The sequence below is a fragment of the Viridibacillus soli genome, assembly GCF_016612995.1.
Lineage (GTDB): Bacteria > Bacillota > Bacilli > Bacillales_A > Planococcaceae > Viridibacillus > Viridibacillus soli.
Genome location: NZ_JAEOAH010000038.1, coordinates 1 through 57,671 on the forward strand (window position 1 = coordinate 1; position 57,671 = coordinate 57,671).

The following is a 57,671-nucleotide window of genomic DNA, read 5'->3' on the forward strand; positions in this document are numbered from 1 at the left end:
GCTTCTGACCTCCAACGCGTCTCGCAGCTAAACGAGTCGGCTCAGTATATCGGAGTACCTAGCTTCGGCGACTAGACCCTAGTGGTCACTTCCGTTTTCTGGTACAAAAGCAAAGGAATGCTTTTGTACCGGAAAATTCCAGTTTATGTCTGATTTAAACGAGTCGCCTCAGCATTTCGGTTATGTTACAATATTACGGAAAGAAGGGGTTGAAACCGTGAAAAAGAACATTCAAATCGCAATTGACGGCCCTGCTGGAGCAGGAAAAAGTACAATTGCTAAAATTGCAGCAGAGGCGCTCGGTTATACATACATTGACACAGGTGCTATGTACAGAGCTCTTACATTAAAAGCATTGAAAGTAAATATAAATTTAGAAGATGCGGAAAGTGTAACAAATTTATTAGGAATAACTGAAATTACTTTACAACCTTCAGATAAGGGACAATTAGTGTTTCTAGATGGTCAAGATGTATCACAAGAAATTCGCTCAAATGAAGTAACAAGTAATGTTTCAAAAGTAGCTTCACATGCGGCGATGCGTGAAATTATGGTACAGCATCAACAAGAAATGGCGAAATTAGGCGGTGTTGTTATGGATGGTCGTGATATCGGTACAGCTGTATTAATTGACGCTGAATTAAAACTTTATATGTCTGCAACTGTAGAAGAACGTGCACGTCGCCGTTTTGAAGACAATAAACAACGCGGCATAGAAACCACTATTCTGCAGTTACAAGATGAAATTGCACTTCGGGACAAATTGGATAGCGAACGAGAGGCTTCTCCACTTGTACAAGCGGAAGACGCCATCTTCTTAGATACAACTGAGCTATCTATCCAACAAGCAGCTGATGCTATTTTAAAATTAGTGAGTGAAAGGATGGCATAAGATGGACTTTTACCAATTTGCTAAATCTGTTGTTTTTACCGCGTTAAAGCCGATTTACCGTATGGAAGTCATCGGGCTTGAAAATTTCCCGAAAGAGGGGGGCATTTTACTATGTTCCAATCATATTGATGCACTTGATCCGCCAATTGTAGGTATTACTTCTCCTAGACCGGTTAATTTTATGGCGAAGGAAGAACTTTTTGGGTTACCTATCTTAAAAAAGATTTTACCAAGTGTTCATGCCTTCCCGGTAAAGCGAGGTATGAGTGACCGTCAAGCGTTGCGGACGGCTATTGATTTATTAAAACAAGGTCAAGTTGTCGGTATTTTCCCAGAAGGTACAAGAAACAAAACGGGCACGCTTGGTAAAGGTTTTTCTGGTGCTGGATTTTTCGCATTAAAAGGCGAAGCAAATGTGATGCCATGTGCCATTGTTGGTCCATATAAACCGTTCAAACGTTTGAAAGTGGTTTTTGGTAAACCAATCGATATTACACCATATCGTGAACGCCGTGCAAAAGCAGAAGAAGTAACTGAAGTCATAATGGCGAGTATTCAAGAGCTATTAGATGAACATTATCCGAAAAATTAAAAAAATTCAATTAAAAAAGAGTTAATTTTTGTCTTTGTGAGAGAATTCGCATAAAATAGAGATGAAACGTTGTGAAGGGGGATTACATATGTCTGAAGAAATGAACTTGAATAAAGGTCAAGAATTCCGTGAGGGAGATATCGTCAAAGGTATCGTTGCTCAAGTTGAGGAAAAGGCAGTAACCGTATCAATTGAAGGTGCACCATTTGATGGTGTCGTACCAATCAGTGAGCTTTCAAGCTTGCATGTTGATAAAGCTTCCGACGCTGTCTCAGTCGGCGATGAATTTGAACTCATTATTACAAAGGTAGAAGAAGAAAACTATGTACTTTCAAAACGAAGAGTAGATGCTATCCATGCGTGGAAAGTACTAACAGCTCAGTTTGAGAATGGTGAAATAATTGAATCAGAAGTAAAAGATGTTGTAAAAGGCGGCCTAGTAGTCGATTTAGGCGTTCGTGGCTTCGTTCCAGCTTCTCTAGTAGAAGATCATTTTGTTGAATCATTTGAAGATTATAAAGGGAGAACAATGGCCTTTAAAATTGTTGAAATGGATCAACAGAAAAACCGATTAATCTTGTCTCACCGAGCAATCGTAGAAGGCGAAAAAGCATCTAAAAAAGAACAACTATTGGGCGGCATCAATAGTGGTGACGTATTAGATGGAACTGTTCAACGACTAGCTTCGTTTGGTGCATTCATCGATCTTGGTGGTGTAGATGGTTTAGTGCATATTTCACAAGTATCACATGGACACGTGGAAAATGTATCGGATGTTCTTTCAGAAGGACAAAAGGTTACAGTGAAAGTGTTGTCTGTAGATAAAGACAACGAGCGTATTTCACTTTCTATTAAAGAAACCTTACCTGGACCATGGGAAGAAGTTGAAGGAAAAGCACCGAAAGGCACTATATTAACAGGTACAGTTAAACGCCTAGTGAACTTCGGTGCATTCGTTGAAGTATTCCCGGGTGTAGAAGGCTTAGTGCATATTTCTCAAATTGCACATAAACATATTACAACACCACATGAAGTACTAAAAGAAGGCCAAGAGGTTGAAGTAAAAGTACTTGATGTCAATAAAAACGAAAACCGCCTATCTTTAAGTATAAAAGTATTACTTGAAAACAATGAAGCGGAAGAGATTACCGATTACGAGTTACCTGAAGAAACGAAAGGCTTCTCATTTGCTGATGTAATTGGTGATAAATTAAAAAATTTCTCTGAGTAAGAGAAGACTTTTATAAACAAATAGTAACAACGAGCAGGCGGTTCTTCTTATATCCGTCTGTTTTTTCTTGTAATGCCCGGTGTATCAATGTAAAATAGATATATAAGACGACTTAAATTGTAGGTGATGGGGAACTTATAAGGTGCCATCGCCTTTTTTGTTGTATAATAACGATTATTAGAAGTTGGAAGGATGAATATATTATGACGAAACCGATCGTAGCGATCGTAGGCCGTCCGAATGTCGGTAAATCGACTATTTTTAACAGAATCGTAGGGGAACGTGTATCTATCGTGGAAGATATTCCTGGTATCACACGTGACCGAATCTACAGTTCTGCGGATTGGTTAACACATGAATTTAATATTATTGATACAGGTGGTATTGATATTGGAGACGAACCTTTCTTAGATCAAATTCGTCACCAAGCAGAAATCGCCATGGATGAAGCGGATGTTATTATCCTCATGACAAATGGTCGTGAAGGTGTAACTGCTGCAGATGAACATGTTGCAAAAATTCTATATAAAACAAAGAAACCAGTTGTTTTAGCTGTCAATAAAATCGATAATCCCGATATGCGTGAAATGATGTACGATTTCTACTCATTGGGATTAGGAGAACCATTCCCTATATCAGGTTCACATGGTCTTGGTTTAGGAGATTTACTTGATGAAGTTGCAAAATACTTCCCAGAAGATGATGAAGAACAATATGGAGACGATGTCATTAAATTCTCTTTAATCGGCCGCCCGAATGTTGGTAAATCTTCTTTAGTGAATGCATTCTTAGGTGACGAACGTGTCATTGTTAGTGATATAGCTGGTACCACACGTGATGCGATTGACTCCCCGTATGAATTCGAAGGACAAGAATATGTCATCATTGATACAGCTGGTATGCGTAAAAAAGGGAAAGTGTACGAAACAACTGAGAAATATAGTGTCCTGCGTGCCTTAAGAGGTATTGATCGCTCAGACGTCGTGTTAGTTGTTTTAAATGCTGAAGAAGGTATCCAAGAGCAAGATAAGAAAATTGCAGGCTATGCTCATGAAGCAGGTAAAGCAGTGATTATCGTGATGAATAAATGGGATGCCGTTGAAAAAGATGAAAAAACGATGAATCATACAACTAAAGTGATTCGCGAGCAATTCCTATATCTTGATTACGCACCAATCGTCTTCGTTTCAGCGAAAACGAAAAAACGTGTGCACGCATTATTGCCTGTCGTAAACCGAGCAAATGAAAATCACTCAATGCGTATCCAATCAAGTATCTTAAATGAAGTAATCGCAGATGCAGTAGCAAGAAACCCAGCTCCAACTGATAAAGGCCGCAGATTACGTATTTACTACGTTACTCAAGTTGCGATTAAACCACCAACTTTTGTTGTCTTTGTAAACGAACCAGAGCTTATGCACTTCTCGTATGAGCGTTTCTTAGAAAACCGTATCCGCGAAACATTCGATTTCGAAGGTACGCCAATTCGTTTAATTACACGTGCTAGAGGATAACAGTTATGTCTAGATGGAAGGGGATCCAGTCATGAATAAAGTAACAGTTCTAGGTGCGGGCTCATGGGGAACGTCACTAGCAATTGTCTTAGCTGAAAATGGTCACGATTGCCTGCTATGGTCACATCGTGAAGATCAAGCAAACGAAATTAATAACCAACATACTAATGCAAAATATTTGCCAAGTGTAGAACTATCAAAAGTATTAAAATCAACACATGTGTTAGCAGATGCTGTTGCACATGCGGATGTAATCGTGATGGCGGTACCTACAAAGGGAATCCGCGAAACTTGTCAAAAAATGATGGAGACATTAGATCGTAAAATGTTATTTGTACATGTTTCAAAAGGTATTGAGCCAGACTCATTATTACGCATATCTGAGATTATGAGAGAAGAATTAGATGAAGCTTTCATTGAAGATATTGTTGTGCTATCTGGTCCAAGCCATGCTGAAGAGGTAGTACTTCAGCACCCAACAACTGTGGCAGCAGCATGTGAAAACTTAGCTTCTGCAGAACGTGTCCAAGATTTATTTATGAATCAATATTTCCGTGTATACACGAATCAAGATGTAATTGGCGTTGAAATGGGTGGTGCGTTGAAAAACGTTATTGCTTTAGCTGCAGGTGTAACGGACGGTTTAGGTTTTGGGGACAATGCGAAGGCAGCGCTTATTACACGTGGTTTAGCAGAGATGTCACGCTTAGGTGTGAAAATGGGTGCACAGCCTTTAACATTTGCAGGTCTAACGGGTATGGGCGATTTAATCGTTACTTGTACAAGTGTTCACTCACGTAACTGGCGTGCGGGCAATATGCTTGGTAAAGGTATGACATTGCAAGAAGTGCTCGACCAAATGGGTATGGTTGTTGAAGGTGTCCGTACGACAAAAGCGGCACATCAACTAGCTGAGAAATACGATGTTACAATGCCAATCGCTTCTGCTCTATATGAAGTATTATTTGATGAACAAAATGCAAGTGATGGTGTCGGAAAATTAATGCAACGTATGAAGAAGCATGAAATGGCCGGATTATTCGAGTAAGATCTACATTTGTCACAAAATTGTACGATTGAGAAATCGGGTATAAAACGGTTTGAAATGCTGTTATATCAAGCTTTATTTAAAATATGGACAAGAGGTGATGCGTCCTCACCTCTTGTTTTTTTATGATATACTTTCATCTATGAGAACGGAAATGCTCCGTAGAAAAGAAAGGTGGTTGTTCTGTTGTCAGGCTTGGTGTTATTAAATGGTAATCCTTTTAGCGCAATGGATATGATGTGGATATCCTTTTATTCAATGGGCTTTATGGCCATAGCGATGGGGTTAATTTACTTAAGTCGTCATAAAATCAAAAATACAATTGTGAGTTCAATTCTAGCATTGGTCTCATATATATTTTTAATCATAGGTTTCTTGACGATGATGTTCGTCGTCTTCACATGGTAATCCTAAGTAAATGAGGTAAGCATATGAAAAAAATGAGAATACTACTATTATTTGTTGTGATAGCGACTCTATTATCCGGCTGTATGTATCCGGAATCTGAACGTACTGAAAATCAAATTCCGGATGAAGCGCAACTAATGGTCGTACAAAAAGCATTGGATCAATTTAGAGAATCATCAGGTGGGTTGCTACCAATCCAAAATCGTGATACAGAAGTGGATCAGTATATTAAGTATCCAATTCAATTCGAAAAATTACAAAGTGGCTATTTAGATAAGGTTCCTGGAAATGCCTATGAAAAAGGTGGAATTTATCAATATGTCATTTGGAATGCAGAAAGTAAAAAACCAGTTGTTAAATTAGTTGATCTACGTGGAGCAGAAGTGATTCGTGGATTGAATATTAAAAAAAGCGTGAATGGCTTTGTGCCAATCGCAGATAAAATAATAGGTGATATTTACCAAATGGATTTCGAAAAAATGGGTTATAAAAAAATGCCTACAGTACCAAGTCCATATTCAGCTACGACTCTTCCTTTAGTTGTTAAAGGGAGTGGTGAAATTTGCATCGACTACTCCATCGAATTACAGCGCATTTTAGATGAAGATAAGCCAAAAGTAAAAAAGGGTGAGGATATTCGATATTTATTATCTGATAAATACGCCATTTTACCAGCCTACTCTTTACCATATACAGTTAGCGATGAAAATGAAGTCATGTTTTTAACTGATAAAAAATAACCTTTCAAAACGTTTTATGCATTTAGCATGAAACGTTTTTTTTATGCATAGAATAGATTGCGTAGAATAGGAGGGATTCACATTTCAGAACAGTTATATGAGCAAATTGTGGAGCGTACAAACGGTGATGTATATCTCGGAATCGTAGGACCAGTTAGAGTTGGAAAATCAACATTTACAAAGCGTGTAATGGAAGTAATGGTGTTGCCGAACATAACAGATGAAGCCGAACGTATGCGAGCGCAGGACGAGTTGCCTCAAAGCTCTCCAGGACCCGTTATTATGACGGCTGAACCTAAGTTTGTCCCGGCTAAAGGAACACAAATTGCAGTCGGAGAAGGGCCTCTAACGATGCAAATTCGATTGGCCGATTGTGTCGGCTATATTATTGATGGTGTGAAAGGCTATGAAGATGAAAATGGCCCGAAATTAGTACACACACCATGGCATAATGAGCCGATTCCTTTTCAAGAGGCAGCTAGGATTGGTACTGATAAAGTCATCCGTGATCATTCGAATATTGGCATCGTCATTACAACGGATGGTACTGTAAACGGGATTCCGAGACAGGCGGCTGAAAAAGCAGAAATTGAAATAATCGAGCAATTACAGTCCATTGGCAAGCCTTTTGTTGTCGTGATTAATAGTAAAATGCCTGCTCACAAGGACACAGTAGCGTTGCGTGATGAGTTATTTGAGCGTTATCAGGTACCTGTAATAAGCACTTCTGCAGATCAAATGTCTGTGCAGGAAGTGAATGCCATTTTGCGTGAAGCACTCTTTGAATTTCCGATTACAACGATTGATATTGAGCGTCCAGATTGGATGGAAGTCATTGAAGAATCGAATCCGATTAATGCCTCTTTAAACGAAGCAATTACTAAATGGGGCGAATCTGTGACAAAAATTCGTGATGTTAAACATATTGCCACAAAATTAAGTGAAGAAGATTATATTTCTAGTGCAGAAGTGACGGATGTGAATCCAGGACTTGGTAGTGCTAGAATTACACTTCAAGTAAAAAATGACATATATCAGTCTGTTTGCGAACAATTTTTGGAAGAACCTGTCGTTACAAAAAAGGAATGGTTGTTATTTATAAAGGAATCGCAGGAAGCGAGAAAGGCTCATAAACGATTCCATGAAGCGATAGAAAAGGCTAAAAAAGATGGCTATGGCGTTACTTTACCCAATATGCAAGAGCTAGAACCAACGCCGCCCGAAATCATTAAGCAAAATAATTTCTTTGGTGTCCGAATGAAGGCAAATGCCCCGTCATACCACATTTTGCGCATTGATATGGAGGCGGAATTTGCACCATTAATAGGATCTGAGTTTCATAGTCAACAACTATTAAAAGACTTGAAGCATGGTTATTATCATGATAGAGATGCACTTTGGAATACCCAACTTTTTGGTACACCACTTTATGAAGTGATGAAAGAAAGTATTGCTTATAAAACAAATGCTGTACCAGCTCATGCGAAAACAAGAATGCGTCAAACGATTGAAAGAATGGTTAATCAAGGTGATCGTGGGATGGTAACGTTTATTTTATAATTAACCATTTATTTATAGAAAAAACAAAAAAAGGCCTTTTTGCGACTCTGCAAAAGGCCTTTTTGCGTTTTATAAGGATTAAATTTGCTTAAACTAGCTAAAAGGAGTATAAATATTGTTGCATAGGGTTTTCGGTTGTGATAATCTTTTTACATGATTGAGTCCATACCCTTTGAGAGGAGGTGAATGGTGTGAATAAAACAGAATTAGTTAACTCTGTTGCTGAAGCTGCAGGTCTTTCTAAAAAAGACGCTTCTAAAGCAGTTGAAGCAGTATTTGATACAATTCAAGAAGCTCTTACAACGGGTGATAAAGTACAATTGATCGGTTTTGGTAACTTCGAAGTACGTGAACGTGCGGCTCGTAAAGGTCGTAATCCACAATCAGGTGAAGAAATCGAAATCGCTGCAAGCAAAGTCCCTGCTTTCAAACCAGGTAAAGCGCTTAAAGATGCTGTGAAATAATTAGTATCTGTGGTACATAGAACAGCTTTCTTAGGAAGGCTGTTCTTTTTGTTTGTCTCTGGCTAGTCTGTTGTTATGAATAGACTGGCATACGAGAAATGAACAAGAAATTACATTTTCTTGTTCATTTCTCGTGTGATGGGGTAAAGTCTGCAAATTTGTGCTTAGTTTAAAGGTTTCTGTTTATGATTAGAGATGGGATTTATTTTGGTTAACATCAGGATTTGAAAATCTTTAGGTTATTCCTGTTCTTGATTTTCCTTTGGTTTATTTTTATTCAAAGCTCAGTGTTTTGATTTCCTTACGATTTTTAGTTATTTAGATTTTACAAAGAATCGGGGTTTTTCAGTCAATCTTTCAGCTCTGCTGAAAACATGAGATAAAGAGAGTATATATATAATTGCCTATGATTTGTGGTTAGGAACAAAGCGACAGAAAAAATAAAGTTTTAACAAAAAAATAGTGTTGGGTAAATGTTCAAAAAAACCCGCCTTTATTTTAGGCATGGTATTTTGCATTTTGCTGTGATTGTGCTACCATCACAATGTAACTAGTAATGCTGATATATTGGGGGATTAATGTTGACTACTATGGATTTAAATAAAATAGAGCAAGCGATTAAATTGATTCTTGAAGCGGTTGGAGAAGATCCGAATCGCGAGGGACTTTTAGATACGCCAAAGCGTGTTTCGAAAATGTATCAAGAAATGTTCGCGGGATTGCATGAGGATCCAAAGAAATATTTTGAAACAGTTTTCCATGAAGGACATGACGAGGTTGTACTTGTGAAGGATATCCCATTCTTCTCAATGTGTGAACATCATTTAGTGCCGTTTTATGGTAAGGCGCATATTGCATACATACCGAAAGACGGCGTTGTCGCTGGTTTGAGTAAATTAGCTCGTACAGTGGAAACGGTATCACACCGTCCTCAACTACAAGAACGTATTACGGCGACAATTGCTGATACGTTGATGGAGATGCTAAATCCACAAGGTGTTTATGTAGTTGTTGAAGCAGAACATATGTGTATGACGATGCGTGGTATTAAAAAGCCTGGTGCTAAAACGATTACATCTGTTGCAAAAGGGATCTTTGAAGAGAACGACGTAAAACGTTCAGAAATACTATCATTCATTCAAATGTCTTAAAATAGACCTTTTTTTGTGATATGATAAACAAAGGAAATAAGATAGCAAGGAGAATGTTAATATGTCTCAAACTGACTATATTGTAATCCGTGCAGAAGAAGATGGCGTTCACGTAATCGGCTTAACTCGCGGTACAGATACAAAGTTTCATCACTCCGAAAAATTAGATAGCGGTGAAATTATGATTGCCCAATTTACGGAACATACGTCTGCAATGAAGATTCGTGGTAAAGCAGAAATTCGTACAGCTTATGGTGTCGTAAATAGTGAAGCGAAAAAATAATCGAAACATCATTTTTTATGTAAAATAGCATAACACTACAATTATGTAAATATTGGAAAAGTATATAGATAACAGGAAACAAACTGAAATGGAGAAAAGTTTATGAATGCAGCTAACATTGACAACAAAATACAAGAACTACAAACGAATATTTTAATGCAATTGCATCATAGAACGCTCCTCAAATATACAGGTCAGCCCATTGTAGAAAATGAGACATTATTTTATTTATTGTTACCATTCTTGAATGGTGAAAAGTGGACAAACGAGCAAGATGAAGTGGCTACAACAATCGGTATGATTTACACTGCGCTACATGCGCATGATCAAATCGATGAAGTAGACGCTACTTCAAAGGGCCAACAGCTAACCGTTTTAGCTGGAGATTTTTATAGTGGCATGTACTATCAAATGTTGTCTAAAATACCTAATATCGCTTTAATTCGATTATTATCGGGTGGTGTCGTAGACATTAGCGAAAAAAAGACAGCTGTTTATGAGCCGACGATTCGTCCTATAGCTGATTGGTTGCACACATTAACTGTCATTGAATCAAAGTCTATTGAACAATTTATGAAACATTATCATTTCGATCAATATATTCCACTAATGCAGCAAGCGCTAGTATTGAATAGACTCGCGTATGAATTGCGAAATTTACAGCAAACACATATGCAGACACGCATTGTGGCGGCGATTGAGAAAAGTGAACAATTTACTTCTACAAAAAGATCGGCAGAGAGAATTTTAGAAGATTTAGTATCAGAGCTTTCATCTACATTAATTCGAAGTATTTCAACTTCTCCATTTCTTCAAGATGAAGTCAAAACGCTCATTATAAGTCGCATGCCAACTCATACATGTGAACAACTAACGACGAGAGAAGGTTGAAAAACAGTGTCACAATCGAAAGAAGAACGTGTACACGAAGTATTTGAAAATATTTCGGATAGCTACGACAAAATGAACTCTGTTATTAGCTTTCAATTACACAAAAAATGGCGCAAAGATACGATGAATCGTATGCAAGTAAAACGAGGCTCTAAAGCATTAGACGTTTGCTGTGGCACAGCAGATTGGACGATTACCATGGCTGATGTTATAGGTGAAACAGGACAAGTAACAGGCCTTGATTTTAGTCAAAATATGCTGAATGTAGGCATTGAGAAGACAAAATCGTATCCTCAAATCAATTTGCTACAAGGTAATGCTATGGAATTACCGTTTCCTGATAATACATTTGACTATGTAACGATTGGTTTTGGACTTCGTAATGTTCCTGACTATATGCAAGTTTTGAGTGAACTGAAACGCGTGTTAAAACCAGGTGGTATGGCAGTTTGTTTAGAAACATCACAATCTGAAATTCCTGGTTACCGTCAGTTATTTAGATTTTACTTTAAATTTATCATGCCGATTTTCGGTAAATTATTTGCTAAAAGCTATAAAGAATATTCTTGGCTACAAGAATCTGCGGACGATTTCCCAGGTATGAAGCAGTTAAAGAAAATGTTCGAGCAAGTAGGTTTCCAAAATGTAAAATATAAAGCATATAGTGGTGGAGCTGCTGCTATGCATATGGGCTTCAAAAAAGAAAACTAGGTGGGAGAAGGTTTATTCACGTGGAAAAGATGAAGTTAAAACTACTCTACTCTGATTTGAAATCAGATATAGAGGTCATCGAAAAAGAATTAGAAACAGCGTTGAATTCGTCTTCACACTTCTTGAATGATGCTTCTCTTCATTTGTTAAAAGCTGGAGGGAAAAGAATTCGTCCCGTTTTCGTTTTACTTTCGGCAAAATTTGGTCACTATGATATCGAGCAGATGAAAAAAGTAGCAGTTTCTTTGGAATTAATCCATATGGCTTCACTTGTTCATGATGACGTCATTGATGATTCGGAAATGAGAAGAGGAAGACCTACAGTTAAATCTCAGTGGAATAATAGAGTGGCAATGTACACAGGCGACTTTATTTTTGCACGAGCATTGCAATATATTACCGATATTGACAATCCAAAGGCACATGAAATTTTATCGAAGACGATGGTGGAAATCTGTGTTGGTGAGGTTATTCAAATTGAAGATAAAATGCAGCTCGATCAAAACATACGTGACTATTTTAGACGGATTAAACGTAAAACAGCATTGCTGATTGCATCTAGTTGTCATCTTGGTGCCGTAGTGGCTGGTACAGACGACCAGATTGCGAGCCGTTTAAAACGCTACGGTTATTATGTTGGCATGTCATTCCAGATTATCGATGATATTCTAGATTTAACGTCAACAGATAAACAGCTGGGCAAACCCGCAGGCAGTGATTTACTACAAGGTAATATTACCTTGCCAGTGTTGTTAGTCAGAGATGACCCGGCTATTCGCCCGCTAATCGAGAAAGCTTTAGAGGGTACAATTACCGAAGATGAAAGACAAGAATTATTAGGTAAAATTCGTGGGTCAGAAGCGATTAAGAAGGCAAAGAAAATTAGCGACACATATTTACAAAAAGCACTACGTGAAGTTGATGCTCTTCCACAAAATTCAATCAAAAAGTCTTTGCGTGACATCGCATTATATATGGGGAAACGCAAATTTTAATACTATATGTTGAACTATCTGCCATACAATGATAATATTTTACGGTGGGTATAAAACCTGTAAACAATTTTAAGGAGTTGTATTTTAACAATGGCTATTCAAACAACATTTCTAATGGTTAAACCTGATGGCGTTAAACGTCAATTAGTAGGTGAAATCGTAGATCGTTTCGAACGTAAAGGTTTCGAACTTAAAGGCGCTAAATTAATACAAATTACTGAAGAGCTTGCAAAAAAACACTACGCAGAACATGCTGAACGTCCATTCTTCGGTGAATTAGTAGAATTCATCACTTCTGGTCCTGTATTTGCAATGGTATGGGAAGGCGAAAATGTAATCTCAGTAGCACGTTTAATGATGGGCGCTACAAACCCTGCTGAATCAGCACCAGGAACAATCCGTGGAGATTTCTCTACTACTCTTTCTCACAACGTTATTCACGGTTCTGATTCTTTAGCTTCAGCTGAACGTGAAATTGGTTTATTCTTCAACGAAAACGAATTAGTATAATTCTTATTTTCAAAAGCTGTTCGCAATTTTGCGAGCAGCTTTTTTTCATAGTATGATACATAACAGTAGCGGTTATGAAGAAACACACTTGAATTGCTCAAATTGTCAAATAACTCTTTATATCTACTATTTAAGAAATGCTTCATTTCCGATATAATAGACATAGGACTAAAGAGAGGGAAGATATTCTTATGACTGATTATGAACAATTTGTGGGAAGTATTAAAAGAAAAACAAGTATTGATCTTGCCTTATACAAAGAAGCTCAAATGAAAAGACGTTTAACATCTTTATATGAAAAAAAAGGCTTTAAAAGCTTTATTGAATTTTTTAATGCATTAGATAGAGATCGTGAACTTTTAGATGAATTTTTGGATCGCATGACGATTAACGTTTCCGAATTTTATCGTAACGGAAAAAGATGGGAAGTTCTCCAAAACAAAGTATTCCCTCGTCTATTACAGCAAAATAAGAAATTGAAAATTTGGAGCGCTGCTTGTTCTACTGGTGAAGAACCGTATTCATTAGCGATGACGTTATCGAACCATGTGCCGTTATCTCAAATCTCGATTACTGCAACAGATCTAGATGAAAATGCTATTGCAAAAGCAAAGGCTGGTATTTATCCTGAGCGTTCTTTAGCAGAGGTTCCAAAGGATATCCAAGCGAAGTATTTTGACAAAGAAGGATCTTTTTACAAAGTGAAGGACGAGATTAAAAGAACAGTCTCATTTAAAAAACATAATCTATTAAAAGATACATATGATCAAAACTATGATCTAATCGTTTGTCGTAATGTGATGATTTATTTCACTGAAGAAGCGAAGGATCAAATTTACGATAACTTTAGTAAATCTCTTCGCTCAGGTGGCGTATTATTCGTCGGTTCTACAGAGCAAATTTTCAATCCATCCCGTTATCAATTTGATATTGAGGATACATTCTTTTATAGAAAAATGTAATCGCATTTCTTCTATTATAAAAGCAAACGCAAGAACGCTTTTCGCCTCGTCGCGAAAGGCGATTTTTTCTAAAAAAAATAGATAGTCAAAATTTATAGGATTTTGCGAAAAAGTTCCGTTAATTCACTGATTTTTGAAACATAATATGTTATAGTGAAAAACAAATACTTTAGCGAGTTGAAGGGAGAAAGTGTTATGCGTTATTTAACAGCAGGAGAATCACACGGACCGCAATTAACAACAATCATCGAAGGGTTACCATCTCAGTTGCCATTAACGGCTGAGTTAATAAATAAAGAATTAAAAAGACGTCAAGGGGGCCACGGTCGAGGTCGTCGTATGCAGATTGAAACGGATACAGTGGAAATCTTATCAGGCGTTCGCCATGGTAGTACACTAGGCTCTCCAGTAGCACTTGTTGTAACTAATGATGATTGGAAGCACTGGACGAAAATTATGGGTGCAGAGCCATTAGAGGAAGATATTAACCCGGAAGACATTAAGCGTCAAATTTCACGTCCACGTCCTGGACATGCAGATTTAGTCGGTGGAATGAAATATGGTCACCGTGATTTACGTAATGTATTAGAGCGCTCTTCAGCTCGTGAAACGACTGTACGTGTAGCGGTTGGTGCAGTGGCGAAAGCATTTTTAGCAGAGTTAGGTATTTCAATCGTTTCACATGTTACTGAAATCGGTGGCATCATTGCTAACCCTGAATCTACTGCAGGAAAATCAGTAGCTGAAATTCGTGCAATTATCGAAGAGGATGCATGCTATTGTGCAGATTCAGAAGCTTCAGCGGAAATGGTTGAAGCCATTGATGAAGCGAAAAAAGCAGGCGACTCAATCGGTGGTGTTGTTGAAGTAATCGTAGAAGGTTTACCAGCTGGTATCGGATCTTACGTACATTATGATCGTAAACTAGATGCAAAATTAGCATCTGCTATGTTAAGTATCAATGCATTTAAAGGTGTAGAGTTCGGTTTAGGCTTTGAAATGGCTCACCGTAAAGGCAGCGAAGTACATGATGAAATTATTTGGTCTGAGGAAGATGGCTACACGAGAAGCTCAAATCGTCTTGGCGGTTTAGAAGGTGGTATGACAACAGGAATGCCAATCGTGGTACGAGGTGTTATGAAACCTATTCCTACTTTATATAAACCACTACAAAGTGTTGATATTGAAACAAAAGAGCCGTTTAAAGCAAGTGTTGAGAGATCTGATAGTTGTGCAGTTCCAGCGGCTTCTGTCGTTGCAGAGCATGCAATTGCATGGGAAATTGCGAACGCAATAATGGAGCATTTCCACAGCGATCAATTACCACAGCTAAAGGAACAGCTTGCGGCGCATAAACAATATACGAAGGAGTTTTAACGATGAATATTCCAGTTAAAGCGAAATCCCATGCGTATGAGGTGCAAATTGGTGCAAATAATTTAACAGAGGCAGTAAAATCATTTAATGACCAGCTCTCAAAGGCAGATAAAATTATCGTATTTACAGATGAAAAGGTATGGCAATTACATAGTGAACGCTTTACGGCGGAATTTCCATACCCTTTTGAAGTAAATGTGTTGGCAGCAGGTGAAGCTTGCAAAACCTTTGATAGTTTCTTTGCGGCACATTCATTTTTATTAGAGCAAAAATGCACGCGCAAATCATTTGTTTTTGCGTTCGGTGGGGGAGCAGTCGGTGATTTAACGGGTTTTGTTGCAGCAACATTTATGCGTGGCATTCCATTTATTCAAATTCCGACGACGATTTTGGCTCATGACAGTGCAGTTGGCGGCAAAACGGCGATCAACCATCCACTAGGCAAAAATATGATTGGCGCGTTTTATCAGCCACAAGGAGTGCTGTATGATATTTCATATTTGTCATCCTTACCAGAAAGAGAAGTGCGTTCTGGGATGGCAGAAGTGATCAAACATGCAAGTATTTTTGATGAAAAATGGCTAGCCAATTTAATGGAGGCCAATTCTATTTTGCATTTTAGCCAAGTTGAGCTTGCTAGACATTTAGAGCAAGGGATCCGTGTGAAAGCGGATATTGTCGCACAAGATGAAGAGGAGCATTCTGTACGTAAGTTCTTAAACTTTGGACATACGTATGGTCATGCCATCGAAGCAGCTTCAGGGTTTGGTAAATTAGCGCACGGTGAAGCAGTTATGATTGGTATGGTCTATGCCCTTATTTTAAGTGAGCGCTACGGAACAATCTCACCAACCTTTACACGTTCATTTATCGACTTTGCTCTACGTAACGGTTACTCATTTGATGCAGTCAATAAATTTACATTTGAACAGCTACAAGGCTATCTAATGAAAGATAAAAAAGCAGAATACGGCGTTTTACAATTTGTCTTGTTAAAGCAAATTGGTGAGCCATTTGTACAACAAATATCAGTAGAAGAATGTCAAGAAATCGATCGTCTTCTTCGTGTATTAATAGAGGAGGTGCTCGCATGATTCGTGGAGTACGAGGTGCCATTACAGTGGCGTCTGATGAGGCAAAAATCGTCTTAGCAGAAACTGAGAAATTAATAGAAGAAATTGTGAAAGCAAATAATATAGCAGTAGATGACATTGCATCTGTTGTTATTTCTACAACACCAGATATCGTCTCAGCATTCCCGGCGAAAGCGGTGCGTACAAAAGAAGGTTGGAGCTATATACCGGTTATGTGTATGCATGAGATGAATGTTGCTAATGCATTGCCGTTATGTATTCGCGTGCTTATGCATGTGAACACGGAAATAAGTCAGCAGGAGATCCGTCATATTTATTTAAATGATGCGGTGAAATTAAGACCTGATTTAGTAAAGTAAACATGTAACAAGAAAGAGGCGAACGTTCGATGAAATGGAAAGAACAAATTACAGGTATGAAGGCTTATAAACCAGGAAAATCAATCGATGCAGTGAAAAGAGAATTTGGCTTAGAAGAAATCGTTAGATTAGCGTCAAATGAAAACCCATTTGGTAGCTCTCCAAAAGTGCAAGAATTTTTGGCTAAGGAATCATTTAACTTTGCGTTATATCCTGATGGTTATGCAACGGAATTACGTGCTGCTGTCGCAACTAAATTAGGCATTTCGGAAAATGAATTAATCTTCGGTAATGGCTCTGATGAATTAATTAGTATTATCACGCGTGCATTATTGTATCCAGGTGTTAATACAGTCATGGGGAATCCGACATTTTCACAATACGCACTTAACGCAAAAATCGAAGGAGCTGAAATTCGTGAAGTACCTTTAATAGATGGTAATCACGATTTAGACACTATGCTTGAAGCAATCGATGAAAACACAGCTGTTGTGTGGGTATGTAGCCCGAATAATCCAACAGGTGTTGTAGTAGAAGATGAGCCATTGCAAGCATTCCTGAAAAAAGTTCCATCAGATGTATTGGTCGTGCTAGATGAAGCGTATTTCGAGTACGTTACAAGTGCTGCACACGTAAATACAGTACCGTATATTCAAAACTATCCAAACGTCATCATTTTAAGAACGTTCTCAAAAGCATATGGCCTTGCAGCATTCCGCGTAGGTTACGGCATTGCTAACAAAGAATTGATTGCTAAGATGGAACCTGTTCGTGGACCATTTAATAATACAGTATTAAGCCAAGCTATTGCACAAGTAGCATTACAAGACGATGCTTATATTGAAAAATGTCGCGAAGAAAACAGCAAGGGTCTAAAACAATTTGAAGTATTTTGTGATAAAAACAAATTACACTACTTCCCAACTAATACAAACTTCATATTAATGGAAGTAAAAGCAGATAGCGATGTTGTTTTCCAAGGATTGATGAAACGTGGATTCATTATTCGCAGTGGTAATGCGCTAGGTACACCAGGATATATTCGTGTAACAATTGGTACGCAAGCTCAAAATGAAGGTTTCTTAACGCAGCTAGATGCAGTTTTGCAGGAGCAAGGAGTCTTATCATGAAACAAACAGTTCTTGTTGTAGGCCTTGGCCTAATTGGTGGATCTATTGCTTTAGCTCTCCAAAAATCACCGAATGTTCGAGTGATAGGGTTTGATGCCAATTCTGACACACTACAAAGTGCAAAAGTGCTGGGTGTTGTACAAGATGTAACGAAAAATCCTGAGGAAATAGCAAAAAAAGTAGATGTAATTGTATTTGCAACACCTGTGAATGCGACGCTTGAGTGGATGGAGTCCCTAAAATCTTGGGGACTACCGTCTACTACAATTGTGACGGATACGGGTAGTACGAAATCTTTGATTATGGAAAAAGCATACGAACTTCGTCAGCAAGGTATTACTTTTATCGGTGGTCACCCAATGGCAGGTTCACATAAAAGCGGTGTACTAGCGGCTAAGCCGTATCTCTTTGAAAATGCGTATTATATGCTAACGCCTTTAGAAGGTGAAAATGAGGAGACAATTAATAATCTACAAGATCTACTGCAATATACAAGTGCGAAATTAATGCGTGTGACAGCAACTGAGCATGATCACATGACATCTGTTGTCAGCCATTTCCCTCATATAGTCGCAGCTTCGTTGGTGCACCAACTACATGCTGAAGGAACGGATAACCCAATCACAAAATTATTAGCAGCAGGGGGCTTTCGAGATCTAACGCGAATTGCGTCATCTAATCCTATTTTATGGCGTGATATTACAATGCAAAACCGTCAGCAAATTGCAGAACAACTAGCCGATTGGCAGGCAGAGATGAAACGTGTGCAAGATCTTCTTACAGTAGGAGAGGCTGCACAAATCGAGGATTACTTTGCGAAAGCTAAAATGGTGCGTGATGAGCTACCAATTAGCTCACAAGGGGCCATGTACATGACTTATGATTTATATGTTGATGTACCTGATTACCCTGGTAGTATCGCGGAAATTACAGCTTTTTTAGCTGAAGAACGTATTAGTATTACGAATATTCGTATTGTGGAAACACGTGAAGATGTCTTCGGTATTTTAGTTGTCAGTTTCCAAAATGCAGATGATCGTGAACGTGCGGCTGCATGTATTCAAAAGCGCAGTCCATACGAAATTTATATTTCATAAAGGGTAGGTGAATAGGATGGTGAAGAGTAAATCTTTAGCTTACAATAAGCCAACATTAAGAGGAACAATTACCGTTCCAGGTGATAAATCAGTTTCTCATCGTTCTATCATGTTCGGTGGAATTGCGAAGGGACGTACGACAGTAAGTGGCTTTTTACTTGGTGATGATTGTTTGTGTACAATTGATTGCTTCCGCAAATTAGGTGTACATATTGAATTAGACGGTACGAATGTTGTGATTGATAGTGAAGGCATGGCTGCATGGCAGGAGCCGACCGATATTTTATATACCGGGAATTCTGGTACGACGACGCGCCTAATGCTTGGATTAATGGCAGGCTCTAATGTCCATTCTGTATTAAATGGTGATGAGTCGATTGCTAAGCGTCCGATGAAGCGTGTGATTAATCCATTACGTGAGATGGGTGCTAGTATATCCGGTCGTATGGATGGTCAATTTACGCCTCTGGCGATTCAAGGAACGAAATTGCAAGCAATCGATTATACAATGCCTGTTGCAAGTGCACAAGTAAAATCTGCCATTCTATTAGGCGGTATAAATGCGGAAGGCACGACAATTATTCGTGAGCAGGAAGTTTCCCGTGATCATACAGAGCGTATGCTACGTCAATTTGGTGCGGAAATTACAACTGATGATGGTGTTGTATCGTTTAAAGGTGGTCAACAATTGACTGCAACGCATGTAGCGGTCCCTGGGGATATTTCGTCTGCAGCATTTTTCCTTGTAGCTGGAGCCATTGCTGAAAATAGCGAAATGACGCTAGAAAACGTTGGGTTGAATCCTACACGTACAGGTATTATTGATGTATTACAGGAAATGAATGCGAAAATGACGATTGCAATTGATGATGAGACAGCCGCTGAACCGACAGGCACAATAACTATTTCTACTTCTAATTTACAAGGAACAACAATTGGTGGCAACGTTATTCCCCGCTTAATCGATGAAATTCCGATTCTTGCACTCTTAGCAACGCAAGCGAATGGCCAAACGGTTATAAAAGATGCAGAAGAGCTTAAGGTGAAGGAAACAGACCGTATTACAGCGGTTGTTAATGAACTGAAAAAGCTTGGTGCGAATATTGAAGCGACAGATGACGGTATGATTATTAACGGACCGACGCCGTTAACAGGCAATTCGATTCGAACTTATGGAGATCACCGGATTGGTATGATGGGAGCAATTGCTGCAATCATTACTGAAGGTGCAGTCGAGTTAGATGATGCTGACTGTATCGCAGTCTCTTACCCAACATTCTTTGAAGATGTACAAGTTGTTAGGAATTGAATAGACTAAATGCGAAAACTCTCCACTAAACAGGAGGGTTTTTCCTTGTACATAAAGAATTTGTCATGTAGCATAATGATTGAAATTAATGAGAATAGGTGAAGCGCTTGGAAATTCAAAATAAAATGATTGAAGTAATTGAGCAAGGAAATCTAGAGGGAATTCAAGATTTATTGGAGCAGTTCAAAATGCAAGCTGACCCTAATGTGCAATATGAAATAGCAGAGCTGCTAGTAAATTACGGCTTTTTAGCAGAAGCAGATCAGCTATTTGAACATTTGCAATTTTTGTTCCCGGATGAAACGCAATTGAAAATTGATCGTGCAGTATTGCTGATGGACCGCGGAGAAGAAGACGAAGCATTAGATATGTTCATGTCAGTGCGTCCTGATGAGCCAGAGTATCCACAAGTTTTATTAGCACTGGCGGATTATTATCAAATGCAAGGCCTTTACGAGGTCGCTGAGCAGCGTATAAATGAGGCGTTAGAATTATTACCTACTGAACCTTTGTTGCGTTTTGCGAAGGCTGAGCTACTTTTAGAGTTAGGTCGCTTAACTGAAGCTGCACGCCTTTATGGAGAGTTGTATGAAGAGCAAGAAGAGATTGCAGGTATCCGCTTAGTCGAGCGCCTCGCTGAAGTACACCGTACGGGAGCTGCGTTTGAAGAGGCGTTAACATATTATTTGAAAGCACTAGAGTATCATGTCGCACCAGATTTATTGTTTGGTGCAGCTTATTCTGCTTTCCAATCTCAAATGTATGAAACAGCAATTAAACATTTAGAAGAGTTAAAAGAAGTAGATCCTGATTATTTTGCAGGTTATTTATTATTAGCTGAGAGCTATGCAATGCAAGAAGATAATAAAAAAGCTTTAGAAATAATTAAAGAAGGCATTAAACGTGATGAATACGATAAAGAATTGTATTTATTTGCAGGTAAAATGGCGTTGAAAAACAGTTTACCAGAAGAGGCTGAACAATATTTACGCGAGGCAGTTGCACTTGATGGTGAATATATGGAAGCAATTTTAACGCTCGTTGCACTATTAGCGCAAGATGAGCGTGATGAAGAGATTGTTGAATTGATTGAAGTATTGCGTAATGACAATTTTGACTGGTCTACTTTATCTGCATTTGCTGCACAATCTTATGATCGCCTAGAAGATTATAATCGTGCATACGAATTTTACTCTTTGGCATATAATGACCATAAGGAAGATCCAGCATTTTTAGAAAAGTACGCGTATTTCCTAATCGAAGATGGTAAACGTGAGGAAGCTCACGAAGTTGTCAATCGATTAGTAGCACTACAGCCTGATGAGCCGACTTGGTTGGATCTCTTACAAACTTTCGAGTGAGAGGGGGAATCGGTATGACCGCTTCCGTTTCTGTGATGGATAAAAAGGTTTTCGTTCATTGGTTTTTAAAACGTTATCAATTAAAGCGACGTGAATGTGTATGGATTTTAAATTATTTACTCGGCCATGATGAACTGCTGGAGCATGTACATTTTGTTGAGGAAGCACATTATTGCCCACGAGCAATGGTCATGTCAACGACTGAATCATCTGGTATTCCATTTCGCTTTTACAAAGGGAATATTATGACTGCAGATGCAGAGAAATCATTCCATGACTTGAGAATGCATCCAGATGAAGAAATGTTTATCCAACTTAATTTCCCTAAACTGCCACCTAGTAGCGAATACTTAGCGGTTCTAGAAGAGAACCCTCATATGCCTAAGTATTTGCATATTAGTGAAAAGGACCGCATGCTAGCTGAGGAAATATTGAATGATAGCATGAAGTCATTTAGGGAAGAAACGATTTTAAAGCAAATTGATGAAGCGTTAGACAATAATGACAAAGAAAAGTTTTATGAATTATCCGCATTACTAAATGTCTTAAAAAATGTGAATGAATAGAAAAAACTTCATCGCTTAGATGAAGTTTTTTCTCGGGAGGAAATAAAAATGTTTTGGATTGGCAAAGATGTAGATGTATTTTTAACACAAAAAGAATTTATTGACACCGCAATTGTCCCACTAGCTGTGATGGATGGTTCACCGATAGGTATGAAGCAAAGCGCTTCAGCTGCAGAGTTTTTAATGTCGTTAACGGCATTTGTGGAACAGCAATTTAAAGGACGCATTATGGTAACACCACCATTTACGTACACAAATAGCATGCCGAAAAAAAACTTTATTGAGGCAATTGATGATGAATTAAAGTCAGCGGGTTTTAAATACATCTTCTATATGACATCAGATCATAGTTGGACAAGCGAAACGCCTGAGTTAACGGTTCTATGGTTACCATCTATACCACTTGGAGATATGGATCAATCAGTCAAACAATCTGTGTTAAGTGACCAACTTCGACAAGTTGTACCAATGTTATCCGCTAAATGGGCAGGTCAGTAGTTTTCTTTCATGAAATGTTCACAAATCATGACAAAAGTGTCGAATGCGTTATTGACCTTCCATTTTGATTGATATATCATAGATATGTCCTAGTAATACTATTTTGTATAAGTTTGTCCGTTGGACTGACCTTTAAAGTTAGAGGGGGGAAAAGGATGAGTAACAATCGTGTAACAAGACGTCAATTTCTTAACTACACATTAACAGGTGTTGGTGGCTTTATGGCTGCTGGTATGTTAATGCCGATGGTCCGCTTTGCGGTTGACCCGGTATTACAGAAAAAAGAAGGCGGAGATTTTATATTAACTAAACAAAAAATCTCTGAGTTAACAGAAGTTCCTGTTAAAGTTGACTTCACTTTTGAACAAGTTGACGCTTGGTACAAATCTAATGTTACAAATACAGCGTGGGTTTATAAAGAAGGCGAAGAAGTTATCGCTCTTTCACCTGTATGTAAACATTTAGGATGTACTGTAAACTGGGAAGGTGACCCAGAACACAAAAACCAATTCTTCTGCCCGTGTCACGCTGGCCGCTACGAGAAAAATGGTGACAACATCAAAGGTACACCACCACTTGGTCCGTTAGATGAGTTCGAAGTGAAAGAAAAAGACGGTCTATTAATGATCGGGAACACAAGAGCAAATACTTTAGTTTAATTGTAAGGGGGTACGACATCAGTGCTAAATAAAATCTATGATTGGGTCGATGAACGCTTAGATATCACACCAATTTGGCGCGATATAGCCGACCATGAAGTGCCAGAGCACGTTAACCCTGCACATCATTTTTCTGCATTCGTATATTGCTTCGGAGGCTTAACGTTCTTCGTAACAGTTATTCAAATCCTTTCAGGTATGTTCTTAACAATGTACTATGTTCCGGATATTGAAAATGCATGGAAATCTGTTTACTACCTTCAAAATGAAGTAGCATTCGGTGAGATTGTGCGTGGTATGCATCACTGGGGAGCTTCACTCGTAATTGTCATGATGTTCCTTCATACATTACGTGTATTTTTCACAGGTTCATACAAAAAACCTCGTGAACTAAACTGGATTGTTGGGGTACTAATTTTCGCAGTAATGTTAGGCCTTGGCTTTACAGGTTACCTACTTCCATGGGATATGAAAGCATTATTCGCTACGAAAGTAGGTATTGAAATCGCTGCTTCAGTACCATTTATTGGAGAATCGATTAAAGTATTACTTGCCGGAGATAGTACTATCGTCGGTGCACAAACATTAACAAGATTCTTTGCGATTCATGTATTCTTCTTACCAGCTGCTTTGCTTGGGTTGCTTGCAGCACACTTTGTAATGATTCGCAGACAAGGTATTTCAGGTCCATTGTAGTTTTACAATGAACTTGAAGAATTACTAAAGGAGGGGACACAATGCATCGCGGAAAAGGAATGAAATTCGTAGGAGATTCTCGTGTGCCTTATAAAGCAAACAGAACAAAAACTCCGCCAGACTATTCCGAATATCCGGGGAAAACAGAACCATTCTGGCCAGACTTTTTACTGAAAGAATGGATGGTTGGTGCTGTATTTCTTATTGGTTATCTAATCTTGACTGTCGCTCACCCGTCTCCACTTGAGGCACAGGCAGATCCGTCAAAAGTTGCAGGTTATATACCAATGCCGGACTGGTATTTCTTATTCTTATACCAATTATTAAAATATGAATACGCTTCAGGTCCATATAACATTATTGGAGCTATGGTAATACCGGGGATTGCTTTCGGTGCACTACTATTAGCGCCATTCTTAGATAGAGGACCAGAACGTCGCCCGATGAAACGCCCACTTCCAGTAGCGTTCATGTTATTAGCACTTGCTTCTATGATTTTCTTAACTTGGGAATCAGTAGTTAACCATGACTGGGAAGCAGCTGCAAAACAAGGTGCGATTGTTAAAACAGTCGAATTCGATAAAGAATCTGATGGCTATAAAGTTTATGCTGGCCAATCTTGTATTAACTGTCATGGTGAAAACCTTGAGGGTGGTGTAGCTAAAACATTGATGAACACTGGTTTATCGGCTGATGAAGTAGCTGACATTGCTCATAACGGTACTGAGGGTGGTATGCCTCCAGGTCAATTTGACGGTTCGGATGAAGATCTTCAAAAACTTGCTGAGTTTATTGCAAGCTTAAAAGCTGAATAATACTTACTTAATTAAAAGAGTCAGGAAACTGGCTCTTTTTTTATTATATCTATAGGCTGAATGAAATCCATTTGAATATAGAGGAACTTAACCTATACTAATGATATGCAAGTGAATGATACAATTTTACTTGCCAATACTAAAGAATACATATTTCATTAAAAAAAGGAGTATTGATATGCCTTCAACTATCTCGAAATGTTGGGTCATTCTTATACATCGATCGTTTTTATGGCTTTTATTAATTATTAATGTGATCGGTACAATTTTGGGGTATATTTGGTACGGTTGGCAATTAGAGATAACTAAGCCAATATTTCTTATCTTTGTACCTGATAGTCCTACCGCAACTCTGTTCTTCTGTATAGTAATTGTCGGTTGGTTGCTAGGACGTCATTGGAAAATAATTGAGGCACTCGCTTTAATAACGCTCGTCAAATATGGCTTATGGGCTGTGGTCATGAATATATGGGCGTTAGTTGAAACTGGTTCCATCGGTTGGATGGGTTGGATGCTTGTCTTTTCGCACTTTATGATGGCGGTTCAAGCTGTTCTTTATTTACCAGCCTATCGTTTTAAGTTTATTCATGTTTGGATTGCGGCAATTTGGACTTTGCATAATGATGTGATTGATTATGTTTTTGGGCAAATGCCAATTTACAGTATGTTGTCTAATTATGTTCAATCAATTGGTTATTTTACATTTTGGTTGTCTATATGTTGTATTTCACTGGCGTTTTGGACTGCGAAAAAAAGCTTTTCATTTGCGGAAAGATCATAGACACCGTAAAATAATAGTAAGCTAGTATTAGGAGGATGGTTAGTTTGTCAATAGCGATGTATATCATATATTTTATCGTGTTATTATTAATGCCGATTTACGCTCAAATGAAAGTAAAAAGAACGTATAAACGGTACTCGCAAGTTCGTTCAACTTCTGGTATGACAGGTGCGGAAGTTGCAAGATTAATTTTAGATCAAAATGGATTAAGCAATGTTCGAGTAGTGGAGCAAGAAGGATTCTTAACTGATCACTACAATCCTGCGACAAAAACAGTTGCTTTATCAACACATAACTATCATGAAGCATCTGTAGCAGGAACAGCTGTAGCAGCCCATGAATGCGGACATGCGATTCAACATAAAGAAGCTTATTCATTCTTAACAATGCGTTCTAAATTAGTACCTGTAGCAAATATTTCTTCAAATGCATCATGGATTTTCATTATGATTGGTTTAATTGCTACAAGTTCAAACCTACTATTAGTAGGGATTGTGTTACTTGCAGCTGGTGTAGTATTCCAATTAGTTACTTTACCAGTAGAGTTTAATGCCTCAAACCGTGCCATGAATCAAATTGTTGAACACGGCATTATTCGCAATGAAGAAGAACGAGATGCAAAAAAAGTTTTAAATGCGGCAGCTCTAACTTATGTTGCAGCGGCAGCAACTGCTGTTATGGAATTAGTACGTTTAGTGTTAATCTATACGGGTATGAATGGCGAAGACTAATATTAACTGTACTACTACAAAATGGAAGACCCTTGAACTGTTAAAACAGTCAAGGGTCTTTTTTGGTATAAAAACGATAATTTTTATAGTAAAAATATCATAAAATCAAAATATTGTTATAAACCAACCCTTTATTGTAGTCAAACTGTAATACTTCTGTAATTGAAATAGCGTTGTTTATTACAAATAATTTCTGTAAAGTTAGTGTTGTAGAAAGAACAGCATATGAATTTACTAAAATAATCGACTTTAAATAGTTTGAAAAATATTGGAGAGTATATATCGATGAAAAAGAAAAATCTATTTACAGCAATTACAGCAGGTACATTAGCTTTAACGATTTCATTCACAGGACTGACAGCGGGTCAACAAAATACAGCTTCAGCCGAATCCCTAACATCTACTAATGAAGTACATAAATCAACTGCTATTACAACAGTAGCTAGTTCGACAGCTACTAAAATTAGCGGCAAATATAAAACAACAGCAGCATTAAATATGCGTAAGAGTGCAAGTACTAAATCAAAAGTGATTTTAACAGCAAAAAAAGGTGCTATCGTAAAAGCTACTTATAAGAAAAAAGTAAGTGGTACAACATGGTATAAAGTTACTTATAACGGAAAAACAGGCTGGATGACATCAGCTTATTTAAAAAAATATAAAAAAGTAAGCAAAGTTTCAAATAGTGCAACTGGATCAGCTATTATAAATGCGGGCCGAAAATATTTAGGCGTTCCTTACGTATGGGGTGGTACAACACCTTCAGGGTTCGACTGTAGTGGTTTCACTCAATATACTTATAATCAAGCAGGTATGGGTTCAATTCCTCGTAATAGCCGCGCACAACGTGAAGCAGCTTCGTACACAAGTAATCCTCAAGTAGGTGATTTAATATTCTTCTCTGAAAATCCAGGTGGAAGTTATATTACACATGTAGGTTTATATGCAGGTAATGGACAAGTCCTTCATGCTGCAGGTAACCAAGTTCAATACCAAAGTATTTCAAGCGGTAGTTACTGGGGTGCACGTATCATGAGCTATGGTACTTTCAGATAATATATAATTTAAAGCCCTCAACAGTGGAGAAAATCCGTTGCTGAGGGCTTTTTTAAATCCCAATAAATTCTAAAGCTGCAGGTTGCTAATTGGTGATTTATTGGTACTTATTATCGTTTAATTCAGGTGAATTACAAAATAGGATACTGATGGTTTTTATCGACATTTCTGAGGGTATAAAAATAGCAGATAGATTAGCTCTATCTGCCACTCATTTAATGTATTATTCAATCGGTTGTTTTTTATCGTCTAGTGTAAAACCTTCTCCACTAACATCATGTACTTCTGAAACAGATACAAATGCGTGCGGATCTACCGAATGTACAATGCTTTTTAACCTAAATAGTTCATTTTTTGCAACGACGCAATAAATAATTTCACGGTCTTCTTTTGTGTAATGACCGTAACCTTTTAAGATAGTTACGCCGCGCTCCATTTGTTTAGTAATTCGCACGGCAATTTCATCTTGTTTGCCGGAAATAATAATAGCTCCACGGGCAGCATATGCACCATCTTGTACGAAGTCAATAACACGAGCACTGACAAAGACAGCGACAAGTGTATACATCATTGAGCGTGAATTAAGGAATGTCGCCCATGATAGCATAATAACGACAGCATCGAACATGAACATTGTTTTCCCCATCGGCCAGCCTATAAATTTATTGATGAGACGTGCAATAATATCGACGCCACCCGTTGTACCACCATAGCGGAATATGATACCAAGTCCAGCGCCTAAGAAAATACCTGCAAATAGCGCGACTAAGAACATATCATCCTTCATCCCAATATCAAACTGATAAACTTGGAAGATTTTCATGAATACTGAGACGGAGACAGTTCCAATAACAGTATAAGCAAACATTTTGCGCCCAAGTATTTTCCAGCCTAGTATAAACATTGGTATATTCAGTAGTAAGTTCATCAAAGCTGGATCCCATTTGAGAACGAAGTACAGAATTAACGTTATCCCTGTAAAGCCACCTTCTCCTAGCTCGTTTTGGACGGTAAAGTGTATAAATCCAAAACTGAAGATGGCTGCACCGAGAATGATAAACAGTACATTTTTTAATTTAATATTTGGCATCAATTTTTCACCTCTTTATTGGATAGTGGAGCGTATAATAGAAAGGACTGTATGAAAAAAAGAATATGTATCAAATTCGTAAGTAATTTGATTTACAATAGAGATGCGAGCATGGAAGTCGCTCTCAGTTGGTCACCAACTAAGCTGTTTTAAAAAGTCTTTTACAAAAATATATTATCATGTATTTTAGACATTTTGACAACATCTAGTATTATTGATTACGATGAGTATAGGAGAGTGATACATATGAGTAAAGAAGTAACAATGCAACAAATGCAGAAACAAGTGGACGATTATATCGGACAGTTTAAAGAAGGTTATTTTCCCCCGTTTGAATTATTAGCAAGATTGACGGAAGAACTTGGTGAATTATCCCGAGAAGTGCAAAATGTCTATGGCATGAAAAAGAAAAAGCCAACAGAAGCTGCTAAATCCCTTGAAGAAGAATTTGGAGATTTCTTATTTGTCCTTATATGTTTTGCAAATGCAGAGAATATTAATATGGCTGAAGCTCTACAAAGAGTTTTACATAAATTTGAAACACGTGACAAAGATCGTTGGACTAGAAAGGAAGAGAAAGAATGACAATTCGTGTTGCAATCGCTGGACCACGAGGTAAAATGGGGTCCGAAGCTGTACATACAGTGATGAAGAACGACAATATGGAATTAGTAGCTGTACTTGATCATAGAGAAATCGCAGACTCATTAGAGGATTATGCAGAGTTCCCTAACAATTATTGTATACCCGTTTATACAGATTTAGAATCTTTATTTAAAACAGAGAGACCGGATGTCTTTGTTGATTTAACAACACCTGAAACTGTGTACAAGCATACGAAAGAAGCGTTACTTAATGGGGTACGACCAGTTATTGGTACGACAGGTTTTACAGATGAACAACTAGAAGAGCTTACAGAGCTATCTACAGAATTGAAACTGGGAACGATAATTGCACCGAATTTTGCAATTGGTGCAATATTAATGATGAAATTTTCACAAATGGCTGCCGCTTACTTACCGGATGTTGAAATTATTGAGATGCATCACGATAGAAAGTTGGATGCTCCTTCAGGTACAGCAAATAAAACGGCCCAACTAATTCAAGAAAATAGACGGGGCCATAAGCAAGGACATCCCGATGAAGTAGAAACGATTGAAGGCGCTAGAGGCGCTGATATTGATGGCATGCGTATACATAGCGTACGCCTTCCTGGACTTGTAGCACATCAACAAGTACTCTTTGGAGGAGAAGGTCAACTACTCACATTGCGCCATGATTCATTCAGCCGCAGTTCATTTATGTCGGGCGTGAAATTTTCAATTGAAAAAGTAATGGAGTTAGATGATTTAGTATACGGCTTAGAAAATATTTTATAAGAATGGAATGAGTGCCATGAAAATAGCTCTAATTGCCCATGATAGAAAAAAGGATAATTTAATACAATTCGTAATAGCATATCATGCCATTTTAGCTCAACATGAATTATATGCTACAGGAACGACAGGGCAACGTGTAATTGATGAAACGGGCTTATCTGTTACACGATTCCGTTCGGGTCCTCTTGGCGGCGATCAGCAAATTGGTGCAATGATTGCCAATAATGATATGGATATGATTATCTTCTTCCGAGATCCATTAACAGCGCAACCACATGAACCAGACGTTTCAGCATTAATCCGTCTATGTGACGTCTACCAAATCCCTTTAGCGACAAATATGGGAACTGCCGAAGTACTATTAAAAGGCCTACAAAAAGGCTACATCGACTGGCGTTTAATAGAAGGACGTAGAAACTAAATGCTGAAGGCGCTCGTTCAGCTGCGACAAGCGTTGGAGTTCTCGAATCAAAGTCATCATTTCAGACTTTGACCGAGAGAACGGAAACGACCTCGAGCAGCTAGCGCCTGAAGCTGGATATCCTACTAAATGCTGAAGGCGCTCGTTCAGCTGCGACAAGCGTTGGAGTTCTCGAATCAAAGTCATCATTTCAGACTTTGACCGAGAGACCGGAAACGACCTCGAGCAGCGAGCGCCTGAAGCTGGATCTCCTACTAAATGCTGACGGCGCTCGTTCAGCTGCGACTAGCGTTGGAGTTCTCGAATCAAAGTCATCATTACAGACGTTGACCGAGAGAACGGAAACGCCCTCGAGCAGCTAGCGCCTGAAGCTGGATATCCTACTAAATGCTGAAGGCGCTCGTTCAGCTGCGACAAGCGTTGTATAAAGGAACACAGTCTAAGACCGCCACATCCTGTGGCAACGACTGCGTGATCCGCATCGTGCGGGCCTGAATCAAAGTCATCTTTTTAGACTTTGACCGAGAGAACGGAAACGACCTCGAGGGATAGATGTCCTGATTAATTCCCCAAACCCTAATGCAACTGCAAAAATATATACAAGCAAGAAAGGAAGTGATCGGGTGCGTAAACTAAAAATTGGTATAACTTGTTATCCGACCGTTGGAGGCTCAGGCGTAATCGCTACAGAGCTTGGTAAAATGCTGGCGGAAAAAGGGCATGAAATTCATTTCATCACTTCTAGTATGCCATTTCGCTTAAATAAAATTTACCCAACAATTTTTTATCATGAAGTAGAAGTGAATAATTACTCCGTATTTCAACATTCTCCGTATGATATCGCGTTAGCGAGTAAAATGGCAGATGTTATTAAAAATGAGCAGCTTGATGTTTTACATGTTCACTATGCAATTCCACATGCTATTTGTGCGGTGTTAGGTCGAGATATGGCTGGAGAGGATGTCGGAATTGTCACAACGCTTCACGGTACGGATATTACTGTGTTAGGCTATGATTCTTCATTAACAGGTGCCATTCGCTATGGCATTGAAAAATCTGATATAGTGACAACTGTTTCCGATTCATTGAAGTGTCAAACATATGAACTGATCGAAACAAATAAATCAATCGAAACAATTTATAATTTCGTCGACGAAAGGGAATATACACCAAAAGATGGCACGCAATTAAAGCGTGATTTTGGTGTTTCAGAAGATGAGCGAGTGCTTATTCACGTGTCGAACTTTAGGAAGGTAAAACATATTCCAGACATTATTAAAACATTCATGAAAGTAAGAGAGCAGATGCCTGCAAAATTGTTGCTTGTTGGAGATGGTCCTGAAAAACATCGTATTATGGAAGAAGTGAAAAAATGTCCATATGTGAATGATGTTTTATTTTTAGGCAAACAAGATAATCTATCTGAGCTTTATGCGATGAGTGATATTAAACTACTCATGTCTGAAAAAGAGGCATTTGGACTTGTTTTATTAGAAGCGATGGCATGCGGAGTACCTGGTATTGGTACGAAAGTGGGCGGTATTCCAGAAGTAATTGAACATGGTCTCAATGGTTATTTAGTTGAGTTAGGTGATACAGATCAGGCAGCGGCGTATGCGATTGGTTTATTGCAAGATGAAAAAAAATTACAAGCCTTCCGAGAGGCTGCTATTTATAGAGCAACTCATTGCTTCCACTCGTCGAAAATTGTGGAGCAATATGAGGCTCTATATGAGAAGGTGGCACGTAAAAAATGAAATTAGATGTGAATTGGCAAGCGGCTTTTAACATCATACATAGTCTTGAAAAAGCGGGCTATGAAGCGGTCATTGTTGGTGGCGCAGTACGAGATTATTTACGAGGGCATCTAGCGAATGATGTCGATATCGCAACGAGTGCTTTACCTGAAGAGGTGAAGACGGTTTTTTCACGCACAGCAGATGTCGGAATCGCTCACGGTACTGTGTTAGTCATTCATCCGCTCAGTCCTGTTGAAGTGACGACATATCGTACGGAAGGCAGTTATGCGGATCATCGTCGACCTGATGACGTGCAGTTTGTACGTTCCCTAGAAGAGGATTTAAAGCGCCGTGATTTCACGATTAATGCGATGGCAATGCGGGCGTCAAAAGAAATAGTCGATTTATACGGTGGACAAAGTGATTTAAAAGCACAATTGATCCGGGCAGTTGGAAATGCTAGTGACCGCTTCGCAGAGGACGCTCTTCGTATGCTTCGTGCTATCCGTTTTAGTGCTCAGCTTGGATTTGCTATTGAAGAAGAGACTTTCAAAGCCATTCGTAAGCAAGCAGCAGATCTAAGCTATATTGCTAAGGAACGTATAAAAGCAGAATTCGATAAAATATGGACGAGTGCAAATGCCAAAGAAGCGATTTACTATGTAAATGACACGCAGCTTGTAGACTATTTACCTGTGGAGTTTTCGGGAAATGCAAACGCTTGGAGCAATTTTGAAAGTCGTGGCAATCCAATGAATGGTTGGGCATTTTTAATTTTATTACAACGAGATGAAAATGCACTGCAACTCTTGAAAGCATTTAATTGTTCGAACAAAGAAAAAGTCTACGTTCAGCAAGTATTACAAGCGTATAAAAGACGGATAACACCCGGTTGGACTGCTCGAGATTATTTTGAATTTGACTTACCTGTCTTAGAAATCGCGAATGATTTTGCGGAAAAATTAAATCGTAATATTGGTAATTTAAATAGTTCTGAAATCCCACACAAGAAGAAATTACTAACCATTCAATCTCGTACAGAAATCGCTGTAAATGGTCGTGATTTGATGGAGTGGAGTGGTAAAAAAAGTGGCCCGTGGTTAAAAGTAGTAATCGATAAAATGGTCGATGAAATACTATCAAATAAGCTTGTCAATGAACGACAACATATAAAGGAATGGTTTAGTCATGAAAGCAACATTGAAAAATGAAATTATCAAGCGCTTAGTTGAGGCTGATGGCAAACCGATTTCTGGTCAACAACTTGCTGATGAATTTGGTATCTCTAGAACTGCGATTTGGAAGCATATGAAGCAGTTGCAAGAAAAAGGATATGATTTTGAAACGGTGAAGAAAAGAGGCTATATTTTAACAGCAACTCCTGATACAGTCGATGACGCGAAAATTACAGTGGCTCTTGAAACAGAAAAATTCGGCCACCGGATTATTTACGAAGAGTCAATGACCTCTACGCAAACGATTGCCCATAATCAAGCGCAGGACGGAGCCTCTGAAGGTACCATTGTAATCTGCGAGGAGCAAACAGCTGGTCGAGGTCGTATGATGCGTGAATGGAAGTCGACAAAGGGCAAAGGAATTTGGATGAGTGTTATTTTCCGTCCAGAGATTCCTCCTTATGAAGCACCTCAATTTACGCTAGTGGCAGCAGTAGCACTGACTAAAGCAATAGATGATGTAACAGGTGTGCGCCCAGAAATTAAATGGCCTAATGATTTACTGATTCAAGGTAAGAAGTGTACAGGGATTTTAACTGAACTACAAGCAGACCCTGACCGTGTCAATGCTATCATTATGGGGATCGGCATAAATGTCAACCATGAACAAGCTGATTTCGATGAAGAAATCAAAGATATCGCAACATCACTAAAAATTGTTAGTGGAAAGCATATTGACCGCGCAGCACTTGTTGCGAGGATTCTTTATTACTTAGAAATTTACAGTGCACAATATGTTAAAGAAGGCTTTGAGCCGATTAAATCGGAATGGGAAAGTTATTCTTGCACAATTGGCAGTCGTATTCGAGCTACAACTTTACAAGATGTGTTCATCGGTAAAGCAATCGGTATTACAAAAGACGGTGTACTGGAACTACAATTAGATGACGGTACGATTAAAGGCATCTATTCAGCTGATATTACACTCGAAAAATAATGATTGGAATGTATCGTAAAACTTGCTATAGTGGAGGCACAGGACAGTATCAATTTATTTGAACTGTACCTTGCAACAAAAACTATAACTAAAAAGATCTGCCTTGATCTAGTAATAGACAGGGACGGAAGAAAACGATGCATTTCATTGAAAACGCAACCCTTCTGTCCATTTTTAGACAGAGGGGTTTTTCTGTTTTCTTCCTGCAAAAAGGAGGAAGAGTTTTGAAAACTACGATTGAATTTTTGAAAATGAAAGAGCAAAAAGACAAAATTGTCATGCTTACCGCTTATGATTTTCCTTCAGCAAAATTAGCTGAAGAAGAAGGTGTTGATATGATTCTAGTCGGTGATTCACTTGGCATGGTAGTGCTCGGCTATGATTCAACGGTGCCTGTGACAGTTGCAGATATGGTCCATCATGCAAAAGCTGTAAAACGGGGAGCAAAAGACACATTTATCGTTGTTGATATGCCGTTTGGTTCTTACCATGGTAATCTTGATCGAACTTTGCAAACTGCAATTGAAATGTTCCAACAAACGGGTGCAAGCGCATTAAAAGTTGAAGGGGCAGATGACGTTGTAAATGTTATTTCCTCGCTAGTGAGTACGGGAATTCCAGTTATAGCTCATTTAGGCTTACTTCCACAATCTGCAGCAGTTCTTGGTGGCTACAAAGTGCAAGGGAAAACGGCTGATGCAGCAGAAAAATTAATACAAGATGCATTAAAAGTTGAAGCTGCAGGCGCATGCGCTGTTGTGATCGAATGTATTCCCTATCAACTTGCAGCAGAAATAACAAAGGTACTAAAAATTCCAGTGATCGGTATCGGAGCAGGAGCAGACGTCGATGGGCAAGTGCTTGTCTATCATGATGTACTTGCGTATGGCACGCATCATGTGCCAAAATTCGTTGAAACTTTTGCACCTGCAGGAGAATTAATGCGTAGTGGGATTGAAAGCTATACAAATGCAGTGAAAAATGGTTCATTCCCAAAGCCAGAGCATCGCTTCACGATGGCAGATCATCAGCTAGAGCAGCTATACGGAGGCATTAAAAAATGAAAATCATTACAACTATTGAACAATTAACAGTACACATTACAGCGATAAAAAAAGCTAACAAATCAATCGGTCTTGTACCTACAATGGGTTATTTACATGAAGGGCATATGGCGCTTGCAACAGCTGCGCGTGAAGAAAATGACATCGTTATCATGAGCCTTTTCGTCAATCCAGCACAGTTTGGACCGAATGAAGACTATGAAAGATATCCGAGAGATTTAGAGCGTGATGCGAAGATTGCAGAAAAAGTTGGAGTGGATTTTTTATTTGCACCTACTGTAGAAGAAATGTACCCAACAAATGGTGGCATTCAAATTATTGCGGGCCCACAGTCCAAGATTCTTTGTGGTGCTACAAGACCGGGACATTTCGACGGTGTTTTAAAGATTGTGACAAAGTTATTCCATTTAACGTTACCAACCCAGGCTTATTTCGGTCAAAAGGATGCGCAACAGCTAGCAATTATCGAAACACTTGTACGTGATTATAATTTTCCGTTAGCCATTCGCAGCGTGCCAATCGTGCGTGAAGAAGATGGTCTTGCTAAAAGTTCACGTAACGTATTTTTAACAGAACAACAGCGTTTACAAGCACCGGTTATTCAACAAGCGTTAGATTTAGCTAAAAGACATTATTTGAAAAATGGCGACATCTTGTGGGCGACAAAACTTGCAACAGAGCATATTGAATACAATGCAACTGGCAAAATGGATTATTTACAAATGCTTAGTTACCCAGATCTTACTGAAGTGACAGAGCAAACTGACAAAGTATTGCTTGCAGCAGCTGTTTACTTTGGCAAAACTCGACTAATTGATAATATTATTTTTCAAAGAAAAGGGGAATAAATGATGCTAAGAATGATGATGAATGCGAAAATCCATCGTGCAGTTGTGACGCAAGCGGATTTAAATTACGTAGGAAGTATTACAATTGACGAGAATTTACTCGATGCAGTCGGAATGTTACCAAATGAAAAAGTGCATATCGTTGATAATAATAATGGCGCACGTTTTGAAACGTATATTATTGCCGGGAAGCGTGGAAGCGGTGTTATTTGCGTAAACGGAGCAGCTGCTCGCCTCGTACAAAGAGGAGATGTCGTTATCATTATGTCCTATGCCTATGTTGATCACGAAGAAGCAAAAAACCATAAACCAACTGTAGCGATTATGCAAGAAGGTAATACAATCAAGGAACTCATCCAGTACGAGCCGGAAGCAACAGTTATGTAATTGTGTGAAGCATCCGTCATGTCGGGTGCTTTTTTAGTGATTTAGGGCATGAATATACTGCTAAATAAAAATTGAACGAATTCGCGAAACATTCAATGGATTTACTGTTACAATCATCTCCGATTGCGCAACAAAAAAACTGCTTACAACAACAATACCGAAAATCTCTATTTTTGCACATCCACTTCAGCTATTCTGTTCAAAATGTGATAGAATTTTGAATATAAATCGATCGGAAAGTTGTGAAGAAAATGATGGACAGTCAAACATATGCAATCGTAGATATAGAAACTACAGGTCACTCTTCTCAAAACGGAGACCGCATCATTCAAATAGCGATTGTTTTGATGAAAGATTGGGAAGTTCAATCAACTTACACCACTTTCATTCACCCAGGGAAGAAAATCCCTCGTTTTATTCAAGACTTAACGAATATTACAGACTTTGATGTCAAAGATGCAAAGCCATTTGAAGCGCATGCTGAAGAAATTTATAACATTTTACAAGATTGTGTATTTGTCGCACATAATACCGATTTTGATTTGCCGTTTTTGCAAGCTGAATTGAAAAGGGCAGGTTTACCAAAATGGTTTGGTAAACAGATGGATACAGTTGAATTATCGAAAATTTTATTCCCAACGGCCTTTAGCTATAAGCTCCAGGATATCGCAATGGAATTGAATATTTCATTGAAACATGCACATCGCGCAGACGATGATGCCAATGCAACAGCACTTTTATTGAAACGCGGTTGGAAAGAACTCTTAACACTACCACTTTCAACAATTGAGCAATTGCATCAACGCTCATTCCGCTTAAAATCAGACCTATCGCAATTATTTTTTGATGCAATCCAGTTAAAAAGAGCGGCATCAAAGCAATCTGACAGCCACTTTTACTACAAAAATTTAGCTTTAAGAGGAGTAGTTATCGAAACTCCAGCAGAAGTAAAGCTGACATATCCACAAGCAGATGCTGAAAAGGAATTGCTATTTAGTCGTGCTTTTAAAGATTTCGAAGTACGTTCCGATCAATTTAAAATGATGGACCAAGTTTGGCAAGCCTTGAAAACGAAACAAGAAGTATTAACAGAAGCATCCACTGGAATTGGCAAGACGCTTGCATACTTAATTCCAGCGATAATTTATGTTAAACAAACAAATGGAAAAGTAGCGATTAGCTCATATACATCGCATTTACTAGACCAACTTCTAGCGGAAGAACTGCCAAAAGCAGAAGCGATTTTACAAACAACAGTCAATGTTGCCATATTAAAAGGAATGGAACATTATATCGATGTGGACCGTTTTGTGGAACTTTTTGTCGTAGACGATGTGTCCTATGACGAAGCATTTACAATGATGCAGCTACTCGTGTGGCTTGCAAATACGACTACAGGTGATTTAAATGAAATTACATTATCTGGTGGCGGACAGTTATTAGTAGATAAAATTCGTCGCTCATCTACAACAGCTGTTTCTCGTGGTAAAAATTACTTTGATTTTTATGAATATGCCATTAAAAAAAGTAAAGCAGCCGATCTCATTATTACAAACCATGCAATGCTGCTATCTGATTTGACACGTATTGAACCAGTACTTGCTTCTGTTAACGGTTGGATTTTAGATGAAGCACATCAATTTATTCAAGCAGCCACATTAAGGGATGAAAAAGTTCTCTCTTATACGCAATGGAAATACATTTTTGGGCAACTTGGGACAGTAGATGAACATCAGTTAATCCACGACTATTTCAAACTGATGACTGATAGTGAGAAAATTCCAATTAGGCAGTTATCGAAGCTTGAAACGAAATATTGCGAAATGGTGCAAATATTTGACGCAGCAATTCATCAAATCATCAATCAATTAAATATTCAAAAGTCAGGTTCACGGCATAATAAACGTACATTTCCTTTAAATTCACTAACCACTCAGCAACCTTTATATGAAAAAGTGAGTCATGTTATTGGAGAATGGGTGCAATTTGCCAAGGAACTAAGTGATACTTTTTTGCAATACCCAGACGATTTATCACCTTGGCAACAAACGATATTGTCAGATTGGCATTATTGGTTACGCGAATTAACAATTAAAGTGGCGGAATGGGACGCCATTTTCTTAACATTTGATAAAGATTGCTCAGCTTGGATTGAGTTAGATTTAAGGAGTATTCCTGGTAGCTTACATGTTTATAAAAGACCAATTCGTGTAGAACAATCAGTTACAGCTGTTTTAGATCGCTTCCGAACACAAGCAGGAATCATCTGGGCATCCGGTACATTAACAGTGCCGAATAATCAACGTTTTATCGCGGATCAATTAGGACTCCAAAGTTCAGTACCGTTATTCCAATTCCAAGCACCACATTCTTACTATGACGGTGCAAGCCTTTATATAGTGGAAGATATGCCTGAAATTCAACAAGTCTCACAAACTGAGTATGTAGAAGCAGTGGCAGATGCTATTATTCAAACAGTACTTGTTACGGAAGGGCGTTGCTTCGTATTATTTACGTCGCAAGATATGCTCAGAAAAACGGTTGAGTTAATCCAAGAAACGGAAGCGCTAAGTGATTATATGCTCTTTGCGCAGGGTATGTCTTCAGGAAGCCGTATGCGATTACTGAAGCTTTTCCAAAAATTTAATCATTCCGTGCTCTTTGGTACGAACAGCTTTTGGGAAGGGGTAGATGTACCAGGTGATGCATTGTCTGCGGTCATTGTTGTACGTTTACCATTCTCTGCACCGGAAGAACCTATTTTCCGAGCAAGAGCGGAAGTGTTAACCGAGCAAGGTTTGAATTCGTTTTATAAATTAGCACTTCCTGAAGCCATCTTGCGATTTAAGCAAGGCTTTGGTCGTTTAATCCGTTCTTCACAAGATAAGGGTGTATTTATCGTCCTGGATCGTCGTATTGAAACAAAATCATATGGGAAGGAATTTATACATTCTCTTCCAGCAATTCCAGTCAAAAAAGTATCCCTTCAACATATGGTCTTAGAATTAGAACATTGGTATAATAATAAAGTATGGGGATAGAAAGCAGGTCGATCATATGGAAAGTAAAATTGAAGTACGATCCACTATTAAGAGATGTTTTCAGCCGAGCTTCAGTCAACTTGAAAATGCGTCAAAGCCAGTAATTCCTTTGTTTGGTTTAGCGCATTTAAAAGTAGGCAAAATGAAGCCTATCTTCACGATAAATGAAACGTAAGGTGATATAATGAAAAATTGGATCAAGTTCTTTACGATATTTTTGTTAATCCTGTCGTTATCAATTGTCGTTATAGTTGCTTGGAAATCGTATTCACCGTTTTACAGCTCGGAGAAAGCCGCGAAGGAAGCTGTACTTGATACAGAGAAGCTAGCGACTGTCACCGATACATATGTGTATAACGGCAAGAATCCGTTTGTTACGGTAATTGGAACAGATCAGGCAGGAAAGAAAAAAGCTGTGTTTGTTCCAAAAGATGATAGTAAGGCAAAACTAGTAGACGTTTTAATGGAGGATGGCATTTCAGAGAAAGAAGCACTTTCGGTTGTATCCAAAAAGGATGACGTGAAAGAAATTCTGCATACAAAATTGGGTATAGAAGAGCCCGGCGTCGTTTGGGAAATTACGTATCTTAATAAAGAGGATAAGTTAAACTACGTTTATATTCTGTTCGAAAACGGACAGTGGTGGAAGCGTATATTGAACTTGTAAAAAAAGGGGAAGATTAACTTGAAACAACATTTAGCAGATCGTGTAAAAACATTAACACCTTCTACAACTTTAGCGATTACAGCGAAAGCAAAAGAGTTGAAGGAACAAGGAATTGACGTTATTGGATTAGGAGCTGGCGAGCCCGATTTTAACACGCCACAAAACATTTTAGATGCAGCTGCGGAATCTATGATGCAAGGCTTCACAAAATATACACCTGCTGGTGGTCTACCAGCATTAAAACAAGCCATTATTGCTAAATTAGAAAAAGACAACAATCTTACTTATGCACCAAACGAAGTAATGGTAGGTGTAGGTGCGAAACATGTGCTTTATACATTGTTCCAAGTGTTGTTGAACCCTGGTGACGAAGTAATCATTCCAATTCCTTATTGGGTAAGTTATCCAGAACAAGTGAAATTGGCTGGCGGTGTACCCGTGCATTTAGAAGCTACAGCAGAACAAAACTATAAAGTAACTGCTGAACAACTTCGAGGTGCTATCACTGATAAAACACGTGCACTTATTTTAAACTCACCAAGTAACCCTACTGGTATGGTTTATACGAAAGAAGAATTAGCTTCCATCGCTGCAGTATGTGAAGAAGCAGATATTCTAATCGTGTCAGACGAAATTTATGAAAAACTTGTATATAATGGAGTAAAACATTTCTCAATTGCACAACTATCAGAGTCCGTAAAAGCACGTACGATGGTTATTAATGGAGTAGCAAAATCTCACTCTATGACAGGTTGGCGTATTGGATATGCAGCAGGAAATGCTGAAATCATTAAAGCCATGACTGACTTAGCTAGTCACTCGACTTCAAATGCGACAACTACAGCACAATATGCTGCGATCGAAGCTTACAATGGTCCACAAGATACAGTTGAAGAGATGCGCCAAGCATTTGAATCACGTTTAACAGAAATCTATCCAAAATTAAATGCAATTCCTGGCTTCCACGTATTGAAACCAGAAGGGGCATTCTACCTATTACCAGATGTAACAGAAGCAGCAGCTAAAACAGGCTATGACTCTGTAGATGCATTTGCAAAAGCATTATTAGAAGAAGCTAACGTTGCAGTCATTCCTGGCTCTGGCTTTGGTGCAGAAAAAACAGTTCGACTTTCATATGCGACTTCACTTGAAGCATTAGAAGCAGCTGTTAAACGCATCGATACTTTTGTACAATCTAAATGGCAAGACTAATACTCTAATAATAACAATGATGCAGACTACTTGAAGACCAGGTAGTCTGTAAAATTGTTTAGAATGTGGGAGGGTAATATGAAAAAAATTATGATTCAAGATATGCCAAATCATGTAGGTGAAACGGTAAAATTAGGTGGTTGGCTTGCAAATAAACGTTCAAGCGGTAAAATCGCCTTCTTACAATTACGCGACGGTTCAGGTTTTGTTCAAGGCGTAGTCGTAAAAGCAGACGTGCCAGAAGAAGTGTTTGTAACTGCCAAAGGTTTACATCAAGAATCATCTCTATATGTTGTAGGAGAAGTAACAAAAGATGAGCGCTCCGCATTCGGATTTGAACTTCAAGTGAAAGAAATTGAAGTAATTGCAGAAGCAAATAATTATCCAATAACACCTAAAGAGCACGGTATTGAGTTCCTAATGGACAACCGTCACTTATGGTTACGTTCTCGTAAACAACACGCCATTATGAAAGTACGTAATGAAATCATCCGTGCAACTTACGAATTCTTCAACGATAATGGCTTCACGAAAGTTGACCCACCGATTTTAACAGGCTCAGCTCCTGAAGGAACATCAGAATTGTTCCATACAAAATATTTCGACCAAGATGCATACCTTTCACAGTCAGGCCAATTGTACATGGAAGCAGCTGCAATGGCGCTAGGAAAAGTATTCTCATTCGGCCCAACATTCCGTGCGGAGAAATCCAAAACACGTCGTCATTTAATCGAGTTTTGGATGATTGAACCAGAAATGGCTTTTGTAGAACATGATGAAAGTTTAGAAGTTCAAGAACAATACGTTTCTTACATCGTGCAATCAGTACTTGAAAATTGCAAAATCGAACTAGAACGTCTAGGTCGTGATACTTCTAAATTGGAACAAATTAAAGCGCCATTCCCTCGTATTTCTTACGATGATGCCATTAAACTTTTACACGAAAAAGGCTTCGATGATATTGAATGGGGCGAAGATTTCGGTGCACCACATGAAACAGCAATTGCTGAGCATTATGATAAACCAGTCTTTATCACATGCTATCCAGTAGGTATTAAACCATTCTACATGCAACCACATCCAGACCGTGATGATGTTGTATTATGTGCAGACTTAATCGCACCAGAAGGTTACGGTGAAATTATCGGCGGCTCTGAACGCGTACATGACTTTGAATTAATGAAACAACGTCTAAGAGAACATGATTTAGATGAAAATGCATATGCTTGGTACCTAGACCTTCGTGAACAAGGCTCAGTACCTCACTCAGGCTTTGGTCTTGGTTTAGAAAGAACAGTAGCATGGATTACAGGTGCAGAACACGTACGCGAAAGCATCCCATTCCCACGCTTACTTAATCGACTATACCCATGATTAAATGCTGAAGGCGCTCGTTTCAAGGAACGTAACCTAAGTTTGCGACGTCCTGTCGCAACGGTTACGTGACCCACATCGTGTGGGCCTCCGACAAGCGCTGTAGCTTTCGAAACAAAAGCATTATTCCAACTTTTTTCCGAGAATAGAAGAAGGCAACCTAAGTTCGCGACGTCCTGTCGCAACGGTTGCATGACCCACCTCGTGTGGGCCCAAGTGACCTCGAGAGTCTAGCGCCTGAAGCTGGGTATTCTAAATGCTTCAGCGGCCCGTTTAGCCCCGACAAGCACTGGAAGGCTTGAATCAAAGGCGCTGTTTGCCTTTGACCGAGAGACTGAAGTGACCTCGAGGGGCTGGCCGCTGAAGCTGGATATGCCGTGTAAGTACCTCAAGGATAAAAACAAACCAATAACATCCAACAAGAAGAACCGCAGCGACTTGCGATTCTTCTTGTTAATTTTCAGACAAAAAAAGGGGAGTTCGACAATGACTAACGAAGCTGATCGACTCCGAATTTGGATAGAGCAGGGAAATGTCAGCATTTCTCATCTTTTTTTTCAGTTTTATAAGGAGTTAGGCATCAAAGATTCAGAAGCGATGCTATTGATGCATCTAACAGCATTTCATGAGGAAGGCAATGAATTTCCGACACCAACTGCCATCGCCAATCGTATGCAGATGACAGAAGATGAAATTGCATCAAGCCTACAACGTCTCATGCAAAAAGGCATTCTTGAAATTTTGCAAAAAGTGGACGAGCTAGGTGTTTTATTTGAAACAATCAATCTACAACCATTATGGACACGCTTAGTGGATTGTGTCTTAGAGAAAAAAGTAAAAAAAGTAGAAGATACTTCAAAGCTAAAAGAGGGAGAGCTTTTCAACCTGTTTGAGCAAGAATTTGGGCGTTTCTTGTCACCTATGGAAACAGAAACGATTTCAATGTGGCTTGACCAAGATGGCCATTCTCCAGAAGTGATTCGCAAAGCATTAGTGGAATCGGTATTATCGCAAAAGCTTAGTCTGCGTTACGTCGATCGTATTCTATTTGAATGGAAAAAGAAAAATGTCAAAACGACGCAAGATGCTGAAAAGCTAGCGCAAAATTTCCGCCAGAATACGGTGCCACAACGATCCCAATCGCAGCAAAATTCGCACAAGGCTGAAACACAACAAACGAAAAAAGTACCGTTCTACAATTGGTTAGAAGAGCGCGAATAGGAGGGGATATGCATGTTAACGAAAAAACAATGGGATTACTGCTTAGAGGAAATGGAGAAAATGTTTCCAGATGCTCATTGTGAGCTAGTGCATGAAAATCCTTTCGAATTAACAATTGCCACATTATTATCTGCCCAGTGCACAGACGTACTTGTTAATAAAGTAACAGCCATCTTATTCCAAAAATATAAAACGCCTGAGGATTACTTAGCTGTGCCTTTAGAGGAATTAGAACAAGATATTCGCTCGATTGGTTTATTCCGCAGTAAGGCAAAAAATATTCAAAAACTATGCCATATTTTACTAGAAGAATTTAACGGTGAAATACCTGCAAATAGAGAGTTTCTAGTAACATTACCTGGTGTTGGACGTAAAACCGCGAATGTTGTCTTGTCCGTCGCATTTGATGTTCCAGCGCTCGCAGTAGACACCCATGTCGAGCGTGTTACGAAACGCTTAGGTTTATGCCGTTGGAAAGATAACGTGATGCAAGTAGAAGAAACAGTGATGAAAAAAACGCCTATCGAAAAATGGTCGAAAACACACCATCAACTTATTTTCTTTGGGCGCTATCACTGTAAAGCACAAAATCCGCAATGCCAAGTCTGCCCACTTTTTGACGTTTGTAGAGAAGGCCAAAAGCGCGATAAGAAAGGTCTTGTGAAGCGATGATAGTATGCCGGAAAGACGCTATTTCAAAAGAACGAGTAGAAAAATGGTTGGCTGATTGGGAGATATTAAGAGCAGAGATCCATACTTCACACGCAACTCGTGATGGTAAAGCAAAAGAGATCATGCTAAAGGGTATCGACTTATATGAAGTTTTTATTATCAATGTTTCGCAGACATCTGTAGAGGTAGTTCAATTGCGAGAGGAATATGAAGTGCTGCCGATTAACGGTGTTGAACGCTTACAATTTATTAAGCAAAGACCTGGTCAATATGCATGTTATCGTCAACTAGATGAATTGTTTATTGAAACGAAAAAGCGAATGGCCCGCTTACGTCTTAAAAAGAACTGATGTGGATTTGAAATAAAGTCGCGATGTTTATAAAAAAGATGCGAAGCTTTCCCCCTTTGGAGATGATTATCTAAAGGGGTATTTTTATGTCCAAAAGAGCGAGAACAACTAAATTTAATCAGTGGTTTAAAGAAGGTCGGAGATCAGGTAAGGGTGCAGATTATAAGTCATGGTTGAACATTCAAGACGTTTCTGTGGATTTTGAATAAAGTTTGATCAAAATCCTGTATTAATTTAAACAGGATTTTTCTTTTTTTAGCGCTACTTTGTCTAATTGCTCCGTCACATTTGCTGGAGATTTAGAAGACCACATGATTTGCCGAATCTGTCACTTGCTTTTCTGTGAAGCATCCTCTGAAGTCTTTTCGGCATTACCGCAAGCACCAAGCCCTAAACTGAAAACTATTGCCATTCCAAGTACGAATAATTGCTTTTCCATTAGTCGATTCCCCTTTTTGAATATAGTAAATATAATTTACCGCTTCTTCATAGGACCGAAAGAATAAATCTTTATTGGTTGTAAATGTATTTTCACTTCCTTTACCAGTCGAGATTACCAAAAGCTTACCACAATATCGATTATTATTGAAAACGATTATCATTATCAGTAATACTTGATATTAAATATATAACTAAACTTCCATTAATTCAAGAATAATTTTTCGAAAATGGTTGGAAAACAAGGAGTAGAAGGGGAAGGTAAAGTCATCTTTTGTGAATGATTGTAAAAAATTATCAATACATGGTTGATATATTTAGTGAGAACGATTATCATTATCAAAGTAATGGTAATCTCTCTCAATTTGAATTCTTTCAACCTAGGCTTTATCAGATATCAATTCGGATTTGTGAGAAGGTAAATAGCGAATAAGATTACTAGTAATAAAGGGTGGGGGAAATCGATTAGATGATACATAAAAAAATGAATAAAAGCTCAATGGATAAAAATACTGGTAGCGGAGAGGTTACGATCAAAGGAACCGAACAGAGCATTATGCATTCAAGTACTGGGAACCGTGAATTTCAAATCTTTGTATCAAAGCCTCTGGAAGAGCCTCCTCCCTCAGGGTATCCAGTCATTTATTTACTGGATGCCAACTCGGTATTTGAAACAATGGTTGAGGCGGTACGATTGCAATCACGCCGACCGGAAAAGTCAGGTGTAGTTCCAGCTATCATCGTGGGTATTGGTTATTGCACAAATGGACCATTTTCTTCTGAACGTTATTATGATTTTACACTACCGGTTGCGGTTACCGAGTTACCTAAAAGACCAGATGGAAGTCCATGGCCTGCACATGGGGGAGCGGAAAACTTCCTGAAATTCATAGAAGAGGATTTAAAACCGGAAATCGGCAAAAGATTCAAGATCGATCATAATAGCCAAACCCTCTTCGGGCATTCCCTTGGCGGTCTTTTCACTTTATATGTTCTATATAAAAATCCATATGCATTCCAAAATTACATAGCTGGAAGCCCATCACTTCATTGGAACAAAAATTGGTTCCACGAGGAGGAGGAGAGGTTTCTTTCCCGGTTGAATCAAGGAAATGGGGATATTTCCTTATTGCTAGGGGTAGGGGAGCAAGAAGGTACCCATAAAAGCAGGATGAATGAAAATGCATTGGAGCTATCGATACATTTATCGATGACCGATTGCGGAATAAACGTTCAATTCAAGGAGTTCGAAGGGGAAGGGCACCTTTCTGTTCTGCCGCCTTTGATTAACAGGGCTTTACGTTTTGCATTGAAGGAAAATGTGCCTAGTTAGTAATAGGACTTTATTAGTAAATAACCGAATGGTACTTGACCATTAACTTATTAATATATATCATTACCTGTATATTCCAATTGATAATGATTATCATTATTAGTTATAACCTTGCATTTTGCAGCAATAGTTAATGGATTAAGCCATGTATCTCCCGTCTATCAGGGGGATGGTAATTGGGCTACTATACATTGAAATCTTGGATTAGGAAAGGGAGTGTCATGGTGGACTTTTTGGAATGTAGTGGGAAAGTTGCGCTTGTAACGGGAGGTGCCCAAGGTATCGGTGCCGCAGCCGTCCAGGCTTTAGCTAAGCTGGGTATGGTGGTGGCGGCAATTGATTATAATGCCGAAAAACTAAATGGCCACGTAAATGAATTGAAGTCTCAAGGTTTGGACGTATATGCCTTTCCAGCGGATGTAAGTGATAGTCATGCAATCGTTGGCATAGTTGATGAAATTGAACGTGATATTGGTCCAATAGAGACACTGGTCAATGTAGCTGGGGTGCTGTGCACAGGAATGATCGAATCATTTAGTGACCAAGATTGGGCAAAGACCTTTGCCGTCAATTCCACTGGTGTTTTTAATGTCTCCCGTTCAGTGAGCACATACATGATAACTAGAAAAAGAGGTTCGATTGTCACGGTGGGATCCAATGCAGCAAGCGTCCCAAGAATTTCATTTGCTGCGTATGCTGCATCCAAGGCAGCTGCCGTCATGTTCACTAAATGTTTAGGGCTGGAATTGGCCCAATATAATATTCGCTGTAACATCGTCTCGCCTGGATCTACGGATACTGAGATGCAATGGTCGATGTGGAACAACGAAAATGGCGCACAAGCTGTTATAAATGGGATGCCTGAGACATTCAAAGTAGGAATACCACTGAACAAAATAGCCATGCCTTCTGATATAGTCGACGCCATTCTATTCTTCATATCCGATCAGTCGAACCATATTACGATGAGTAATTTATGTGTGGATGGTGGGGCCACTTTAGGTGCTTGACACGGATCATTCATTTGAGTCTGAACATTACGTGAATTTGGAGGGTTTAAAATATGATGAAGATTAAAGAGAATTCAACTGTATTGGAAAAACAGCTGTTGGACGATTATAAGGTTGGTGACTTTTTCCTGGCATCGCCATCTCGAACACTATTGGGGAAAGGTTCCTTCATTACAGTTCCAAGAGATGAAGGAAATGATAATCAAATGGAAAGTCTTGCAGCAAGAGTGACGGCTGTATTAAAAAAGGCAAAAGAGCAAGGTCATGCCAATCCAATGGTAACGGGTGCTGTACCATTCGATTATAAAAAGGACACCCAACTCATTGTACCTGAAAATATAAGGTCATCAGTCCCTCTGCAAGACACATGCACCAGCCAGCTTGCGAAAACGGAGAAGCCGATATATGAAATCAAATCGGTACCCGAACCTTCTCAGTATAAGGCTGGTGTCGAACGGGGCCTTACTCATATTAAAAGCGGCCATCTTGACAAAATTGTACTATCAAGATCCTTGCACCTCACTTCATCAGAAACGGTGAATATCAATCGGTTACTTCAAAATTTGGCACGCCACAATAAGAATGGTTATACCTTTGCCGTGGATTTACCTCAGCCGGAAACGGAAAAAGCGGATTCCCAAATTTTGAGAACCCTAATTGGAGCTAGCCCTGAATTACTTGTTTCAAGAACGGGATTACAGGTGGTGGCCAACCCTTTGGCAGGCTCTAGGCCAAGGAGTGATGATCCAAACGAGGATAAGAGACGGGCGGACGAGTTACTCTCCTCCACTAAGGATTTACATGAACATGCTGTTGTCGTCCAGGCTGTAGCAAAAGCTCTGCGACCATTTTTCAAAAAGATAGATGTACCAGAAAAACCATCAGTGATACATACCGAAACCATGTGGCACCTTTCTACAGAAGTAACAGGAGAGCTTGAAGATCCTACAACTTCCTCGTTGGAGCTAGCGATCGCGCTTCATCCGACTCCAGCTGTTTGTGGCTCACCGTCTGAATTGGCCCGAGAAGCCATTCAGGAAATCGAACCGTTCGATCGTGGATTTTTCACGGGTATGGTCGGCTGGTGCAATGCAGAAGGAGACGGCGAGTGGATCGTTACCATTCGGTGCGCGGAGGTGGAGAAACAGGCTCTTCGCTTATTCGCTGGTGCAGGGGTCGTTGCAGAATCGAAACCAGAAGAGGAATTGGCGGAAACATCGGCTAAATTTCAAACGATGCTACGTGCAATGGGAATAGATGCAAAGTCATTAAACTAAAGTGTGTGGGGGGATAAAGGATGTTAACAGGGTGTTCTTCGTGGCCTAAGGATTATGCAGATTTATATAAAAGGGAGGGGTGTTGGAAAGGGGAAACCTTCGTGGAAATGTTGCGTGATCGTGCCGAGAAACAAGGTGACCGGATCGCCATTACAAGCGGAGACAGAAACGTGAGCTATGCGGAATTGGATAATAAGGCTGGTCGTTTGGCTGCAGGATTACAGGAACTGGGGATAAAGCAAATGGACAGGGTAGTCGTCCAGCTTCCCAACGTAATCGAGTTCTTTGAAGTTTGTTTTGCATTATTCAGATTAGGAGCATTGCCTGTGTTTGCCCTTCCATCACATCGAAGCAGTGAAATTAACTATTTTTGCGAGTTCGCTGAGGCGGTTGCCTACATCATCCCTGATAAGCACGCTGGTTTCGACCATCGTACTCTAGCAAGAGGTGCAAAAGATAAGAATGAAAAATTAAACGTTATTGTCACGGGTGATGCAGAGGAATTTGTGAATTTGGCGGATTTATATATCGATCCAAAAAAAAACGAAGCAAAAGTGGCTTCAAGTGACATTGCCTTTCTTCAATTATCTGGAGGAAGTACAGGCCTATCAAAACTGATTCCAAGAACACATGATGATTATATATACAGTTTGCGGGTTAGCGCCGAAATTTGCCAGATAGACAAAGATAGTGTTTATCTCGCCGTGCTGCCAATCGCCCATAACTATCCATTGAGCTCGCCGGGTATCCTTGGCACGCTTTATGCGGGTGGCAGGGTAGTCCTTTCACCAGGCCCTAGTCCTGACGATGCATTTCCGCTTATTGAAAAACAAGGCGTGACAATTACTGCTCTTGTACCGCCCCTTGCCTTGAGATGGCTTGATGCGATATCCACCCGTGACTATGATTTATCCAGCCTCCAAGTGCTGCAGGTTGGCGGAGCGAAGTTCAGTGCGGAAGCTGCCCGTCGGGTATATCCCGCTTTTGGGTGTAAGTTACAACAAGTATTTGGCATGGCTGAAGGACTAGTTAACTATACAAGATTAAACGATCCGGAAGAGATAATCATCAATACTCAAGGCAGGCCGATGTCGAAATATGATGAAATTCGTATTGTCGATGAGGAAGACAGGGATGTTGAGCAGGGCGAAGTGGGGCATTTGTTAACGAGAGGCCCATACACCATCCGTGGTTATTACAAAGCCGAAGAGCATAATGCGAAGGCATTCACGGAGGAAGGATTCTACCGAACAGGTGATTTAGTAAGTATGACCGCTAATGGCTATATAGTTGTAGAAGGTCGAGATAAGGACCAGATCAACCGTGGCGGAGAAAAGATTGCCGCTGAGGAAGTTGAAAACCATCTCTTGGCACATGAGGCGGTACATGATGTAGCCATCGTTTCCATGTCCGATGATTATTTAGGGGAGAGATCATGCGCCTTTGTGATATCGCGTCAGAAGGCCCCTACGGCAAAGGAACTTAAACAATTCCTGAAAGAGCGGGGACTTGCCGCTTTTAAAATTCCTGATCGAATTGAGTTTACCGATTCCTTCCCAAAAACGCCTTTAGGTAAAGTGAGTAAAAAAGCGTTGCGGCAAATTATATCAGATAAACTGAACAATCGAATTACGCTGAAGTAAATAAAAAACAATAGAAGGAGTGATTTGATGGCTATTCCTGCTATCACACCATATGCAATGCCTGTAGAATCCGAGTTACCCAAAAATAAAGTTTCGTGGAAAGTAGATCCGTCGCGTTCAGTGCTTCTTGTTCATGACATGCAACAATACTTCCTCGACTACTATACAGTAACCGAATCGCCGATAACGGAACTGATATCGCATATACAGTCAATAAAAATTCGTTGTGTGGACCTGGGCATCCCTGTCGTTTATACAGCACAACCAGGCAATCAAAACCCTGAGGATCGCGCACTGCTTACCGATTTTTGGGGTCCAGGGCTTGATGACGATATCAATCAAACAAAAGTCGTTGAAGAGATTGCTCCAAGCGAGGACGACATTGTCCTTACTAAATGGCGTTATAGTGCATTTAAGCGGACGAATCTTCTTGAAATGATGAGGGAGCAAGGCCGTGATCAACTTATCATTTGTGGGGTCTATGCACATATCGGCTGTCTTCTGACAGCAAGTGAGGCCTTTATGCAGGATATTGAGCCATTCCTGGTAACGGATGCAGTAGCAGATTTTTCATTAGAGGAACATAAAATGGCGATTAAATATGCAGCTGAACGTTGTGCTGTCACAACATCTACATCTCGGTTGCTGGAACAATTGAATAGCGGTGAACAAGCATCGGCTGGGGTCGTACAAGAAAATGATGATCCTGGTTTGACATTGGATGGCCTAAGGATTCAAATCGCTGATCTCCTAGGTGAATCACCATCGGATATCGGTGACAACGAGAATCTAGTGGATATAGGGATAGATTCGATTAGAATGATGAGTCTTGTTGAAATCCTAAGGGGAAAAGGGGCAGAGATCAATTTCATGCAGTTGGCTGAAAAACCGACGATCGCCGCCTGGTGGGAACTATTATCTTCACAAAAGGTGTTAGCTTGAATTAAAAATAGGAAGGAGGTAAGGCGGAGTGCTTAATATTCAGGATCAAGGTGTGCGCTGGACGTTGTCCGGCGCGCAATCCGGTATCTGGTTCGCTCAGCAGCTGGAGCCAGATAACCCGATTTATAACACAGGGGAATACATAGAAATTGCTGGACAGATTGATATAGAGCATTTTGAACAGGCACTGAGGCAGGCGGTTAAGGAGGCGGAGTTTTTACATGTCCGCTTTGGCGAGGATTACAATGGACCGTTTCAAATCAGCGGGGAATCGATTGATTTCCCTTTTAATTTCATGGATATGAGTAGAGAGGAAAATTCTCAGGAGAAGGCTATACAATGGATGAAAAAAGATTTGGCTCATCCAATTGACCTGAAAAGTGACCCGCTCTTCAATCAGGTCTTATTCAAAGTGGATTCGGACCGCTTTTTTTGGTATCAACGCATTCACCATATAGTCATGGATGCATTTGGATTTTCACTTATATCACAACGGGTAGCCAAACTATACACGGCACTTCAAAAAGGACAAAGTTTGGACGAAGGTGCTTTTTCTCCTTTACGTTCACTTCTTGAGGAAGATAAGGCGTACCGGGAATCCGAAAAGTTCGACATTGATCGCCAGTTTTGGCAAGAACGTTTTGCAGATCAGCCGGAGGTTATGAGCCTAGCTGATCGAGCACCTAGGACCTCTAAAGGCTTCCTTTGTCAAACGGGTTATCTATCATCTTCCGCTACACAAGCCTTAAAAGCGAATGCGCATATATATTCGGGAAGCTGGCATGAAGTGGTGATTGCAGTAACGGCCGTTTATGTGAACCGTTTGACAGGTTCGGAAGATGTCATCCTGAGTTTACCGATGATGGGCCGCTTGGGTTCTTCCTCTTTGAATATCCCTAGTATGGTAATGAATCTGTTGCCACTGCGGTTGTCTGTACAGCCAGAGATGAGTTTCAAAGGGTTGGTGAAGCAGGTGTCGAAGGAAGTCCGCACCATCCGCCGCCATCAAAATTACCGCCATGAAGAATTGCGACGTGACCTTAAATTGCTGGGTGATAACCAGCGATTATTCGGACCGCAAATTAATGTCATGCCTTTTGATTATGGACTCGACTTTTCAGGAAGTAAGGCGATCACACATAAGCTAGCCACCGGCCCTGTCGATGATTTGTCGATTAACATCTATGACAAGTCTGATGGAAAAGGGCTGAGGATCGATTTAGATGCTAACCCCGAAGTATATAGCATCGAAGATTTAGGTACACATCATTCGCGTTTTTTGAGTTTTCTTGAAAAGGTCGCGATTGCAGATAAGAATCAATCGATTGGGGAAATTGAGCTTCTTTTACCTGAGGAACACCAGCAAGTCCTGCTTGAATGGAATCGAACGGAAAAAGAGCTTCCATCTGAGCTTTTACCAGGGTTGTTCGAGGGTCAAGTTTCCAAAACCCCTGATTTGACAGCCGTAATGGATGGAAATGCTATTCTTACTTATAAGGATTTAAACGAGCGAGTCAATCGACTGTCGCACCTCCTTTTGGAGAAGGGGCTGGGACCGGAGAAATTCGTGGCTATAGCCCTGACGCGGTCAGTGGATATGGCTATTTCCATGTTGGCGGTGTTAAAAACCGGAGCGGCCTATTTACCTATCGACCCAGATTATCCATCAGATCGAATCGAATTCATGCTTGATGATGCCAGGCCTGCAGCAATCATAACTAGTAAAGGGATTGCTTCTAAACTATCTGATAGCGAAGGAACGGAGCGCATCGTATTGGATGAGAAAGAGACCATTACTGCTCTGGGAAATCAGCCAGATATAAATGTGGAGGATGAAAAAAGGAAGGGAACCATGTCCCCGCTTAACCCGGCTTATATGATTTACACGTCAGGTTCTACCGGGAAGCCAAAGGGTGTCGTGATCCAATCGGCAAGCCTTATTAATTTCCTTTCTTCGATGCAAAGCGAATTTTCTTTAAATCATCGGGATCGGCTCTTGGCAGTTACAACCATTGCTTTTGATATATCCGGTTTGGAAATCTTCGTGCCGCTTCTGAATGGGGCAAGCTGTATCATAGCTGCTAAGGAAACGATTCAAGACCCTAAGACTTTGTCTGAGATGATCGTTCAACATGATATAAGCATCATGCAGGCCACACCTACGCTTTGGCATTCACTTGTAGCGAATTATCCTGATGTGATAAAGAATCTTAGAGTGCTAGTAGGAGGAGAGGCACTTTCAATCAGTCTAACCAACGCCTTACATCAATTAGGATGCGAAGTGACGAATCTGTACGGACCGACGGAAACGACAATATGGTCTTCATCCATTACGCTTGATCCTAATCAGGGTGGTATGCCCTCCATCGGCAAGCCCATTTGGAATACACAGCTTTATGTGCTGGATGCTGCTTTGAAGCCTGTTCCTAAAGGGACTGTAGGGGAATTATATATTGCCGGTGCAGGGCTAGCACGCGGATATTTAGGTCGCCCGAATTTAACTGCTGAGCGATTTGTCGCTAACCCGTATGGTTCAAAGGGTAGCCGCATGTATCGAACCGGCGATCTTGTTCGTTGGCGTGGCGATGGCACCTTGGATTATATCAGTCGGGCAGATCATCAAATTAAAATACGAGGGTTTCGTATTGAACTAGGGGAAATTGAAGCAAAGCTTACCCATCATCCTGACATTGAACAGTCTGCAGTCATCGTTCGCGAAGATCAGCCGGGGGATAAACGCATCGTTGCCTATATCGTTCCTTCTTTAGATGTGCCAGCAAATATTGTGGGAATTCGGGAATTTGTAGGTAGTGGTTTGCCGGAATACATGGTCCCATCCGCTATCGTTGAGATGGAGGAGTTGCCATTGACTCCAAATGGAAAGCTCAACCGGAAGGAATTGCCCGCGCCTGATCTTTCTACACTTGTTTCTGATCGCGCTCCTAGAACACCGCAGGAGGAAATCGTCAGTGATCTTTTCGCCGAGGTTCTTGGTCTTTCACGAGTCGGTATCGATGATAGCTTCTTTAATTTAGGCGGTCACTCTCTTCTTGCCTCCACTTTGATGGCGAGAATAAGAGATACATTCGGAGTTGAAATAGGCATTGGTAAACTGTTTGAGACACCGACCGTTTCCGGTATTGTCAAACAACTTTCCAACGGGAGGAGTGCAAGGTTGCCTGTTAAAAAGGCACATAGACCGGAACAGGTACCTCTTTCCTTTGCCCAGCGGCGCTTATGGTTCCTTCATAGTCTTGAAGGACCTAGCCCGACGTATAATATTCCGCTCGTTGTTGAATTGTCCGGCGAAATTGATACCAGGGCACTCGAAGCTGCGATCAATGATGTAGTCGAGCGCCATGAAACTTTACGTACGCTCTTTCCAGTTACATCGGGTACAGCTCATCAATATGTGCTAGATCCTTCCAAGGCTCAAGTGGAATTATTAGTATCGCACATTCACGAGGCTGAGCTTGAAGCAGAAATTGCTATCGCTACGAGATATAGTTTTAATCTTGCAAAAGAACCGTCCATTTGTGCCCAGCTTTTCACAATGGCCCCTGACAAGCATGTATTGGTTTTATTAGTACATCATATTGCAGGAGATGGATGGTCCCTAACACCGCTTACTCGCGATCTGACCGCAGCTTATGTTGCTAGAAGTAAAGGTGTCGACCCTAACCTACCGCCGTTGCCTGTACAGTATGCCGATTATGCGCTCTGGCAGGAAAATCTTTTAGGAAGCGAAAGTGGTGAAACAAGTTTAGCCAATGAACAAATGGATTACTGGAAAGAGACATTAGCTAACCTGCCAGACCAATTGGAATTGTCTACCGATTATCCACGTCCCCTGGAATCCAGTTATCGTGGAGATACGATAGACTTTTCTATAAATCCCGAAATGCATCAACGTTTATTGGATTTGGCTCGTGAAAATGGCGTCAGCTTATTCATGGTATTGCAATCCGGTCTGACTGCGCTCCTCACTCGACTTGGAGCCGGTAACGATATTCCAATCGGAAGTCCAATAGCAGGTCGAAGTGATGATACTTTAAGCGACCTGGTAGGGATGTTCATCAACACCTTGGTGTTACGTACGGATACATCCGGTGACCCTACTTTCCGGGAGCTTCTTGACAGGGTGCGAAGGGTCAATTTACATGCTTATGAGCATCAGGACTTGCCATTTGAGCGTCTGGTGGAAGTATTGAATCCAGTTCGGTCCCGATCTAGGCATCCATTATTCCAGATTATGTTGGCGCTGCAAAATACACCTGATCCTAAATTTGAGCTTCCAGGGGTTCAATCCAACCTGAAGTTATATAGCGTAGGTGCTTCGAAATTCGATTTGACCATGGAATTCCGTGAAGTGCATGCTGAAAATGGCAGTCCGGATGGAATTAGCGGATTCCTTGAATATAGTACAGATCTATTTAAGCGGGAGACCGCCGAGATGTTAATATATCGTTTATTAAGGCTATTGGACGGAGCCATTTCGGAACCGGATCAGCATATTGGACTTTTGGATATACTGGCACCAGAAGAGCGCCAAAAAATTATTGTGGATTGGAATGGAAGTTCCGAGGAGCTAGCGCAAACGAGCATACCTGCACTACTTGAAGAACAGGTGAGAAAGTATCCTCACAATATTGCATTGGTATATGGGGACACTTCATTGACATATGAAGAGGTAAACAAAAAAGCGAACCAGCTTGCCCATCTGCTAATTGCTAAAGCTATAGGGCCGGAGCAATTCGTCGCATTGGCTATGCCTAGATCATTGGAAATGGTTGTAGGGTTGCTAGCTGTACTCAAGACAGGAGCCGCATATTTGCCTTTAGATCCTGAATATCCAAATGATAGATTAACGTTCATGCTTCAAGATGCTCAGCCTGCTTGTGTCCTAACAAGTTCGAGTGTAGCTGCGAAGCTTCCCGAGATGCATGATACCAGGCAAATTATACTTGATGAAGATAGTATGATAGAAGAATTGGCACAATATTCTACACTCAATCCAACGGATAGTGATCGAACTCAACCATTATCACCTTTAAATTCAGCTTATATTATTTATACTTCCGGTTCTACCGGTGTACCAAAAGGAGTCGTGGTTCCACATCAGAATGTAATTAGACTGTTTGTATCTACGGAACATTGGTACCAATTCAATTCTGAAGATGTGTGGACTATGTTCCACTCTTATGCTTTTGATTTTTCGGTTTGGGAGATTTGGGGAGCTTTACTTCACGGAGGCAAGCTTGTTGTCGTACCGCACTCAATCAGCCGGTCACCAATGGAATTTTTACAGCTACTGGTTAAAGAAGGAGTAACGGTACTAAATCAGACCCCATCGGCATTTTATCAATTAATGCAGACGGATCGGGAAATGCCGGCACTAGGGCAGGAACTTGCATTACGCTACGTGATCTATGGTGGAGAGGCACTTGAACTAAGCCGTTTGGAGGATTGGTATAGCCGTCATCCGGAAAATAAACCATATCTCATCAACATGTATGGAATAACGGAAACGACCGTTCATGTCAGCTATCTTGAGCTTAATCAGGATATTACATCCATAAAAGCCAATAGCCTCATTGGCCGTGCGATACCTGATCTGGGGGTGTATGTGTTAGATGCCAGGTTACAGCCAGTTCCACCAGGGGTAGTGGGAGAGCTCTATGTTTCCGGACCTGGTCTTGCCCGTGGTTATTTAGGACGCCCAGGATTGACGGCGGACCGTTTTGTCGCGAACCCATTTAGTTTAACAGGTGACAGGATGTACCGCACTGGAGATTTGGCTCGGTGGCGCGAGGGTGGATCTTTGGATTATATGGGGCGTGCCGATCATCAGATTAAAATCCGCGGATTCCGTATTGAATTGGGTGAAATCGAGGCATCGATTGCTCAACA

General features: G+C 39.8%; 56 protein-coding genes (1 of these 56 running past the window's edge). 55 read left to right on the forward strand and 1 reads right to left on the reverse strand.

Annotation, left to right across the window (positions count from 1 at the left end; translation table 11 throughout):
* Positions 1-217 precede the first annotated feature (217 nt).
* From cmk to JFL43_RS18095, 31 genes are all read left to right on the forward strand, one after another.
* On the forward strand, positions 218-892 hold the full coding sequence (gene cmk / locus JFL43_RS17945) for a (d)CMP kinase (protein ID WP_200750102.1): 675 nt from the start codon (positions 218-220) through the stop codon (positions 890-892).
* A gap of 1 nt (position 893) precedes the next feature.
* Positions 894-1,484 (forward strand): lysophospholipid acyltransferase family protein, encoded by a 591-nt coding sequence (locus JFL43_RS17950; RefSeq protein WP_100796704.1) that lies wholly within the window; start codon positions 894-896, stop codon positions 1,482-1,484.
* An 88-nt stretch (positions 1,485-1,572) separates the two neighbouring features.
* The gene (gene rpsA / locus JFL43_RS17955; protein ID WP_200750103.1) at positions 1,573-2,715 is read left to right on the forward strand and encodes a 30S ribosomal protein S1; all 1,143 of its coding nucleotides are present in this window, start codon (positions 1,573-1,575) and stop codon (positions 2,713-2,715) included.
* 203 nt (positions 2,716-2,918) lie between these two features.
* The gene (der, locus tag JFL43_RS17960) at positions 2,919-4,229 is read left to right on the forward strand and encodes a ribosome biogenesis GTPase Der (RefSeq protein WP_200750104.1); all 1,311 of its coding nucleotides are present in this window, start codon (positions 2,919-2,921) and stop codon (positions 4,227-4,229) included.
* 31 nt (positions 4,230-4,260) lie between these two features.
* The gene (locus JFL43_RS17965) at positions 4,261-5,277 is read left to right on the forward strand and encodes an NAD(P)H-dependent glycerol-3-phosphate dehydrogenase (RefSeq protein WP_200750105.1); all 1,017 of its coding nucleotides are present in this window, start codon (positions 4,261-4,263) and stop codon (positions 5,275-5,277) included.
* Positions 5,278-5,463: 186 nt separating this feature from the next.
* A complete protein-coding gene (locus JFL43_RS17970; protein WP_234447876.1) occupies positions 5,464-5,685 on the forward strand; it encodes a DUF2768 domain-containing protein in 222 nt (73 codons plus the stop codon).
* A gap of 23 nt (positions 5,686-5,708) precedes the next feature.
* Entirely contained in the window at positions 5,709-6,425 is a 717-nt protein-coding gene (locus JFL43_RS17975) for a hypothetical protein (RefSeq protein ID WP_200750106.1), read from the forward strand.
* Between the two features lie 57 nt (positions 6,426-6,482).
* Positions 6,483-7,985: a stage IV sporulation protein A gene (gene spoIVA / locus JFL43_RS17980; protein WP_234447877.1), complete on the forward strand. Its 1,503-nt coding sequence runs from the start codon at positions 6,483-6,485 to the stop codon at positions 7,983-7,985.
* A 191-nt stretch (positions 7,986-8,176) separates the two neighbouring features.
* The gene (locus JFL43_RS17985; protein ID WP_038190738.1) at positions 8,177-8,449 is read left to right on the forward strand and encodes an HU family DNA-binding protein; all 273 of its coding nucleotides are present in this window, start codon (positions 8,177-8,179) and stop codon (positions 8,447-8,449) included.
* 578 nt (positions 8,450-9,027) lie between these two features.
* The gene (gene folE, locus JFL43_RS17990) at positions 9,028-9,600 is read left to right on the forward strand and encodes a GTP cyclohydrolase I FolE (RefSeq protein ID WP_407701997.1); all 573 of its coding nucleotides are present in this window, start codon (positions 9,028-9,030) and stop codon (positions 9,598-9,600) included.
* 61 nt (positions 9,601-9,661) lie between these two features.
* Entirely contained in the window at positions 9,662-9,883 is a 222-nt protein-coding gene (gene mtrB, locus JFL43_RS17995; protein WP_200750107.1) for a trp RNA-binding attenuation protein MtrB, read from the forward strand.
* Between the two features lie 102 nt (positions 9,884-9,985).
* Positions 9,986-10,774 carry a heptaprenyl diphosphate synthase component 1 gene (locus JFL43_RS18000; RefSeq protein WP_100796711.1) on the forward strand — a complete coding sequence of 263 codons (789 nt, stop codon included), beginning with the start codon at positions 9,986-9,988 and terminating at the stop codon, positions 10,772-10,774.
* A gap of 6 nt (positions 10,775-10,780) precedes the next feature.
* Positions 10,781-11,485, forward strand: coding sequence for a demethylmenaquinone methyltransferase (locus JFL43_RS18005; protein WP_200750108.1), 705 nt, complete (start codon positions 10,781-10,783; stop codon positions 11,483-11,485).
* 20 nt (positions 11,486-11,505) lie between these two features.
* Positions 11,506-12,480 carry a heptaprenyl diphosphate synthase component II gene (gene hepT / locus JFL43_RS18010; protein WP_100796713.1) on the forward strand — a complete coding sequence of 325 codons (975 nt, stop codon included), beginning with the start codon at positions 11,506-11,508 and terminating at the stop codon, positions 12,478-12,480.
* A gap of 90 nt (positions 12,481-12,570) precedes the next feature.
* Positions 12,571-12,990, forward strand: coding sequence for a nucleoside-diphosphate kinase (ndk, locus tag JFL43_RS18015; protein WP_100796714.1), 420 nt, complete (start codon positions 12,571-12,573; stop codon positions 12,988-12,990).
* A 191-nt stretch (positions 12,991-13,181) separates the two neighbouring features.
* Positions 13,182-13,952: a CheR family methyltransferase gene (locus JFL43_RS18020; RefSeq protein WP_200750109.1), complete on the forward strand. Its 771-nt coding sequence runs from the start codon at positions 13,182-13,184 to the stop codon at positions 13,950-13,952.
* A 195-nt stretch (positions 13,953-14,147) separates the two neighbouring features.
* On the forward strand, positions 14,148-15,329 hold the full coding sequence (aroC, locus tag JFL43_RS18025; RefSeq protein ID WP_100796716.1) for a chorismate synthase: 1,182 nt from the start codon (positions 14,148-14,150) through the stop codon (positions 15,327-15,329).
* Between the two features lie 2 nt (positions 15,330-15,331).
* Entirely contained in the window at positions 15,332-16,423 is a 1,092-nt protein-coding gene (aroB, locus tag JFL43_RS18030) for a 3-dehydroquinate synthase (protein ID WP_200750110.1), read from the forward strand.
* Positions 16,420-16,782, forward strand: a complete 363-nt coding sequence (gene aroH / locus JFL43_RS18035; protein ID WP_200750111.1) for a chorismate mutase — start codon at positions 16,420-16,422, stop codon at positions 16,780-16,782. Before aroB ends, aroH begins: the two co-directional genes overlap by 4 nt.
* A 29-nt stretch (positions 16,783-16,811) precedes the next feature.
* Positions 16,812-17,912, forward strand: a complete 1,101-nt coding sequence (hisC, locus tag JFL43_RS18040; RefSeq protein WP_200750112.1) for a histidinol-phosphate transaminase — start codon at positions 16,812-16,814, stop codon at positions 17,910-17,912.
* Complete coding sequence (locus tag JFL43_RS18045; RefSeq protein ID WP_100796720.1) at positions 17,909-19,009, forward strand: prephenate dehydrogenase; 1,101 nt, start codon at positions 17,909-17,911, stop codon at positions 19,007-19,009. The genes hisC and JFL43_RS18045 overlap by 4 nt, the downstream gene beginning before the upstream one ends.
* A gap of 16 nt (positions 19,010-19,025) precedes the next feature.
* The gene (gene aroA / locus JFL43_RS18050; RefSeq protein WP_200750113.1) at positions 19,026-20,318 is read left to right on the forward strand and encodes a 3-phosphoshikimate 1-carboxyvinyltransferase; all 1,293 of its coding nucleotides are present in this window, start codon (positions 19,026-19,028) and stop codon (positions 20,316-20,318) included.
* A 125-nt stretch (positions 20,319-20,443) separates the two neighbouring features.
* Positions 20,444-21,679 (forward strand): tetratricopeptide repeat protein, encoded by a 1,236-nt coding sequence (locus JFL43_RS18055; RefSeq protein ID WP_200750142.1) that lies wholly within the window; start codon positions 20,444-20,446, stop codon positions 21,677-21,679.
* Positions 21,680-21,693: 14 nt separating this feature from the next.
* On the forward strand, positions 21,694-22,245 hold the full coding sequence (locus JFL43_RS18060) for a ReoY family proteolytic degradation factor (RefSeq protein WP_100796722.1): 552 nt from the start codon (positions 21,694-21,696) through the stop codon (positions 22,243-22,245).
* A gap of 48 nt (positions 22,246-22,293) precedes the next feature.
* The gene (locus JFL43_RS18065) at positions 22,294-22,743 is read left to right on the forward strand and encodes a YpiF family protein (protein ID WP_200750114.1); all 450 of its coding nucleotides are present in this window, start codon (positions 22,294-22,296) and stop codon (positions 22,741-22,743) included.
* A 155-nt stretch (positions 22,744-22,898) separates the two neighbouring features.
* On the forward strand, positions 22,899-23,402 hold the full coding sequence (locus JFL43_RS18070) for a QcrA and Rieske domain-containing protein (protein ID WP_200750115.1): 504 nt from the start codon (positions 22,899-22,901) through the stop codon (positions 23,400-23,402).
* A gap of 21 nt (positions 23,403-23,423) precedes the next feature.
* Positions 23,424-24,098, forward strand: coding sequence for a menaquinol-cytochrome c reductase cytochrome b subunit (qcrB, locus tag JFL43_RS18075; protein WP_100796725.1), 675 nt, complete (start codon positions 23,424-23,426; stop codon positions 24,096-24,098).
* A gap of 41 nt (positions 24,099-24,139) precedes the next feature.
* Positions 24,140-24,913 (forward strand): menaquinol-cytochrome c reductase cytochrome b/c subunit, encoded by a 774-nt coding sequence (locus tag JFL43_RS18080; protein WP_200750116.1) that lies wholly within the window; start codon positions 24,140-24,142, stop codon positions 24,911-24,913.
* 178 nt (positions 24,914-25,091) lie between these two features.
* Complete coding sequence (gene lhaT, locus JFL43_RS18085) at positions 25,092-25,694, forward strand: lipoprotein heptaprenylglyceryl N-acetyltransferase LhaT (RefSeq protein ID WP_200750117.1); 603 nt, start codon at positions 25,092-25,094, stop codon at positions 25,692-25,694.
* A 35-nt stretch (positions 25,695-25,729) separates the two neighbouring features.
* Positions 25,730-26,425, forward strand: coding sequence for a zinc metallopeptidase (locus tag JFL43_RS18090; protein ID WP_234447878.1), 696 nt, complete (start codon positions 25,730-25,732; stop codon positions 26,423-26,425).
* A gap of 285 nt (positions 26,426-26,710) precedes the next feature.
* A complete protein-coding gene (locus tag JFL43_RS18095; RefSeq protein WP_100796729.1) occupies positions 26,711-27,481 on the forward strand; it encodes a C40 family peptidase in 771 nt (256 codons plus the stop codon).
* A 223-nt stretch (positions 27,482-27,704) separates the two neighbouring features.
* Here the strand turns inward: JFL43_RS18095 and JFL43_RS18100 are convergent, their stop codons facing one another.
* Positions 27,705-28,571, reverse strand: a complete 867-nt coding sequence (locus tag JFL43_RS18100) for a YitT family protein (protein ID WP_200750118.1) — start codon at positions 28,569-28,571, stop codon at positions 27,705-27,707.
* A 246-nt stretch (positions 28,572-28,817) separates the two neighbouring features.
* On the opposite strand from JFL43_RS18100, the gene JFL43_RS18105 reads away from it, so the two are divergent.
* The 24 genes from JFL43_RS18105 to JFL43_RS18220 all read left to right on the forward strand — a co-directional run.
* The gene (locus JFL43_RS18105) at positions 28,818-29,156 is read left to right on the forward strand and encodes a nucleotide pyrophosphohydrolase (protein ID WP_100796731.1); all 339 of its coding nucleotides are present in this window, start codon (positions 28,818-28,820) and stop codon (positions 29,154-29,156) included.
* Positions 29,153-29,950, forward strand: a complete 798-nt coding sequence (dapB, locus tag JFL43_RS18110; RefSeq protein ID WP_100796732.1) for a 4-hydroxy-tetrahydrodipicolinate reductase — start codon at positions 29,153-29,155, stop codon at positions 29,948-29,950. The genes JFL43_RS18105 and dapB overlap by 4 nt, the downstream gene beginning before the upstream one ends.
* 16 nt (positions 29,951-29,966) lie before the next feature.
* Positions 29,967-30,371, forward strand: a complete 405-nt coding sequence (mgsA, locus tag JFL43_RS18115) for a methylglyoxal synthase (RefSeq protein ID WP_200750119.1) — start codon at positions 29,967-29,969, stop codon at positions 30,369-30,371.
* 623 nt (positions 30,372-30,994) lie between these two features.
* Entirely contained in the window at positions 30,995-32,128 is a 1,134-nt protein-coding gene (bshA, locus tag JFL43_RS18120) for an N-acetyl-alpha-D-glucosaminyl L-malate synthase BshA (RefSeq protein ID WP_200750120.1), read from the forward strand.
* A complete protein-coding gene (locus JFL43_RS18125) occupies positions 32,125-33,321 on the forward strand; it encodes a CCA tRNA nucleotidyltransferase (protein WP_200750121.1) in 1,197 nt (398 codons plus the stop codon). The genes bshA and JFL43_RS18125 overlap by 4 nt, the downstream gene beginning before the upstream one ends.
* Positions 33,299-34,282 (forward strand): biotin--[acetyl-CoA-carboxylase] ligase, encoded by a 984-nt coding sequence (locus tag JFL43_RS18130; protein WP_200750122.1) that lies wholly within the window; start codon positions 33,299-33,301, stop codon positions 34,280-34,282. Before JFL43_RS18125 ends, JFL43_RS18130 begins: the two co-directional genes overlap by 23 nt.
* A 224-nt stretch (positions 34,283-34,506) precedes the next feature.
* Positions 34,507-35,346, forward strand: coding sequence for a 3-methyl-2-oxobutanoate hydroxymethyltransferase (gene panB, locus JFL43_RS18135; RefSeq protein WP_200750123.1), 840 nt, complete (start codon positions 34,507-34,509; stop codon positions 35,344-35,346).
* Positions 35,343-36,194 carry a pantoate--beta-alanine ligase gene (panC, locus tag JFL43_RS18140; RefSeq protein ID WP_200750124.1) on the forward strand — a complete coding sequence of 284 codons (852 nt, stop codon included), beginning with the start codon at positions 35,343-35,345 and terminating at the stop codon, positions 36,192-36,194. The genes panB and panC overlap by 4 nt, the downstream gene beginning before the upstream one ends.
* Positions 36,195-36,197: 3 nt before the next feature.
* Positions 36,198-36,581, forward strand: a complete 384-nt coding sequence (gene panD / locus JFL43_RS18145; protein ID WP_100798176.1) for an aspartate 1-decarboxylase — start codon at positions 36,198-36,200, stop codon at positions 36,579-36,581.
* Positions 36,582-36,832: 251 nt separating this feature from the next.
* Entirely contained in the window at positions 36,833-39,622 is a 2,790-nt protein-coding gene (dinG, locus tag JFL43_RS18150; protein WP_200750125.1) for an ATP-dependent DNA helicase DinG, read from the forward strand.
* A 16-nt stretch (positions 39,623-39,638) separates the two neighbouring features.
* Positions 39,639-39,797, forward strand: a complete 159-nt coding sequence (locus tag JFL43_RS18155) for a hypothetical protein (protein ID WP_200750126.1) — start codon at positions 39,639-39,641, stop codon at positions 39,795-39,797.
* A 9-nt stretch (positions 39,798-39,806) separates the two neighbouring features.
* Entirely contained in the window at positions 39,807-40,289 is a 483-nt protein-coding gene (locus JFL43_RS18160; protein ID WP_100796804.1) for a cell wall elongation regulator TseB-like domain-containing protein, read from the forward strand.
* An 18-nt stretch (positions 40,290-40,307) separates the two neighbouring features.
* Positions 40,308-41,501, forward strand: coding sequence for a pyridoxal phosphate-dependent aminotransferase (locus JFL43_RS18165; protein WP_200750127.1), 1,194 nt, complete (start codon positions 40,308-40,310; stop codon positions 41,499-41,501).
* Between the two features lie 78 nt (positions 41,502-41,579).
* A complete protein-coding gene (gene asnS / locus JFL43_RS18170; RefSeq protein ID WP_200750128.1) occupies positions 41,580-42,875 on the forward strand; it encodes an asparagine--tRNA ligase in 1,296 nt (431 codons plus the stop codon).
* A 486-nt stretch (positions 42,876-43,361) separates the two neighbouring features.
* The gene (locus JFL43_RS18175) at positions 43,362-44,096 is read left to right on the forward strand and encodes a DnaD domain-containing protein (protein ID WP_200750129.1); all 735 of its coding nucleotides are present in this window, start codon (positions 43,362-43,364) and stop codon (positions 44,094-44,096) included.
* Between the two features lie 12 nt (positions 44,097-44,108).
* Positions 44,109-44,768 (forward strand): endonuclease III, encoded by a 660-nt coding sequence (gene nth, locus JFL43_RS18180; RefSeq protein WP_200750130.1) that lies wholly within the window; start codon positions 44,109-44,111, stop codon positions 44,766-44,768.
* On the forward strand, positions 44,765-45,118 hold the full coding sequence (locus JFL43_RS18185) for a YpoC family protein (RefSeq protein ID WP_200750131.1): 354 nt from the start codon (positions 44,765-44,767) through the stop codon (positions 45,116-45,118). The genes nth and JFL43_RS18185 overlap by 4 nt, the downstream gene beginning before the upstream one ends.
* Positions 45,119-45,204: 86 nt before the next feature.
* Positions 45,205-45,327 carry a hypothetical protein gene (locus JFL43_RS23100; protein WP_267907820.1) on the forward strand — a complete coding sequence of 41 codons (123 nt, stop codon included), beginning with the start codon at positions 45,205-45,207 and terminating at the stop codon, positions 45,325-45,327.
* Positions 45,328-46,025: 698 nt separating this feature from the next.
* Positions 46,026-46,889: an alpha/beta hydrolase gene (locus JFL43_RS18195; RefSeq protein WP_325166707.1), complete on the forward strand. Its 864-nt coding sequence runs from the start codon at positions 46,026-46,028 to the stop codon at positions 46,887-46,889.
* A gap of 224 nt (positions 46,890-47,113) precedes the next feature.
* Positions 47,114-47,899: a 2,3-dihydro-2,3-dihydroxybenzoate dehydrogenase gene (locus JFL43_RS18200; RefSeq protein WP_407701999.1), complete on the forward strand. Its 786-nt coding sequence runs from the start codon at positions 47,114-47,116 to the stop codon at positions 47,897-47,899.
* Between the two features lie 56 nt (positions 47,900-47,955).
* Positions 47,956-49,176, forward strand: coding sequence for an isochorismate synthase DhbC (dhbC, locus tag JFL43_RS18205; protein WP_407702000.1), 1,221 nt, complete (start codon positions 47,956-47,958; stop codon positions 49,174-49,176).
* Between the two features lie 20 nt (positions 49,177-49,196).
* On the forward strand, positions 49,197-50,819 hold the full coding sequence (locus JFL43_RS18210; RefSeq protein WP_200750134.1) for a (2,3-dihydroxybenzoyl)adenylate synthase: 1,623 nt from the start codon (positions 49,197-49,199) through the stop codon (positions 50,817-50,819).
* A gap of 27 nt (positions 50,820-50,846) precedes the next feature.
* Positions 50,847-51,761, forward strand: a complete 915-nt coding sequence (locus JFL43_RS18215) for an isochorismatase (RefSeq protein WP_200750135.1) — start codon at positions 50,847-50,849, stop codon at positions 51,759-51,761.
* A gap of 28 nt (positions 51,762-51,789) precedes the next feature.
* On the forward strand, positions 51,790-57,671 hold the 5' portion of the coding sequence (locus tag JFL43_RS18220) for an amino acid adenylation domain-containing protein (protein ID WP_407701998.1). It continues 1,321 nt past the right edge of the window; only the first 5,882 of its 7,203 coding nucleotides appear in the window; the start codon lies at positions 51,790-51,792; the stop codon falls past the right edge of the window.

Excerpts from the sequence above, each read along its gene's own strand:
- JFL43_RS17950 (WP_100796704.1), top strand. The coding sequence starts at position 894 with ATGGACTTTTACCAATTTGCTAAATCTGTTGTTTTTACCGCGTTAAAG.
- rpsA (WP_200750103.1), top strand. The coding sequence starts at position 1,573 with ATGTCTGAAGAAATGAACTTGAATAAAGGTCAAGAATTCCGTGAGGGA.
- der (WP_200750104.1), top strand. The coding sequence starts at position 2,919 with ATGACGAAACCGATCGTAGCGATCGTAGGCCGTCCGAATGTCGGTAAA.
- JFL43_RS17965 (WP_200750105.1), top strand. The coding sequence starts at position 4,261 with ATGAATAAAGTAACAGTTCTAGGTGCGGGCTCATGGGGAACGTCACTA.
- JFL43_RS17975 (WP_200750106.1), top strand. The coding sequence starts at position 5,709 with ATGAAAAAAATGAGAATACTACTATTATTTGTTGTGATAGCGACTCTA.
- folE (WP_407701997.1), top strand. The coding sequence starts at position 9,028 with ATGTTGACTACTATGGATTTAAATAAAATAGAGCAAGCGATTAAATTG.
- mtrB (WP_200750107.1), top strand. The coding sequence starts at position 9,662 with ATGTCTCAAACTGACTATATTGTAATCCGTGCAGAAGAAGATGGCGTT.
- JFL43_RS18000 (WP_100796711.1), top strand. The coding sequence starts at position 9,986 with ATGAATGCAGCTAACATTGACAACAAAATACAAGAACTACAAACGAAT.
- ndk (WP_100796714.1), top strand. The coding sequence starts at position 12,571 with ATGGCTATTCAAACAACATTTCTAATGGTTAAACCTGATGGCGTTAAA.
- JFL43_RS18020 (WP_200750109.1), top strand. The coding sequence starts at position 13,182 with ATGACTGATTATGAACAATTTGTGGGAAGTATTAAAAGAAAAACAAGT.
- aroC (WP_100796716.1), top strand. The coding sequence starts at position 14,148 with ATGCGTTATTTAACAGCAGGAGAATCACACGGACCGCAATTAACAACA.
- aroB (WP_200750110.1), top strand. The coding sequence starts at position 15,332 with ATGAATATTCCAGTTAAAGCGAAATCCCATGCGTATGAGGTGCAAATT.
- aroH (WP_200750111.1), top strand. The coding sequence starts at position 16,420 with ATGATTCGTGGAGTACGAGGTGCCATTACAGTGGCGTCTGATGAGGCA.
- hisC (WP_200750112.1), top strand. The coding sequence starts at position 16,812 with ATGAAATGGAAAGAACAAATTACAGGTATGAAGGCTTATAAACCAGGA.
- JFL43_RS18045 (WP_100796720.1), top strand. The coding sequence starts at position 17,909 with ATGAAACAAACAGTTCTTGTTGTAGGCCTTGGCCTAATTGGTGGATCT.
- aroA (WP_200750113.1), top strand. The coding sequence starts at position 19,026 with ATGGTGAAGAGTAAATCTTTAGCTTACAATAAGCCAACATTAAGAGGA.
- JFL43_RS18055 (WP_200750142.1), top strand. The coding sequence starts at position 20,444 with ATGATTGAAGTAATTGAGCAAGGAAATCTAGAGGGAATTCAAGATTTA.
- JFL43_RS18060 (WP_100796722.1), top strand. The coding sequence starts at position 21,694 with ATGACCGCTTCCGTTTCTGTGATGGATAAAAAGGTTTTCGTTCATTGG.
- JFL43_RS18065 (WP_200750114.1), top strand. The coding sequence starts at position 22,294 with ATGTTTTGGATTGGCAAAGATGTAGATGTATTTTTAACACAAAAAGAA.
- JFL43_RS18070 (WP_200750115.1), top strand. The coding sequence starts at position 22,899 with ATGAGTAACAATCGTGTAACAAGACGTCAATTTCTTAACTACACATTA.
- JFL43_RS18080 (WP_200750116.1), top strand. The coding sequence starts at position 24,140 with ATGCATCGCGGAAAAGGAATGAAATTCGTAGGAGATTCTCGTGTGCCT.
- lhaT (WP_200750117.1), top strand. The coding sequence starts at position 25,092 with ATGCCTTCAACTATCTCGAAATGTTGGGTCATTCTTATACATCGATCG.
- JFL43_RS18090 (WP_234447878.1), top strand. The coding sequence starts at position 25,730 with ATGGTTAGTTTGTCAATAGCGATGTATATCATATATTTTATCGTGTTA.
- JFL43_RS18095 (WP_100796729.1), top strand. The coding sequence starts at position 26,711 with ATGAAAAAGAAAAATCTATTTACAGCAATTACAGCAGGTACATTAGCT.
- JFL43_RS18100 (WP_200750118.1), bottom strand. The coding sequence starts at position 28,571 with ATGCCAAATATTAAATTAAAAAATGTACTGTTTATCATTCTCGGTGCA.
- JFL43_RS18105 (WP_100796731.1), top strand. The coding sequence starts at position 28,818 with ATGAGTAAAGAAGTAACAATGCAACAAATGCAGAAACAAGTGGACGAT.
- dapB (WP_100796732.1), top strand. The coding sequence starts at position 29,153 with ATGACAATTCGTGTTGCAATCGCTGGACCACGAGGTAAAATGGGGTCC.
- mgsA (WP_200750119.1), top strand. The coding sequence starts at position 29,967 with ATGAAAATAGCTCTAATTGCCCATGATAGAAAAAAGGATAATTTAATA.
- JFL43_RS18125 (WP_200750121.1), top strand. The coding sequence starts at position 32,125 with ATGAAATTAGATGTGAATTGGCAAGCGGCTTTTAACATCATACATAGT.
- JFL43_RS18130 (WP_200750122.1), top strand. The coding sequence starts at position 33,299 with ATGAAAGCAACATTGAAAAATGAAATTATCAAGCGCTTAGTTGAGGCT.
- panC (WP_200750124.1), top strand. The coding sequence starts at position 35,343 with ATGAAAATCATTACAACTATTGAACAATTAACAGTACACATTACAGCG.
- panD (WP_100798176.1), top strand. The coding sequence starts at position 36,198 with ATGCTAAGAATGATGATGAATGCGAAAATCCATCGTGCAGTTGTGACG.
- dinG (WP_200750125.1), top strand. The coding sequence starts at position 36,833 with ATGATGGACAGTCAAACATATGCAATCGTAGATATAGAAACTACAGGT.
- JFL43_RS18155 (WP_200750126.1), top strand. The coding sequence starts at position 39,639 with ATGGAAAGTAAAATTGAAGTACGATCCACTATTAAGAGATGTTTTCAG.
- JFL43_RS18160 (WP_100796804.1), top strand. The coding sequence starts at position 39,807 with ATGAAAAATTGGATCAAGTTCTTTACGATATTTTTGTTAATCCTGTCG.
- asnS (WP_200750128.1), top strand. The coding sequence starts at position 41,580 with ATGAAAAAAATTATGATTCAAGATATGCCAAATCATGTAGGTGAAACG.
- JFL43_RS18175 (WP_200750129.1), top strand. The coding sequence starts at position 43,362 with ATGACTAACGAAGCTGATCGACTCCGAATTTGGATAGAGCAGGGAAAT.
- nth (WP_200750130.1), top strand. The coding sequence starts at position 44,109 with ATGTTAACGAAAAAACAATGGGATTACTGCTTAGAGGAAATGGAGAAA.
- JFL43_RS18185 (WP_200750131.1), top strand. The coding sequence starts at position 44,765 with ATGATAGTATGCCGGAAAGACGCTATTTCAAAAGAACGAGTAGAAAAA.
- JFL43_RS23100 (WP_267907820.1), top strand. The coding sequence starts at position 45,205 with ATGTCCAAAAGAGCGAGAACAACTAAATTTAATCAGTGGTTTAAAGAA.
- JFL43_RS18195 (WP_325166707.1), top strand. The coding sequence starts at position 46,026 with ATGATACATAAAAAAATGAATAAAAGCTCAATGGATAAAAATACTGGT.
- dhbC (WP_407702000.1), top strand. The coding sequence starts at position 47,956 with ATGAAGATTAAAGAGAATTCAACTGTATTGGAAAAACAGCTGTTGGAC.
- JFL43_RS18210 (WP_200750134.1), top strand. The coding sequence starts at position 49,197 with ATGTTAACAGGGTGTTCTTCGTGGCCTAAGGATTATGCAGATTTATAT.
- JFL43_RS18215 (WP_200750135.1), top strand. The coding sequence starts at position 50,847 with ATGGCTATTCCTGCTATCACACCATATGCAATGCCTGTAGAATCCGAG.